The sequence below is a fragment of the Gramella sp. AN32 genome (genome assembly GCF_023718305.1).
Classification (GTDB): Bacteria; Bacteroidota; Bacteroidia; order Flavobacteriales; family Flavobacteriaceae; genus Christiangramia; species Christiangramia antarctica.
Genome location: NZ_QEYO01000004.1, coordinates 1 through 57,671 on the forward strand (window position 1 = coordinate 1; position 57,671 = coordinate 57,671).

The window sequence follows — 57,671 nt, forward strand, 5'->3', positions numbered from 1 at the left end:
GACCAAAAGCGCAAATTAAAAATCGTAACCAGACTCAAAAAAAATATTGCTAAATTGGAACTCAAACCAGAAGATTTGGGGTTTTTACCAGGTTTAATACAAAACAACATTTGACGTTAGTCAGAATCCATTTTCTTCAACGTTGTAACCTGCTATCCTTTCTTCAAAACTAGCTTCCGCAGGAATAGATGCGATAGATTTTACCAAACCTCCGTAAGTTTCCTTTTTTACAGAGGTTTCACCATTCGGCCTTTTACTTACAGACAAAAGTGGTGTATCCTGTGCGGAAAATTTATATAGTGCTAGGGTGTCTTGTTTATGAAAAGCTTCAAACATATCTTTAACCAATTGTTCAGGAGTATTTTGCTTTTCTGAAGTTTGAGAATTCATACTTATAGAAACAATTAATATTAGGAAGAATAGTGATTTTTTCATTGTTTTGAAGGTTTGATGGTGGTTTACTAATTTACTACTTTTACCCCAACTAAAAATTCAGAAAATGTCCCTTGCGAAAAAAGAATACAAAAGGATCACCGTGAAATCGCTCGTGGAGATGAAAACGAACGGAGAGAAGATCGCGATGCTTACGGCCTATGATTTTTCGATGGCAAAAATTGTAGATGAGGCAGGAATTGATGTGATTTTAGTTGGTGATAGTGCCAGTAATGTCATGGCAGGACATGAAACAACGCTTCCCATCACCCTCGATCAAATGATTTATCATGCTTCGGGAGTAGTTCGTGCAATAAAAAGATCCCTGGTTGTTGTAGATCTCCCCTTCGGAAGTTATCAAAGTGATCCAAAAGAAGCCCTCCGCTCTGCCATCAGGATCATGAAAGAAAGTGGTGCGCATGCGGTAAAACTGGAAGGCGGTAAAGAAGTAAAGGAATCTATCAAAAGGATCCTTCATGCAGGAATTCCTGTTATGGGACATTTAGGACTAACCCCGCAATCTATTTATAAATTCGGAACCTATACCGTAAGGGCTAAAGAAGAAGAGGAAGCTGAAAAATTAAAATCTGATGCTAAGATGTTGGAAAAAATGGGTTGTTTTGCCGTAGTTCTGGAAAAAGTTCCGGCGAAATTAGCCAAAGAAGTTGCTGAAAGTATTAGCATCCCCGTAATTGGGATTGGTGCAGGAAATGGAGTTGATGGGCAGGTTCTCGTAGTTCACGATATGTTGGGGATGACCTACGAATTTAACCCAAGATTTTTAAGACGCTACGCCGACCTTTATACAGAAATGACCAGGGCATTTGAACATTATCGCGATGATGTAAAAAGCAAAGATTTCCCTTCAGACCAGGAACAATATTAAGTTAGAAGTTAGAAGTTAGAAGTTAGAAGTTAGAAGTTAGAAGTTAGAAAGGTTGGAAATTTGAATTCCTATTTAGTTTAATTCAACGCAAATTCTAAAAACTTATCAAAATTGAATTCAGAAAAAATACATTCCAACGAAGATAATCTTAATGTTCTTTACGAAGACAATCACATTATTGTGGTGAATAAACGTCCGGGAGATATCGTACAGGGCGATAAGACTGGGGATAAACCTTTAAGCGATGTTGTAAAATCATATCTTAAAGAAAAATATAATAAACCCGGGAATGTCTATCTGGGAGTAGTGCATCGTTTGGACCGCCCAACTAGCGGAATTGTTCTATTTTCTAAAACCTCCAAAGCGCTACCAAGATTAAATAAATTATTTAAAGACAAGGATGCGAAGAAAACCTATTGGGCTGTCGTAAAAAATCCCCCTCCAAAAGAACAGGATGAACTCATTCATTATATGAAAAGAAATCCCAAGCAAAATAAATCTTACGCAAACATAAAAGAAGTTCCGGAAAGCAAAAAAGCAATTTTGGAGTATCGAACCTTGAAAAAACTGGATAATTATTACTTGCTCGAAATCGATCTCCATACAGGAAGACATCATCAAATCAGAAGTCAGTTATCGGCCATTGGCTCCCCTATAAAAGGTGACCTGAAATACGGTTTTGATCGCAGTAATAAAGATGCTGGTATTCATTTACATGCACGAGAACTGGAATTTCTCCATCCGGTAAAAAAAGAAAAGATCCATATTATTGCCCCTCCCCCAAAAGATCCCATCTGGGATGCAATTATGAAATAATTAAAGCTTCGTAATCCTTAAAATTATTACTTAAAAAAAAAATTGAGGTATGAAATGGCGAGGCAGAAGACAAAGTGATAATGTTGAAGATCGTAGGGGTTCGTCAGGAAAAGGCAAAATCTTAGCCGGTGGTGGAATTATTGGGGTGATTTTCGTGATCGCACAGTTTATTATGAGCGACGGTGATGTTTCAGTTTTAAACCAGCTGGAAGGTGCCGGAGGAACCACTGAAAGCCGGGAACTTACTGCTGAAGAGAAAGAACTGGGCGAATATACGGCCACGTTGCTGGCAGATACTGAAGATATCTGGAGCGAGATCTTTCAGGAAAATGGCATGCAATATCGCAAGCCCGGTTTGGTACTGTTTACAGATGCTGTACAAACTGCCTGTGGTGGGGCTTCAGCTGCCAGCGGACCTTTTTACTGTCCCGGAGATCAAAAACTATATATGGACCTCAGTTTTTTTGAAGAACTACGTCAAAGGTTTGGGGCTAAGGGAGGTGATTTTGCCATCGCTTATGTCATGGCGCACGAAGTGGGGCACCACGTTCAGAATTTATTAGGAACGGCTGGAAAAGTTCGAAATTTACAACAACAGGGGAATCAGTCGGAAGCCAATGAACTCTCTGTTGCTTTAGAATTACAGGCCGATTTCTATGCCGGGGTTTGGACGAATCACAACAGTGAATATTTAAGTGAAGGTGATATTGAAGAAGCCTTGAGCGCTGCAAATGCGGTTGGGGATGATGCCATCCAAAAACGAACCAGCGGTAGGGTAAATCCTGATTCCTTTACACATGGAACTTCAGCACAGCGTAGAAACTGGTTTATGAAAGGTTATAAATCTGGAGATATTCAGCAGGGAGATACCTTTAGCCAAATCCTCAATTAATTTTTTATTAAGGGGATTAAAATGTAAATCCACATTTATAATTTTTCTGAAAAGATCACAAGCAATAAGCCAAAAATAGGTGCTTGGAGTAGTTTGATATTTAGGTTTTTTTTAATCCTACAAAACTTTCAATCAATACCGCACTTAAAATTAAAGCACCGCCAATCATTACTTTTGGCGATGGAATTTCATTGAGAAAAATCACCGCCAGGATTATTCCGTAAATGGGCTGGACGCTACTCATAATACTTGCTGTGGTGATGCTGAAATTTTTAAAACTCCTCACAAACATGGTGTGCCCAATACAGGTAGTTAAAACTGCCAAAATTAACAAAGGTTTCCATTGCATGGCCACTTCAGAAAAATTACTGAAAAATATCATGGGAGAAAGGCAAATACAAATGACCAATATTTGATAAAACATCAGCGAAGAACTGCTGTATTTTCCCAACTGTTTTTTCATTAAAATATTCCGAAGTGAATAAAAAATTGCGGAAATAATTCCGAAGATGACCGCTATAAAATATTTATTCTTAAAATCGATTTCGGGACTTAGAAAATAAACACCTGTGATGACCAATACTCCCAATAAAAGATGAATTTTATTAAAATTGGATTTTAAAAAAACAGGTTCCAGAAAAGCTGTAATTACCGGATAGGTGAAAATTGAAAGTATGGCGATCGCCACGGTGGAGTACTGCAAAGAAAAAAAATAAGTGACCCAGTGTATGCCCATTAAAACTCCGCCAAGAATCGTCAAAAATTTATCCCTCGGCGTTTTTAATTTCAGGTCAATTTTCTTCCATTTACAATAAGCGTAAAAAATCACTACGGCCAGAAGAGTTCTGTAAAAAATGGTGACAATAGGATAGAGCGCAATATACCTTCCTAAAACCCCGGAAGTACTAATAAATAGAACCGCAATATTTAGCTGAAGAATGTTAAGAAAGTACTGTTTATTTTGGGACAAATTAGGGCAGTTTATCTGGCGAGTTCCTTAGATTTTTCCTGAATAATCACTTTCACGGGTCGGTTTTCGATATTACTTTCCAACCAGGAAATAATATCTAAATATAAAAATGCCCGTTTTTCAAAAGGATGATCTTCAAATTTCTTTAAGGTGGAATGCAGTTTTTTGAATTCATCTTTGATTTCCAGCGGACTCACCTCGGGCAGCTTCCTTAAAAATTTGATCATTTCCTTTTGAACTTCATGCATATCGTTCATTTTGATCAAAAATTTATACGTACTCTTAATGAGCCGGTCCAAATGATAATCCAGTCCTGCTTCATAATGTGCCACAAGGTTCAGAATTCGGGAAAAACACATCAGGTCTTCCCGCATTTCCAGGCTTTTATTATTAATGATCTTCTTTAAAAACAAAATGCATTTTTTATTCTCGCCGTCGCCAAAATACAGGCACGCAATTTTATAATAGAAAACCATGACATGATGCTCATCGATACGATCTTTAAACTTATCGATCTTGGTCACGATCTTATCCACCAATTCATCAGCATCGCCAAAAGCGCCTTTCATAAACCGCAAATTGAGTTTATTGGAGTAGACATATAAAAATGACAAGGCTGAAATATTATCATCATGCGGAATTTTAGATTCCCTTAAAGAATCTTCCAGCTGTTTTAAAGTTTCTTCAAAAAGCTGCGTATGGTTAAGATAAAACAGGGATTCCAGTAAATAATGGCTGCCCTTTAAAAAAGAAACCGGATGGATAGGGATTAAATGTGGATATTCCTGAAAAAGATCCTTCCATTTCATGGAATATCGATAACAACCCAAAAAATCCTGGGTTAAGAAACTATACCATAAATGCGCTTTATACAGCCACAATCTTTCACGAAATCCTAATATTTTATACTCATATTCAGGTAACTGTTTCTGAAAATAATCCTTAATATCATCGGCTTCCTCTTTAGTTCGACAATATCCAAGCTTTAAGAAAATGGAATATAATTCCAGGGATAAATTGGAAAGTTTACTGGACAAAACATTTAACTGGATAAGCTCTTTAGTCTGGCTAATGAGGGTTTCCGCCCTATTGCTCATACTTCGGGTGATATATTGCGATTCTATAATTTTTTCCAGCTCCAAAATTTCAAAAGCAACATTCTTTTCTTCATAGTTTAAAGCCAGGCTTTTCACCTTATCTAAAATTTTCAGGCTTTGTTGATAAAGGCCTTTGTGATAAAGTATATAAGCAAAATCTAATTGCTCCCGTATCAAAACCGGAATATTTTGATGTGCCGGATTTAGCCGAAGTGAAATTAAAAGTTGTTTATAAAGATGTGTTTTTACATTGGATAGCTGCAGTTTGCTAATTTTGGTTTTCGCCAGGATTTCCTCCTCATCATACTTTTTTTGGCGCAACATTACCTTATATAAATTCAGGAATTTAGAATCTGAATTTACTCCCACTCTCCCCACATAAAGCGAAAATTGCCGTTTTTCTGAAGCTGAAAGTGATTTAATTAAAGAAAACAAGTTTTCGGTTAAGTCATTGGTCATTGTAAATGAATAATTTATAAGTAGCTGTAAATAAAGTATTTACAATCTAATTAAACCAGTCCCAGTATCGTAACATATTTCAGTTCACCATACTCGGAGTATAGTCTTTCCTATACATTAGATAAAGATAAAGCAAAATAAAACTCTTATGAGTACAGATAAGGTACAAATTTTCGATACTACTTTGAGGGATGGTGAGCAGGTTCCCGGCTGCAAGTTGAATACAAGACAAAAATTGAAAATTGCCCAAAGACTCGATGAACTTGGTGTTGACGTGATTGAAGCAGGTTTTCCTGTTTCCAGTCCCGGCGATTTTAATTCTGTAACAGAAATTTCAAAACTTGTTCGGAATGCCAGTGTTTGTGGACTCACCCGTGCCGTTAAAAAAGATATCGAAGTTGCTGCTGAAGCCTTGAAATATGCACGCAAACCCAGAATACATACCGGAATAGGAACTTCAGATTCTCATATAAAATATAAATTCAATTCCAACAGATCGGCGATCATCGATCGGGCGGCAGAAGCTGTAGCCTATGCCAAAACATTTGTTGATGATGTTGAATTTTATGCCGAAGACGCCGGCCGTACTGAAAATGAATTTTTAGCCAAGATTTGTGCTGAAGCTGTAAAGGCAGGAGCCACAGTCCTTAATATTCCTGACACTACCGGATACTGTCTTCCGGAGGAATATGGTAAGAAAATTAAATATCTGAAAGATCATGTGCCGGGTATTGAAAATGTTATTATTTCATGTCACTGCCATAATGATCTGGGACTTGCAACCGCAAACGCGATCGCAGGGGTCACCAATGGCGCAAGGCAAATAGAATGTACAATTAATGGAATAGGCGAAAGAGCAGGAAATACGGCCCTAGAAGAAGTCGTCATGATCTTAAGGCAGCACCCTTCTTTGAACTTGAATACCGATATAAATCCTCGTTTATTATTTGACACCAGCAATATGGTCGCCCGAGAAATGGGCATGATGGTGCAACCAAATAAGGCGATCGTTGGCGCCAATGCCTTTGCGCACAGTTCAGGCATTCACCAGGACGGTGTCATCAAGAATAGGGAAACATACGAAATCATAGATCCAGCCGATGTCGGGGTAACCGAATCGGCTATTGTTTTAACTGCCCGAAGCGGAAGAGCTGCCTTAGCTTATAAGGCCAAAAAATTGGGCTATGAATTAACCAAACTGGAACTTGACTCAGTTTATATCGAATTTTTAAGTTTTGCAGATGCAAAAAAACAGGTTTTAGATCACGATGTTCACCAGATCATGGAACTTTATCGTAAAAATACCCGTGCAATCGCTTAATTTTTATGAAGAAAACTTTATTTGATAAAATATGGGACGCCCATATTGTGGAAAGTATACCTAACGGACCGGATATTTTGTATATCGATAAACATCTGATACACGAAGTTACCAGTCCGCAGGCATTTAATGAATTAAAAGAAAGGGACGTTCCGGTTTTTAGGCCTGATAAGATCGTGGCTACGGCTGATCATAACACTCCTACGGAAAATCAGCATTTACCGGTCAAGGATTTGCTGTCCAGAAAACAGTTAAAAGAACTAACCCAAAATTGTGAAGAAAATAATATCACGCTGTATGGTTTAGGTCATCCTTATAATGGGATTGTGCATGTAATGGCTCCGGAATTGGGGATTACCCAACCGGGAATGACCATTGTTTGCGGGGATAGCCACACCTCTACACATGGTGCCTTTGGAACCATTGCTTTTGGGATTGGTACCAGCCAGGTTACCCAGGTTTTTGCCAGCCAATGTCTATTAGTCGAGAAACCAAAAAAACTCCGGGTTAACGTAAACGGAAAACTAAAAAAAGGAGTTTTGCCAAAAGATGTGATCCTATATATTATCAGCAAATTGGGAACTAATTCAGGGACTGGTTACTTCTGTGAATATGCCGGGAATGTTTTTGAAGAAATGTCTATGGAAGGCCGAATGACCGTTTGCAATATGAGTATTGAAATGGGCGCGCGTGGCGGACTGATAGCTCCCGATGAGACTACCTTTGAATATGTAAAGGATAGGGAATTTGCTCCTAAAGGAGAAGAATTCGAAAGATTAAAAGCACATTGGAAAACATTAAAAACCGATGATGATGCGAAGTTCGATCAGGAATATGAATTTGAAGCTGAAGATATTGAACCCATGATCACCTACGGAACAAATCCGGGAATGGGGATCAAGATCACCGGAATGATTCCGCTGGAAGGAAATAAAAGCGATGCCAAGGCATTACATTATATGAATTTTAAGCCAGGAGAAATTCTTCTGGAAAAACCTATCAACTATATTTTTATAGGCAGTTGTACCAATTCAAGGATTGAAGATTTTAGGGTTGCCGCTTCCTACATCAAAGGAAAACAAAAGGCTAAAAACGTAAATGCCTTGATTGTTCCCGGTTCACAACAGGTTGCAGTCCAGATCAAAAAAGAAGGTTTAGATAAAATATTCGAAGAGGCAGGTTTTACTTTGCGCCAACCCGGATGTTCCGCTTGTTTGGCCATGAACGATGATAAAATTCCTGAAGGTGAATATTGTGTTTCCACAAGCAACCGAAATTTCGAAGGAAGACAGGGGCCCGGATCGCGAACTATTTTGGCAAGTCCGTTAACCGCTGCTGCGGTGGCCATTGCCGGAAAAATTACAGATTTCACCAAACAACTGAACTAATGGAAAAATTTACAACACTTACAGCTACTGCGGTTCCATTAGATTCAGAAAATGTGGATACCGATCAGATCATTCCGGCGAGATTTTTAAAAGCTACGGATAAGGCTGGTTTTGGAGATAATTTGTTTCGGGATTGGAGATATGATAAAACTGGCGAACCAAACAAAGATTTTGTTTTAAACGATCCAACATATAAAGGTTCAATTCTGGTTGCGGGAAATAATTTTGGTTGTGGTTCCAGCAGGGAACACGCAGCCTGGGCATTAAAAGCTTATGGTTTTAAAGTAGTTATTTCCAGTTATTTTGCTGATATTTTTAAAGGTAATGCCTTAAACAACGGACTTCTTCCGGTGCAGGTAAGCCCAGATTATTTATATAAATTATTTACCGCCATTACCGCGAACCCTTCCGAAGAAATTAAGATTGATCTTGAAAATCAACTGGTTTCAATCAATTCTTCCGGAGAATCAGAAAAATTTGAAATTGATACCTACAAGAAAACCTGTTTGATCAATGGATATGACGATATAGATTTCCTCACCAGTAAATTGGAAAGGATTAAGGAATACGAACAAAAAAGATCTGTTTCAGAAAAGGAAATGGACAAAATCGCAAATTAAAATGAAGTTTACTATAGCAGTTCTACCCGGTGACGGGATAGGCCCTGAGATCACACAGCAATCAGTAAAAGTATTGAAAGCAATAGCCGAGAGGTTTGAGCATGAGTTCAAGTTTGAAGAAGCCTTGGTAGGCGCGGCAGCAATGGATTTATTTGAAACTCCTTTGCCCGATTCTACCCTTAAAATTTGTAAGAATTCTGATGCTGTGTTGTTCGGGGCGATTGGCGATCCCAAATATGACAACGATCCTTCCGCTAAAGTTAGACCAGAGCAGGGCTTACTTAAACTTAGAAAAGAATTAGGCTTATTTGCCAATATAAGACCGGTAAAAGCTTACGATAAGCTTATCAATAAATCCCCTTTAAAAGCTGAAAACATTCAGGGTGCCAATATGGTAATTTTCCGGGAGTTGACCGGCGGAATCTATTTTGGTGAAAAAAGTACCTCAGAAGACGGAAAATCAGCATCAGACCTTTGTACCTATTCCGTAGAAGAAATTGAACGTATTGCGCACCTGGCTTTCCAGGCGGCTCAAAAAAGAAGTAAAAAGTTGACCCTTGTAGACAAAGCAAATGTTTTGGAAACTTCCAGATTATGGAGAAAAACAGTGACCAGTCTTGCAAAAAAATATGAGGATGTAACACTGGATTTCCTATTTATCGACAATGCAGCAATGCAGATGATCCTTAACCCTAAACAGTTTGATGTAATCCTTACTGAAAATATGTTTGGCGATATCCTTTCAGATGAAGCCAGCGTTATTGGCGGCAGTATTGGTTTGTTGGAATCGGCTTCCATTGGAAATAAATACTCGATGTTCGAGCCCATTCACGGTTCCTATCCACAGGCAAAAGGAAAGGGGATTGCCAATCCCGTAGCTTCCATACTTTCAGCAGCGATGATGCTGGATCATTTTGGCCTGACTGAAGAAGCAAAACTGGTGAGAAATGCAGTGGAAATAAGCATTCAGCTAAACGTTTGTACTAAAGATATTAATAATGATAATCACTATTCTACCGAGAAAGTTGGTGACTTTTTAGAAAGTGTGATTAGTGATATTGATGATCTGCCCATTAATGATGAGAATCTTAATTTAGGACAGATGACCATTATTTAAATGTTCTGTTTATGTGTAGTGACCTCCTGATTATCTTCGGATTTTCGGGAGGTTTTTTATTCAGTATAAACCCTTAAATAATCCTCCTCATAATTAATACGTCACCGCGAAGGAATACAATGACTAAAGCAGTCTTACGAAAGAGATTGCTTCGCTTTGCTCGCAATGACAGTCGTTTATCATTCAGAACGGAGCAATAACGGGGTGAAGAAGCGCTTCGAAAAAAATAATTCTACTCATAATTAATTAATTTCATCGGATAATTCAAAGGAACGTCACTGTGAAGGAATACAATGACTGAAGCAGTCTTACCAAAGAGATTGCTTCGCTTTGCTCGCAATGACGCTTATCATGAGTATGATACATTGATACATTGCTTTATTGCTACATTAACAGTGCTACATTTCCAAATTAACCCATCCTCAAATTCTCAAATCATTACCTGGTTACATTCATCAACTTATCCCTGATCTTATCCAAAGCCAGATGATCCTTGCTCCCCAAATGTGTATGCTTCTTATCGGCCGTAGGCTTATAGGTATTATTCTGCACCTGTCCGCCAATTTCCTGATAGGCTTCGCGGAAAGATTTCCCCTGCATGACCAGATCATTAATACTATCTACGGTGAATAGATATTTATACTTTTCATCATTCAAATCCACATCTTTTACCTGGATTTGCTGAATGGAATGACTGAAAATATCCAAAATTTCCTTGATACTTTCTACCGCGTAAATACTGTTCTCTTTGATAAGTTGAAAATCCCGATGGTAACCACTAGGTAAATTATTGGTGATCAAAATCATTTCATTGGCGATCGCCTGGAGTTTATTGCACTTGCCCCGAATCAATTCAAAAACATCGGGATTTTTCTTATGTGGCATGATACTCGAACCGGTGGTAAGCTCATCCGGAAAAGTAATGAAATCAAAATTCTGACTCATATAAAGGCAAATATCCATCGCAAAACGGGCTAGTGTGTTGGAAAGTGAGGCAATATTGGAAGTTACCGTACGTTCACATTTTCCCCGACTCATTTGCGCGGCAACCACATTATACTTCATTTCTGAAAAACCCAATTCTTTAGTGGTAAATTCACGATCTATGGGGAATGAGGAACCATATCCCGCGGCAGAACCCAGCGGATTCTGATCTACGACTTTTAATCCGGCATCCAGCAAATACAAATCATCGATTAATAATTCAGCATAAGCTGAAAACCATAAGCCAAACGACGAAGGCATTGCTACCTGCAAATGCGTATAACCGGGTAAAAGTTTATCTTGATATTTTTCGGCAAGGCCCAAAAGAATTTCTATTAAAGACTTAGTCTTTGCTGAAATTTCCTGAAGGTTTTCTTTAAAATAAAGCTGTTGTGCTACCAGAACCTGATCGTTCCTGGAGCGGGCCGTATGTATTTTTTTTCCGGTATCGCCTAATTTTTGTGTAAGTTCATATTCGATTTTGGAATGTATATCTTCAAAGTCTGCCTCAATAAGGAAATTTCCATTTTCAAGATCGGTTTTCATATGTTCAAGTTCAGTTTGAATATCCTCTACTTCTTCCGCGGCAAGTATTCCTATTTTCCCCAACATTTTCGCGTGTGCTGCTGAAGCGATCAAATCATATTTTGCCAGAAACATATCCAGTTCCCTATCGTTTCCAACGGTAAATTTTTCAATTTGCTTATCTACAGAAATACCTTTTTCCCAGAGTTTCATAATATTTATTTTTTAGCGCCTCAAGCTGAAATTATTCCTGCTCTTTTTTTAGATCCTGAAACAAGTTCAGGATGACGATGAGGTTTTTATTTTGGTCATTCCAGAAGAGTCGGCAACTGAGGAAGCTCAGATTTTTCCCTTCGTTCGAAATGACCTTTTCCTTTCTTTGTTACCTTTAATATTAATTCTTCTTTTATATAAACCAAAACATTGGATGATTGTTTATTTTCAAATGAGCTCACCTTGAGCAAAATTGAAAGCTCTTTTCATAGGCTTAAAACAAGAATGTTTATATTGTTTCGTCATTCCGAAGGAGTTTACGAATGAAGAATCTCAGATTTCTCCCTTCGTTCGCAATGCCCGTTTACTTACACCCAATTTCTTTCCAACTTCTAACATCCAGTTTCCCGCTTCCAACTTCCACTTTTCACTTTATAGCTTTTTCCAACAATTTGATATATTTTTCTATCCCCTCCTCCACTTCTTTCACATAAATGAACTCATCGGCCGAATGCGATCTGGTGGAATCCCCGGGACCCAATTTAAGCGAAGGGCATTTTAGCATCGCCTGGTCTGAAAGTGTTGGCGAACCATAAGTTTTCATGCCCAGACTAATCCCTGCTTTTACCAACTCATGATCCAGGGGTATGGAAGATGAATTTAAACGTAACGATCTCGGTATGATTTCATCAACCGGGGCCTGTTTTTGTAAAATTTCATTTACTTCTTCATTCGTATAGCGGTCGTTTACCCTTACATCAATAACCAGATCCACATCTGCCGGCACTACGTTATGTTGGGTTCCTGCCTTTATCTGGGTCACTGTTAATTTCACTTCCCCCAGAATTTCGGAAAGCTTAGGGAATTTAAAATTTTCGAACCATTGCAAAGCTTTAGCTGATTTATAAATACAGTTATTATCGTTTGGGTGTGCGGCATGGGAAGGAGTTCCCACAACCTTCGCATCAAAAACCACTAAACCTTTTTCAGCGACTGCCAGATTCATCAGTGTAGGTTCTCCCACAATGGCCACATCAATATTGGGCATAATGGGGAGCATCATAGAAATTCCATCCTTGCCGTTAGTTTCTTCTTCTGCCGTTCCAGCAAAAATGATATTGTAGGTGAGATCTTCTGAATTATAGAAGTAGGTGAAAGTCGCCAGAAGGGAAACCAAACATCCCCCGGCATCGTTACTGCCCAAACCAAACAACTTTCCATCCAGAATTTCAGCTTTAAAAGGGTCGCGGGTATATCCTTTATTGGGTTTTACCGTATCGTGATGGGAGTTTAATAAAAGCGTGGGTTTAGCTTCATCGAAATATTTATTTTTCGCCCAAATATTATTTGAATCCCTTTCAAAATCGATATTATGATCATGCATCCAACCTTCAAGTAATGTTGCCGTTTGCTCTTCTTCTTCGGAAAAAGACTGCGTCATAATCAAATTTTCCAGAAGCTCAAGTGCCTGGTTCTGCAATTTTGAAATTTTCATTAAGCTATGATTTTTGTATGTTTCGACTTTTTCTGAAGCAATTCAGAATTTCCTAAAAAGATCCTTTCTACCCCATTTTCCAAAGCTTCAAAACAATTCTGCAATTTTGGCAACATCCCATCGGTGATCACTTTTTTCTCTATCAAATCTTTATATTTTCTTCGGTCTAAATTTTCTATAACAGATTCATCATCGTCCGCATTCGCCAGCACGCCTTTCTTTTCAAAACAATAGTATAATTCAGTTTCAAAATCGTGGCTTAAAGCACGGGCAATTTCCGAAGCGACAGAATCGGCATTTGTATTAAAAAGCTGCCCTTCCCCACCATAAGAAATCGCCGAAAAAACCGGAACGATCTTTTGCTCCAATAGCGACGAAATAAAGGCAGAATTAATTTTTACAATATCACCTACATACCCAAAGTCAACTTCTTTTACCGGTCTTTTTTTGGAAATTATACTATTTCCATCAGCACCACACAATCCAATGGCATTGCATTCTAAATGCTGAAGTTTCGCCACGATATTTTTGTTAATGAGGCCACCGTAAACCATAGTGATCACTTCCATGGAATTTTTATCTGTAATCCTGCGTCCGTCAAGCATCTTGGTTTCAAAACCCAGTTTTCCGGCAACTTCAGTGGCCATATTTCCGCCACCGTGCACAAGGATTTTCGCGCCTTTAAGTTTCACGAAATCATCCAGAAAAACAGATAGGTTTTGCTCATTTTCAATAAGCTTTCCTCCTATTTTTATAATTTTTAGTTTTTGTTGCATACGCACTTTTTTCTTATTCGCTATACTGAACATGTTTGACGCTGTTGATTTTTCGCTTTCAGTATCTATCCGGAAGCTGGATCAAGCTCAACCTGATGTATTAATCTAGTCATCCTGAACTTGTTTCAGGATCTCTTTAGAAGCTGAAACAAGTTCAGCTTGACGATCCTATCTGATAAAACCCAACATCAGTATTTATAGTTCTCAATTTTCCACATTTCGACTTCGCCTGCCTGCCGGCGAGGCAAGCTCAATGTGACAAAAATTCTACTTTTCACTTTCAAACTTTACAAACTTTCCAACAACCGCTTTAAAACTGCCTGTGCCGCAAAAGTCCTGTTATTGGCCTGTTGGAGTACAACCGAATGCTCACTGTCCAAAACCTCATCGGCAATCACCACATTTCTTCTCACCGGTAAACAATGCATTACTTTGGCATTATTGGTCATTTTTAATTTATCCCCATTAAAAGTCCAATTTTCTGAAACGTCAGGTTTGTTGCCATAATTTTCATAACTACTCCAGTTTTTTACATATACAAAATCGGCATCTTTTAATGCTTCTTCCTGATTGTGATAAATTTTGATATTTCCCGTAATCTTTGGATTAAGATCATAACCTTCCGGATTGGCAATTACCAGTTCAGCATCCGTTTTCTGAATAAATTCAGCAAAAGAATTGGGAACCGATTGTGGCAAGGCTTTGGGATGCGGAGCCCAGGTCAAAACCACTTTGGGGTTTTTACTTTTTTTCAATTCTGAAATCGTAATTGCATCGGTAAGTGCCTGTAAGGGGTGACCGGTTGCGCTTTCGAGATTTACCACGGGAACTGTTGCATATTTTTTGAAACTATTGATCACCAGTTCCATCTCATCTTTTTCACGATCTTTCAATTCCGGAAATGCCCGAACGGCTATGATATCACAATATTGAGATAAAACGCCCGCAGCTTCTTGAATGTGTTCAGCTTTATTGGAATCCATCACTGCGCCATCTTCAAATTCAAGCGCCCAACCGTCTTTATCGGCATTCATCACCATCACATCCATCCCGAGCAAACGCCCCGCCTTTTCAGTACTTAAGCGTGTACGCAGGCTCGGATTAAAAAACAACATTCCCAGGGTTTTTCCTTTTCCAAGAGTTGCAGCGTTATTATTTTTCTTCAGTTGAATCGCTTCTGAAATTAAGTCTTCCAGATTGTCTATGTCAGCTAAACTGATGTAATTTTTCATTTATTTCATTTTTGGAATTCTAAATTCGATTTAGGATCACTTGAGAAGCTGAAAAAAGTATAAGTCGAAAGTTTGTTTGATTTGTAATTTTCCCATTGGTCATGTGATTGCTTATCAGACCTCACAGGTTTTGAAAACCTGTGAGGTCTTTTTATTTACTATTATCCAACGCAATTTTCAATGCCCCAAAAAACATATCAAAATGCTCTTTTTTGATGTTCAATGGCGGTAAAATCCGTAAAAGCTGTTTATTGGAGGACGCCCCCGTAAACACTTTATGTTCAAAAAGCAACTCCTTCCGCAATGGGGTGATCTCAAAATCGAACTCAAGCCCAATCATTAATCCGCGGCCTTTAATTTTTTTTATTAGCGGAATATCGCCAGCTTTTTGTTTTACATATTCAAAAAGTTCCCTCGCGTTTTCGGCGAGATTTTCTTTTTCAATAGTGTTTAAAACCGCAATTCCCGCGGCACAGGCCAGATGATTTCCGCCGAAAGTGGTACCCAGCATTCCGAATTTTGCTTCAATCTTATGATCGATCAAAATTCCGCCTATGGGAAACCCATTTCCCATGCCTTTGGCCATGGAAATAATATCCGGCCTTATGCCATATTTTTGAAAAGCAAAAAAATCTCCCGTTCTCCCATAGCCAGACTGAACCTCATCGGCAATAAGCAAGGTGCCGGCTCGTTTGCACAATGTGGCCGACTTCTGATAAAATTCTGCACTGGCTTCATCGAGACCGCCCACCCCCTGGATCACTTCGTAAATCACTGCCGCTGCATCATTTTTGCTTAATTCAGCTTCAAGGGCTTCAATATCTCCAAAAGGCAATTTCACTACCTGATGGTCTTTATTGAAAGCAGCTTTAATCGACTCATTATCGGTCACTGCCACCACCCCGGAAGTCCTTCCGTGGAAAGCATTTTCGAAATATATTATTTTACTTCTTCCAGTCTTAAATGAGGCAACTTTTAGCGCATTTTCATTGGCCTCGGCGCCGGAATTACATAAAAAGAGACTATAATCCTTAACTCCTGAAACCTGTTCCAGCTTTTCCGCCAACTCCACCTGTAAAGGGTTTTTGATAGAATTAGAATAGAAACCAAGTTTCTGAACCTGATTGGTAATCGCTCTTACATATTCGGGATGTGAATGACCAATCGAGATTACCGCATGACCTCCATAGAGATCCAGGTATTTTTGCCCGTTTTCTTCAAAAACATAGCAGCCTTCCCCCCTAACCGGAGCAATATCATAAAGCGGATATACATCGAATAATTGCATGAGTTACTTTTCAGTTATGTTATTAATCTTTTTAAAAGATGCCTGGATTCCTTTTATTAAAGAAGAACTTAGGCCATTGTGCTCCATCTCATTTAAACCTTCAATGGTGCAGCCACGCGGGGTGGTTACTTTATCGATCTCTTCTTCCGGATGTTTGCCAGATTCTATTAACAAGCTGGCCGCACCTAAACAGGTCTGCATAGAGAGCTCCTGTGCCTCTTTTGCATCAAATCCCAGCTGTACGGCTCCCTGAGTTGTTGCGCGGATTAAACGCATCCAGAATGCGATTCCGCTGGCACAAATGACGGTAGCGGCCTGCATTTTATTTTCAGGAATGATAATACTGTGTCCAAGTCGATTAAAAATAGCTTCGGCAATGGCAATCCTTTTTTGGCCTTTTTCATTACTGCACAAACAGGTCATCGATTTTCCAACTGCTATCGCCGTATTTGGCATCGAACGAATGATAAACTGATCTTTCCCAACTACCGATTCAATTCTTTGAATTTTGAAACCGGTTACAGTAGAAATTAAAACATGCTTTTCAGTCAGTTCATTTTTAATTTCTTCCAGGATTCTTTCTAATTGGGTGGGCTGAACCGCAAAAATGAGAATATCAGAATTCTTTACTGCCTCTATATTATTTGAAGTTACCGAAACTTTGGAATATTCTTCATATTCTTTAATATCATCAGTCTTACGCTTGGTGAGGTAAAGTGTTGTAAACGCATTGCCAAAAATCAATCCTTTTGCAATTGATTTTCCCAGGTTCCCCGCACCAATTATGGCTATTTTCATGGTTCTATTTTTATTTTTTTGTCATTGCGAACAAGTTATCGCTCGTTTGGCAATCTCAATCCTTCAATTTTAACAGGGACTGCTTCGTTTCACTCACAGTGACGTATTTTTATTTAGTTACGTATTATAGACCCTGAACCCAGTTCAGGGTGACGATACTGGTTTTCCTAACTTCCAGCCTCCAGTTTCCAACCTCCAGCATCACTTTTCTAACTTCAAACTTCCACATTTCGACTGCGCTCAATGTGCCAATTTTGTTTTTCACTTCTAAAAATAATTAGCTTTTAAATTCAGACCGGTTCTTTCATCCAGGCCAAACATCAAATTCAGGTTTTGAACCGCCTGCCCGGAAGCGCCTTTTAATAAATTATCGATCACACTGGTGATCAAAAGATTATCACCGAATTTCTGCAATTTCAGCAAACATTTATTTGTATTCACTACCTGTTTTAAATGCATTTCTTCTTCGGTTAAAAATGTGAAGGCAGCGTCTTTATAGGCTTCAGAATAAATTTGCTTTGCTTCCTCTATGCTTCCGGAAAATTTAGTGTAAGCAGTGGCGTGAATTCCTCGTGAAAAATTGCCCCTGTTTGGAATAAAATTGACAGTTTGATCGAATCCCTGCTGAAGTTTCTTTAAACTCTGCCCAATCTCCAGTAAATGCTGATGTTCAAAAGATTTATAAGCTGAAAAATTATTGTCCCGCCAGGTAAAATGTGTAGTTGGAGATAAAGAAGTTCCCGCTCCCGTGGCCCCGGTTACGGCGTTTACATGCCATTCACCTTCTACTTTTTTTGCCTTTGCCAAAGGAAGAATTGCCAGGCTAATAGCCGTGGCAAAACAACCGGGATTGGCAATGAAATTGGCCTTTTTGATCTTCTCTTTATTGAATTCAGGTAAACCGTAGATAAAATCATGTTCGCCATTCATTCTGAAATCGGTACTCAAATCAATGATTTTAGTATTTTCAGAAAATTTATTTTCAGCCAGGAATTTTCTGGAATTCCCGTGGCCAAGACAGAGAAAAACCACATCTGCTTCAGTATTGATCTTATCTGTAAATTTAAGTTCGGTATCTCCAACCAGATCCTGGTGAATTCCAGACACAAATTTTCCTGGTTGTGAAGTGCTGTAGATAAAATTCAGGTTCACTTCCGGATGCCAGAGCAAGATTCGGATTAACTCTCCTGCGGTATATCCCGCGCCGCCTATTATTCCTGCTTCGATCATTGCTCTTGTTTTACGTGTTCGTAGATCTTGCCGGAATTGGAAAGGATCTTAATGAAACCTTTTGCATCATCTGCCGTCCAGGCTTTATTTTCTTCGCCATATTTGCCAAATCCGGAGTTCATTAAATCATATTTTGATTTGATTCCGTCCAGTGTAAACCGGTAAGGATGTAGGGAAACAAACACTTCGCCACTCACCTGCTCCTGGGAACTTTCCAGAAATGCTTCTAAATCCCGCATTACCGGATCAAGATACAGGCCTTCGTGCAAGTGTGTTCCATACCAATTGGCCAAATAATCCTTATGCTGAAGCTGCCATTTACTGAGCGTATGTTTTTCCAGCAAATGATGTGCTTTAATGGTAATTAAAGCTGCGGAAGCTTCAAAACCAACTCGCCCTTTAATACCAATTATGGTGTCGCCCACATGAATATCCCGGCCAATAGCATATTTTGAAGCAATGCTTTCCAGCTTTTCAATATTTTTTTCCGGAGAATTTTCTTTGCCGTTGATCGAGGTGAGTTCTCCTTTGGTAAAGCCAAGCCTGATTTGTTTCGATTCCTTTTCCTGCAATTGTGAAGGATAAGCTTCTTCAGGCAAAGGTTTTTCTGAAGTCAGCGTTTCTGAACCACCAACGCTGGTTCCCCATAATCCACGATTTATAGAATATTTGGCTTTTTCCCAGTTCATATCTACGCCGTTCGCCTTTAGGTATTCGATTTCCTCCTGACGGGTCAATTGTTTATCCCTGATAGGCGTGATGATCTGAATGTGTGGAGCGATGATTTGAAAAATCATATCAAACCTCACCTGATCATTCCCTGCGCCCGTGCTACCGTGTGCGATATATTCAGCATCAATGGATTTTGCATAATTCACAATTTCAATGGCCTGTACAATTCTTTCCGCGCTAACCGAAAGCGGATAGGTGTCGTTTTTCAGCACATTTCCGAAAATGAGATATTTCACCACCTTATTATAAAAAGACGAAACCGCATCTATATTTTTATAAGTTTTAGCACCGATCTTTTGGGCATTGGAACCAATTTTTTCTATTTCTTCTTCTGAAAATCCCCCGGTATTCACGCTAACCGCATGAACCTCGAAATTCTCTTCTTTAGATAAATATTTCGCACAATAAGAAGTATCTAAACCTCCACTGTATGCTATCACTACTTTTTTCATTCTATTTCTTCTTGAACCGTCAAGCTAAAACTTGTTTCAGCTTCTATCCAGATCCTGAAACAAGTTCAGGATGACGGAGTATTATTAATTTTATTCTTTTTTTGCCACGGATGCACTAATATTTTTTCATTTATTATCCCTATATTTTCTAAAAACCCTTCATGTGGGAGAATTAAAACTCTTTATTTTTCTCAGCCAAAAATCTTCCCAAAAGCTCCCCTCCTTACCAAAGGAGGGGTGTCCGACCCCCGGTCGGACGGGGTGGTCAATAGTCAGCCTTCCTTTTTATAAAACAATGTCTGCTTAATATTCTTCAGCCGTTTAAAAGCCTTTTCGTTAAACCTGCTTATTTTATTTTCGGTTTCAGAGGATTTGGTTTTCTTTTCCGGATCATACAACATGCCTGTACAAAGACACATTTTACGTTCGGTACGGGTGAGAATATCGTAATTTTTGCAGGTTTGGCAGCCTTTCCAGAAACTTTCATCATCGGTTAATTCAGAAAATGTTACCGGTTGATAGCCCAGTTCGTAATTGATTTTCATCACGGCAAGACCTGTGGTTATTCCAAAGATCTTCGCACCCGGGTATTTCTCCCGCGAATATTTAAAAATGACCTCTTTGATCTTTTTGGCTAATCCCTGCTCCCGAAAATCAGGATGTACAATAAGCCCGGAATTCGCTACATATTTATCATGACTCCAGGTTTCTATATAGCAGAAACCGGCAAATTTCTCACCCTCGAGAGCAATCACCGCATTGCCTTTCTCCATTTTACTAATAATGTATTCTGGAGTACGTCGTGCAATACCGGTTCCGCGAACTTTCGCAGATTCCTCGATAGTGGTACAAATTTGCTCCGCGTAGGAAGCATGAGATTTATTAGCAATGACAATTTTCATCTGCTAAGAAATTTAAGGTTAAATAAATATTTGATTTTGATTTCGAAAGGGGAACCGGACTCACCTAAGTTCCATAAATAGTATACGCACTTACGTGCGGGGGAAAAAGCGGCGCATGGGCGATATATCAGAAAAAATCCTGATATATAATTTAAATTCTATGCTGTGTTGTAAGTGTTTCAAAATGGTAAAATCAAATAATATTAAAAGAAGAATTCAGGTCTCACGCGCAATTAACTGCGGCGGGGCCTGAAATTAAAAATGGGTAATATTATTTGTTTCATCGAATTCACCATGCAAATGTACATAAAAAATCTATTCATGTTTTGTTTTAAACCAGAAATTGAAATAAATTGGGTTTATCATTTAAATATTCCCCGTAAAAATTCTTCTTTTTCATCCTTTCCACCAGTGGGCCAAAATCAGCAGGATCGCTCAACTCGATACCCACAACAGCAGGACCATTTTCCCTATGATGCTTTTTTGAATATTCAAAATGTGTAATATCATCATTGGGACCAAGGACTTTTGCCACAAATTCTTTTAAAGCACCGGCTCTTTGCGGGAAACTTATGATAAAATAATGTTTGATTCCGGCGTATAATAGTGCCCGTTCTTTAATTTCTGCGGTTCTGGTAATATCATTATTACTTCCGCTCACCATACATACCACGTTCTTGCCTTTGATCTCTTCTGCATATTGATCTAAGGCTGAAAGTGCCATGGCGCCGGCAGGTTCTACCACGATCGCATCCTGATTATATAAATCCAATATCGTCTGACAAATTTTGCCTTCCGGTACGGTAATCATATCATCCAGGTTTTCCTTACAAATGGCAAAATTTCTACTGCCTACTTTTTGCACGGCTGCACCATCTACAAAACGCTCAATAAATGGCAATTCTACAATTTTGCCTTCTTTTAAAGAAGTAGACATGGAAGCGGCACCCGCCGGCTCCACCCCAATAATTTTTGTTTTGGGTGATAATTGTTTAAAGACTGTAGATAGCCCCGCCAGCAAACCTCCACCGCCAAGGGGTGCAAAAACATAATCTATGGGAACGTCTACCTGTTCAAGTATTTCCAAAGCAATAGTAGCCTGTCCTTCAATCACCTTTTCATCATCAAAAGGATGTATGAAAACCAGTCCGAATTTATCCATGTGCTTCATCGCACTTTTGAAAGAATCATCGTAGGTGTCACCTTTTAGGATCACCTTAACCCATTCTCCACCGAACATTTGCGTTTGTTCCACTTTTTGCCTCGGCGTGGTAATAGGCATATAAATCACCCCGTTTACCTCCAATTTATTACAGGCAAAAGCTACTCCCTGGGCATGGTTGCCCGCGCTGGCACAAATTACCCCTTTTTTAAGCTGGTCCTGTGTAAGGCTCGAGATCTTGTTATAAGCGCCGCGGATTTTATAAGACCGAACCTGTTGCAGATCCTCTCTTTTCAACATCACATTTGCCTGAAAGCGTTTACTATAAGTAAAAGACTCAGCCAGGGGAGTCTTCAAAACAACCTTGGAGATCCTTTGAGCAGCTTCTCTCACCGCTTCAAGTTTGGGTTTATAAATTTGATCTTTTGCCAGCAGCGTATCCATTATGCGTATATTTTCTTCATTGCGGTCATTGCCGTTCTAAGCTTCGCGCCCACTTTTTCCACTGGGTGATTTCTAATAGAATCGTTTACCGCAATTAATTCCTGATTATCGACCCCGTCATAAGTATCACCGAAAGTTTTTCCGGCAACTTCTGGTTCCAAGCTGTTCACATAATCTTTGATCAAAGGCTTGGCCGCATGATCAAAAAGGTAACAACCATATTCCGCGGTATCAGAAATTACCCGGTTCATTTCATATAATTTTTTACGGGCAATCGTATTGGCAATTAGCGGGGTTTCATGTAAAGACTCGTAATAAGCAGATTCTTCGATGATTCCGGCTTCCACCATGGTTTCAAAAGCCAGCTCTACCCCTGCTTTTACAAAAGCAACCAGTAAAACTCCTTTATCAAAATATTCCTGTTCTTTAATTTCTTCGGAAGTTGCTTCAGTTTGCTCGAAGGCGGTATTTTCAGTTTCCGCACGCCACTCTAAGAGTTCCTTATCGTCATTGGCCCAGTCTTTCATCATTCGGTTACTAAAAGCCCCGGAAATAATATCATCCATATGCTTTTGAAAAAGCGGGCGCATTTTTTCTTTTAAATCTGAAGCGATCTCGTTCGCTCTCAATTTCGCCGGGTTGGAAAGCCTGTCCATCATCGTGGTGATCCCACCATGTTTTAAAGCTTCCGTAATGGTTTCCCAACCATACTGAATAAGTTTGGCAGCATATTTTGGTTCTACGCCATCAGCAACCATTTTATCAAATGTGAGGATAGATCCTGTTTGAAGCACGCCACAAAGCATGGTTTGCTCCCCCATTAAATCTGATTTTACTTCAGCCACAAAAGAAGATTCCAAAACTCCTGCCCGGTGACCTCCGGTAGCATACGCATAGGCTTTAGCCCAATCCAGTCCAATTTCCTGAGGATCATTTTCAGGATGTACAGCAATTAATGTGGGTACTCCAAAACCGCGTTTGTATTCTTCCCGAACTTCAGTTCCGGGACATTTTGGAGCGACCATAATTACGGTAATATCATCTCTAAGTTTCATTCCCTCTTCCACGATATTGAAACCATGAGAATAAGAAAGCACCGCATCTTTCTTGATATGCGGCATGATAGATTCTATTACCGGGGTGTGCTGCTTATCTGGAGTCAGGTTGATCACAAGATCGGCACTTGGAAGCAATTCCTCATAAGTGCCCACCTTAAAGCCATTTTCAGAAGCATTTTTATAAGACTGTCTTTTTTCTTTGATCGCACTTTCACGAAGTGCATAAGAAATATCGAGACCACTGTCCCGCATGTTGAGTCCCTGATTAAGTCCCTGGGCCCCACAGCCCACGATCACTATTTTTTTATCTTTTAAAGCAGCAATTCCGTCACTGAATTCATCCAGGTCCATAAACCTACAGGTTCCCAATTGGGCCAGTTGATCACGTAAAGAAAGGCTGTTAAAATAATTTGTCATGATATTGAATTTGTTGTATTGAATTTTTCTAAAATACCTGATATGGGCATTTCATTTTTGGTTACGGCTATAGTTCCAGATCTCACGAATTGCATGAGTCCGTAAGGTTTTAATTTGTCATAAAGTGCATCAACTTCACCACGTTTTCCTGTTTTTTCGATCACGAAAAACTTTTTGGTAACAGTTACAATGCGCGCGTTCGTTTCTTTAATAAAATCCTGAATATTATGATCGTCCAGGAAATCTTCAGATCTAATCTTATAAAGCGCAGTTTCCTGATAAATCGTTTCCTCATCAGTATGATAAAAAGCTTTGATCACTTCAATTTGCTTTTCAATTTGTCCCACGATCTTTTTGATCTGTGCTTCGGTTACCTTCACCACTATAATGAAACGCATCACTTCGTTCACTTCGCTAGGCGAAGCGGTAATACTTTCAATATTGATATGCCTTTTCAGAAATATCGCAGCGATACGGCTTAAAAGTCCCAGGTTATTTTCCGTATAAATCGAAACTGTATAATTCTTCTTTTCCATTATTCTAATAGTATTTCTGAAACTGCTGCTCCCGTGGGAATCATTGGAAAGACATTTTCTTCCTGTTCTACTTTTACTTCAAGGAAAAATGCTTCATCACATTCCATCATTTCCTGAACGGCATCCTTAAGCTGACTCCTTTCTGTAACCTGCCCGGTTTTGATATGATAACCTTTGGCTATGGTCACAAAATCTGGATTGGTCATTTCAGTTGAAGCATATCTTCTATCAAAGAACATTTGCTGCCACTGGCGAACCATTCCTAAGAAACCATTATTTAAAATCACAATTTTCACCGGTACTTTCGTTTGAAAAATAGTTCCTAATTCCTGAATGGTCATTTGATAACCTCCATCTCCTATCACCGCCACTACATCCCTATCAGGACACCCCATTTTCGCGCCAATAGCGGCAGGAAGGGCAAAGCCCATAGTCCCAAGCCCACCGGAAGTCACATTACTCCTGGTTTTATTGAATTTCGCATAACGACAGGCAACCATTTGGTGCTGCCCAACATCTGAAACAATAATGGCATCACCTTTAGAACAATTGTTTATTTCCTGTAAAACCTCACCCATACCAATTTTAGGCTTGGTGGGATCCATATTTCCTTTTATAACTTTTTCATATTCGGTTTTGTACATCTCTTTAAATTGCTGATGCCAGGCTTCATGTTTATTCTCATTCAACAATTCCTGTAAAATTTTTAAAGTTTGTTTTACATCACCTAGTACAGGATAATCTGCATGTACATTTTTATTGATTTCAGCTGGATCGATTTCAAAGTGTACCACTTTTGCCTGCTTGGCGTAATGCTCTAGATTTCCAGTAACCCGGTCATCAAAACGCATCCCGATGGCAATTAAAACGTCGCACTCATTGGTAAGAATATTTGGCCCATAATTGCCATGCATACCCACCATTCCAACATTCAAAGGATGATCAGTTGGTAAAGCGGAAAGGCCTAAAATAGTCCAGGCTGCCGGGATTCCGGATTTTTCCACCACCTGCTTAAGTTCTTCTTCTGCACCACCCAGGATTACACCCTGGCCCCAAACGATCATTGGTTTTTTGGCATTATTAATCACTTCCGCAGCTCGCTCCACCTCCAAAAGGTTGACCTCCGGAAAAGGCTGATAGCTACGAATACCGGAACATTTTTTATAGCTGAATTCCAGGGACGCAAATTGGGCATCTTTGGTAATATCTACTAAAACTGGTCCGGGACGGCCAGACTTCGCGATATAAAAGGCTTTAGCCATTATTTCAGGAATCTCTTCAGCTTTCGTGATCTGGTAATTCCATTTCGTAATTGGGGTGGAAATCCCTACAATATCGGTTTCCTGAAACGCATCACTCCCCAATAAATGTGAACCTACCTGCCCGGTTATACAAACCATGGGAGTAGAATCAATTTGCGCATCTGCAATGCCGGTCACGAGATTGGTCGCGCCGGGACCGGAAGTGGCTATGGCAACACCCACTTTCCCCGTCACCCGGGCATAACCTTGCGCGGCGTGTGTTGCGCCTTGTTCGTGGCGTGTGAGCACGTGATGTAACTTATCCTGATATTTATATAATTCATCATAAACGGGCATAATGGCGCCGCCGGGATAACCATATATTGTTTCAACACCTTCTTCCAGCAAACATTTGATTACCGCTTCAGCTCCTGAAACAGTAACCGATTTATCAGATGTTTTTTCTCCAAAACTTGCTGTTTTAACTTCCATAATTCGACATATTAAAATTCATCGGTCACGCAGCCTTCTGAAGCTGAGGAAACCGTTTTGGCATATTTATATAGAACACCTCCGGAAACTTTCAATCCGGGGGCTTTCCATTTCTTTTTTCTTTCAATTATCACTTCTTCGGAAAGATTTGCTTCAATTCTGTTAGTTTCAGCATTGATGCTTATTTCATCACCATCTTCCAGTAAACCAATCAACCCACCTTCCTGTGCTTCCGGAGTTATATGACCTACTACGAAACCATGGGTTCCGCCGGAAAACCTTCCATCGGTTATTAAAGCAACTTCTTTACCTAAACCGGCCCCCATGATGGCAGAGGTTGGTTTCAACATTTCGGGCATTCCCGGGCCTCCTTTTGGGCCTTCGTAGCGAATTACCACAACATCCCCCTTTTTAACGGCTCCATCAGAAATTCCTTTATTGGCTTCAAATTCACCATTAAAAACTTTTGCTTTTCCGGTAAATTTTAAACCTTCTTTTCCCGTGATCTTGGCCACAGAACCTTCCGAAGCAAGATTTCCATAAAGAATACGAATATGGCCGGTAGATTTTATTGGTTTTTCCACAGGCATAATCACATCCTGACCATCTTCCAAGGGTTTTACATTTTCAAGATTTTCAGCAATGGTTTTGCCGGTTACGGTCATGCAATCCCCATGGAGCAAGCCTTTTTCAAGCATATATTTCATCACTGCTGGAATTCCTCCTACGCGATGTACATCTTCCATTAAATATTTTCCGCTTGGCTTCAAATCTGCCAGAAACGGGGTGTCATTACAAATTCGTTCAAAATCTTTAAGCCCAAAACTGATCTCCGCAGCCTTAGCTATAGCCAGAAAATGCAGCACCGCATTGGTGGAACCACCAAGAACAGTCAATAAACGAATCGCATTTTCCAAAGATTTTGCCGTAACAATATCCTTAGGCTTTAAATCTTTTTCCAAAAGATATTCCATCTGCTTACCCGCTTCTATACTTTCTTGAGCTTTTTCAGGACCAGTCGCGGGATTTGAACTATTAAAAGGCATACTCATACCCAAGGCCTCAATTGCGGAAGCCATGGTATTGGCCGTATACATTCCCCCACAGGCACCGGCTCCGGGACAGGCTTTTTCGATCACCTGTTGATATTCCTCTTCCTGCATATCTCCTGCAACCTTGGAACCCCAGGCTTCAAAAGCGGAAACCACATCCAGTTTTTTACCATTATGGCAACCTGAAGAAATCGTTCCGCCATAAACTAAAATAGATGGCCTATTAATTCGCAACATGGCCATGAGGGCGCCGGGCATATTTTTATCGCAACCCACCACCGTAACCAAACCATCGTATAACATTCCGTTAACAACCGTTTCCATAGAATCGGCGATAAGATCTCGTGAGGGAAGGGAATATCGCATTCCCTGTGTCCCCATGGAAATTCCATCGCTTACTCCAATCGTATTAAAGATAAGACCGTTAATCCCGGCCTGCTGAGTCCCTTTTTTCACCTCTTTGGCCAGGTCATTTAAATGCATGTTACAGGGATTACCCTCATAACCTGTACTTCCAATCCCCACAAATGGTTTCTTTAAATCTTCACGGCTTAATCCAATTGCATGGAGCATAGCCTGAGAAGCGGGTTGAGAATCACTTTGGGTTATAATTTTGCTGAATTTATTATTCATTGATATCTATATTCTTTGGCAACTTTAGATAAAATTACTTTGTTAAGTATACTGTTTACGGCAATTTCCAAGTGTTGAATTAATTTCAAATTGAATTCAATAATCATAAACTTCTGTTTTTCAGTCGTTTAAAACAATTGATATTACGACCGCTAATTGATTTGATTTATGTAAAACTCATGTTTAGCAAATAAAAAAAGCCATCTAAAAAGATGGCTTGGATTATATTATAATGAATAGAACGCACATCTTTTAGGGTCGATTTTTAATAATGGAAATGACCTCAATAATAAAAGATGTAGTAATGTTCTGGTTTGGCTTATTCACACTTCAAAATTAAAGAAATAATATTTGAAAGAGTAAAATTAATCTGTTAGTTTTAGTTTTTTCCTCTTCAGGGTATAAAGATCTTTTCTTCTATCCTGCAAATTTCGAACACTTCCGAAGTTGTGCAATTCTTTTAAAAGATCCAAATCTATATCCACCAATAAAGTGCTTTCTGTATTCGGGGTCGCTTCAGCTTTGATCCCATTCACCGGAAAGGCAAAATCTGAAGGGGTGAAAACGGCACTTTGGGCATATTGTATATCCATATTATCCACCTTCGGAAGATTTCCCACGGAACCAGCTATTGCCACATAACATTCATTTTCTACGGCCCTGGCCTGGGCACAAATTTTCACCCGGGAATAACCATTTTGGGTATCGGTCATAAAGGGAACAAATAAGATGTTCATGCCGTCTTCGCACATGAGCCGGGATAATTCAGGAAATTCCACATCATAGCAAATTTGAATTCCAACTTTCCCACAGTCGGTATCAAAAGTTTCTACCTGACTTCCTCCTTTCATGCCCCAGGCAGATTCTTCTGCCGGAGTAATATGGATTTTTTCATAACGCTCATAACTTCCGTCGCGGCGGCACAAAAATCCTACATTATACATATGCTCGCCAACGGCCTGCGGCATACTTCCCGTAATAATATTGATGTTATAATTTACGGCAAATTCCCTGAACGTATCCAGTAAACGATCGGTATAATCAGACAATCCCCGGATTGCCTCAGGCTCGCTTAAATGATTGAACTGCGCCATAAGCGGGGCATTGAACAATTCCGGGAAAAGAATAAAATCACTTTGATAATTACTCACCGCGTCCACAAAAAATTCGATCTGGGCAACCAGGGCATCATAATCCTTAAAAAGTCTCATTTGCCACTGCACCAAACCAAGCCGAACAACTGTCTTGGTTACTTTTATTAAATTTTCAGGCTTGGTATAATAGATATTATTCCATTCCATCAACGTGGCAAATTCCTTACTTTCATGATCCCCGGAGAGATATCCTTTGATCACTTTTTTTACGTGAAAATCATTGGAAAGCTGGAAGGATAAAACAGGATCATGAATTTCCTGTAATTTCACTTTTTCAATGTATTTTTTTGGAGTAAGCTCATCAGCATATTTGGCATAATTCGGAATTCTTCCCCCAAAGACGATCGCCTTTAAATTTAAGTGTTCACAAAGCTCTTTTCGCGCTTCATACAAACGTCTCCCCAATCGCATGCCGCGATATTCGGGATGAATAAAAACATCTATACCGTAAATCACATTCCCGTTTTTAGAATGTGTGGAGAAATTTTCGCCCCCAAGGATGGACTCATAAGTATGAGTATCATCAAATTTATCGTAATCTACAATAATAGATAAGGCACAACCCGCGATTTTATTATCGATCACAATACACAGCTGGCCCTCAGGAAATTTGTTGACCAGCGTTTTAATCTCTCCTTTGCTCCAGTATTCATCAGGCATCATATGATAACTTTTGATCATGGAAATTTTCAATTCCTCATAATCCTTTACCCGTAAATTCCGTAATTCTATCTTAGCTGAATCTATCACAGTTTTTTTTGCAAAGATAGTAAGGATTAAGCAACTCTAATAAAAATTAGTTTGAGAAGCTGTGAGGAAATTAAACCTTAAATATTTCTTCCTTTATGGCAAACATGACCAACCCAACCCTGCTTCTTACCTGCAATTTTGAAAAAAGGCTTTCGCGGTAATTTTCCACTGTTTTGGGACTTAGGTTCATATCTTTCGCCACTTCTTTATAGGTTTTTTCACTACAGGCATGAGTAAGGAATTCCATTTCACGACCGGTTAATGCGTGATAATTTTTCTTTCGCTCTTCATGGCTCATGGCATCAGAGATGGTTTTATTGGTAAAATACCCGGTGTTTATGGTAGAATTAAGGGCATGTTCAAACATTTCAGGATCGATATCTTTCAGAAGATATCCCCGGCATCCTAAGCGTAGCATTTTTATAATGTGCTCATCTTCCTGGTCTACGGTTAAAGCCAGTACCTTTTGTTCCGGAAGGTTTTGTTTAAGCCAGGCCATGGTTTCCAAACCATTCATTATAGGCATGCGCATATCCAGAAGAATAAGATCTGAAGGTGTTTTGTTCTCGTTGAAATAATGTACAAGCTCTTCACCATTTTTAAACGTTCGGGAAACTTCAAAACCTTCGAAAGAATTAACAAGGATCTGTAGGGAGTGTGTAAAAAGCTGGTGATCATCTACAATTATGATCTCTTTGTTCATTTTATTTTATTCTTGGTTAGGATACTTTAAATATAGAGAAGTTCCACCACCTAAGGAAGAATTTAAATTAAATTCAGCTTTGATCATGGCAGCACGGCTTTGCATATTCAGAAGCCCGGAACCAGATTCCATATTTTCCATATCGAAACCTTTCCCATTATCCTGTGCTGAAATATGAAGGATTTCATTGATATATTTAAACTCAACCCTAAGTTCAGAAGCTCCACTGTGTTTAAGGACATTATTGAAAAACTCCTGAAGAATCCTAAACAAAATGATCGTACTGGAAGCAGGGATTTCAAAGGGATCCCCTTCAATTTTAAAATGTGCCTCCAGGATGTCAATTCGGTTGAGCCTATCCAGTTCATTTTCTACAGATTTTATTAAGCCCTGATAATCAATTACTTCCTGATTTAAAGATTTGGAAAGTGCCCTTACTTCCGTAAGCGAATCTGTGACAAGGGTTTTTACCTCAATCAAGCCAGGATTTCCTGCGGCCACAGGATCTTTTCCCATAATATTGAGTTGCATGCTCGCAATAGACAGCAGCTGGCCAATATTATCATGAAGTTCCCAACTTACATTTTTTAGCGTTGCTTCCTGAATTTCAATTTTGACGTTGGAAAGCTCTTCTTTAAAATTTCTTTCAGCTTCAAATTTTTCCTGAAGGAGGTTATTTTTCCTTCTTTGATAGGTGATAAAAAATACCACCGTGAAAATGACCAGAAAAAAAATGACCAGGATAAAATAAATGATAAGAACAATTTCTTCTTTGGAAAGCATTTAATTGAATAAAAATCTGATTCAAAAATAGTAATTATCCAGTTTTCAAAGATATGATTTTTCCGTAAGCACAACCCGGTCTTTATAAAACCACTCCATAAAAAATCCCAATGCAAATAGTGAATACATCATGATATTCGCATACATGATACCTGCACGGAAAAATTGGATATAATTGGGATTATCCAGATTTAAATAACCATGATAAATATAAATGGGCATGGTGATTAAAGAATGTATACAAACTCCCAATGCAACATAAAAGAACAGGTTTCGATAAAAATACAGCAGTTGTTCACTCAGCAACGTATCATAAAAATAAATAAGCACTGCGGCTAGAATTAAAAATGTGCCCGCAAGAAAATTAGATAATATGAATTTCGAAAAAAATTCCTCGCTGATGAACAGGTTGGGAATTACAAAAGCTAGATACAAAACCATAACCCATTTCAACCATTTGCGGAATTTTACAGAAATCAGTTGTTTCCGAATAAAATAAAGATATGCGAGATTAAAATAAATGGTCGCAATATTAAAATACCAATTATTTCTTACGAAAGGTGTATTTTCTATAAAACCTAAATATTCATAGTTGCTGTGATAGGCCAGGCCCGCATAGTTTCCAAGTAAATCTATAATTAATATACTCCATAAGAACCAGACGAACCATTTGATAGATCTGCTAGGATTACGGTTAAAAAAAAGGTACAAACTCCCTGCAAGCGCAGCAGTAAATTCCATCCCATGAGTAATGTAACCTTTGGTAAAATAGATTTGATATAGAAATTCTTCCATATGGTGAAGGAACTAAAGAAAGTACTTTTAAATCATTATAGTTTCTAATCGTACGGGATTGGGGGATTTCCATTCGAACCAACGTTATATGGATCCAGACTATCATCATTTTCCGGGGCAGGATCTTCAGTACCTTCTTCAGTTCCATAGCTTTCACTGCCACCACTGGTAGGTGCTAGAAATACCGTGCTTTGTTTTTCTTTAGGTCCCGCGTCATTCCCATAACTGCCAAAATAAATACGGATGCCGGGATTGTTTGCCTCCCCAATCGTATCGATCACTTCCTGGCAGTAATCCCTTAATTCTTTCGCGCTAAACCAGCTTTCATAAGTATCTTCATAACCTGCATCGCTTACCGCTTTTCCAGGACCATTTGCAGATGCCCAGTTATCAAAGAGTTTTTTGGCCTGTCCTTTTGAAATTTTTTTACCCATTACGTTATAATATTATGGTTAGTAGGATTTAAATATATCAATATTCGAAGATATGTAGTGACTTTTGAATAAATAAGGGGAATTTTCCCCTTGTTGTGCACGAAGCTCTATGCTATATTTGCTTTATCATTTTAGTACGACTAAAGTGTTTTGGGGTAAAATAAGTGCTTGCTGTCGAGAGTTATAGATTTGAGTAGGGTCTTTTTTATAATTTTTCTCTTCAGCGGCACTTTTTTTAATTCTTGTAATCCAACCTCTTAAACTGGATCAAATTAGCCGGGGCTTTTTGTGCAATCACATGGAAGGCGTATTCAGATAATTGCAAAACCCTGGGATAACCCCCGGTAGTCTGACAATCTTTTCCCAAAACGAATAATTTTCCTGAAGGTATAAGCTGCACCGTACCCGGAATTACCGGTGCTGAAGAAATTCCCTTCAAATCGTTTTCAAAATTTCCTTCAAACTGAATGGCCATCCTGTTACTGGATGCTGCTAAACTGAATTCTGTTTCATAAATTTTCAACTGTTGAAATTTGGATAATTTAGAAAATTCGGGACCGGGATACGCCGGAATGTATTTATCTGCAAGGTAGCGATCATCAAAGCGAACACTGGAATAGTTGTTTTCAAAACTGGGGTTTTCAGCATTAAAAGCTAATGAAGTGTTTTTCGATAATCGGAATTCATCGGTAAGTCCCTCATACATAGATTTACTATTCAGAACAGTTTCCGACTGAAAACCACCGCTAATTCCCAGATATCCACGAAAACCCTGCTTAGAACGGCCAATTTTAAAAATATCATTCTCCTGAATTTGGATCACTTCATTAGGTGCAACTTTAAGATCATTCAACTGAAGATCGAAATCACCTCCGCAAAAACAGATCCTGGTGCTTTTAGAAAATTGTAAAACAGGGCCAGCCATCGTAATTTCCATAACAGCGTGATCCTGTTGATTTCCTAAAATCAGGTTCACCATTCTAAAAGCATAATGATCCATAGCTCCCGAAACAGGTACACCATATTTCTTAAAACCAAATCTTCCCGAATCCTGAATAGTCGAAAATATGCCAGGAGTAATGATGCTGATTTTACCTGTTTTCATATTCCCATTTTAGTATGAAATCATTAGAGGAAACTGACTTCTCAATTTTATGAAATTCAGTTTTAGTGACCTTATAAAATTGAATTTTATCCCCTGCCGAAAAAGGGGTTGGAGGAACACAATTTTTATCAAAAAAAATAAGTGGGGATCTACCTAATATTTGCCAGCCTCCCGGGGAATTATTTGGGTAAATTCCACACTGGTTTTCAGCAATGCCCACCGAGCCCTTTTCTACCAATTTTCTGGGTGTTTTTTTTCGGGGAAAATGGAGCCTTTTATCCAGGCCTTTCATGTATAAAAAACCGGGTAAAAAACCAATTAGATTTATTTGATATATAGCGGAACAATGAGCCGCCATAATTTCTGATTCCGTTATTCCCTTTGCTGAAGCAATTTCAGATAAATCATGAGCGAATTCCTGATGATAACATACAGGAACCTGGAAAATTTTATAATCGTTTTTTTTATCTATATTAGCCTTAGAAAGAAGGAGTTTTATAACCGAAAATTCATTATAGACGTTTTCTATAGTCGTATGATAAATTATTGATATCGAGTCAAATGCACTAATTACATCAACTTTTGATTCAAATAATTTATCTTCCAATAAATTTCGATAAAACAGGATGGTTTCCAGCTCCAATTTTTTCTCTTTCTCGAGAAAATCGATCAAAATTGCCTTTTCCCCCAACTGCGATATTTCGAAAAATTTATCCTGCATTTTTAAAAATTTCTATGCTGTTTTCCTGAAGTTTATTGTGTAAAAATCGGATGATTTCTACTGCAGATTTAGTGTCACTATGCAGGCAAAAAGTATCAGGTTTCGCGGTTATTTCTACCCCTGAAATTATGGTGATTTTTTGCCTTTTATACATTGAAAAAAGGTGCTTAAAAATCGCCTCATTTTCGGTGAGAACCGCATGCTCATTTTGTCGGGAAACCAGGGTAAAATTTTCATTATAATTCCGGTCTAAAAAGGCTTCTGAAAACACCTCAAAATCCTTGCTTAAAAGCGTTGAAAATCGTGAATTTACCGGGGCAAAAACCCGCATATTTTCGACGGAATTTTTCAGCATTTCAATAATATGTTCTGCTAAATTTTGATCATTGGCGAGGTCATTATAAAGCGCCCCATGAAATTTTAAATGGTTAATTGCGGAAGATTCTTCAGCAGCAATTTTTTGGAAAGTTTTAATTTGATCCAGCAGCGAAGTTTCCAAATTGGCTTTGGAAATATTCAAACTTTTCCTTCCGAAGTTTTCCTTATCGGGATAAGAGGGATGCATTCCAATTTCCACCTTATACTTTTGAGCCAGCTGGATCGTTCTTCTCATGCTGTTTTCATCCCCCGCGTGACCACCGCAAGCAATATTGCAGGCAGAAATATAAGGCATTAAAGAAGCATCATGCTTCCCTCCTTCCCCCAGATCACAATTTATATGAATACTTTGCATTAGAACGATACTATTACGCTGTAAATTGATTTAACGCCTAGAAACATGGCCAGTAAAATAACAACGATCCCAAGGATATTTTGAATGAGTGAATTTTTATATTTTCCCAGGATGCTGGTTTGATTTACCATATAAAATAAGAAAATAGCGATAATTGGTAAAACCAGCCCATTGGCGATCTGGGCAAACTTTATAATTTCAACAGGTTTAATACCCAGTGAGGAAAAAATAATTCCCAGGATCAAAATTGAAATCCAAACAGATTGAAATTTTCGGCTTCCAATGCCATCTTTCCAGCCCAAACATCCTTTTACCACATAAGCCGCAGCTAATGGCGCCGTAATCGAAGACGTAATTCCCGCGGCCAGCAAACCTATGGCCAAAAAGTACTTTGCAGACTCACCAAATAAAGGTTCCAGGCCTACCGCCAGGTCCCCGCCACTACTAATATCTGTGAGGTTTGAAGATGCAGCGCAAATGAGGATAGCCATAGAAACCAATCCACCCAGCCCAATGGAAAATATCAATTCTTTTCTCGCTATTCCCAGGAATTTTTCGTCCTTCCATTTTTCACTTACCAGGGAAGCGTGCAGGAAAAGGTTGTAAGGAACAACGGTAGTCCCCACCAGGGCAATAATAGTTAAAAGACCGGCATCAAAATTTCCCGGAACAAAGCCTGCTAACAACAAAGAGATGTCCGGTTTGGTCACCACAGCAGTTACCACAAAAGCCACACTCATAATAATGACTAGAAAAATAAATATTTTTTCCAGTTTTTTATAGCTTCCAAGAAGCAATAAGACAAAGGCCAGGCCTCCCATTACAATACTCCATAAATTAATTTGAAGATCCCCAAAACCAAAATTCTTTCCCGGGAAAAGAGTCTCGGCACCCAGAACCGCTCCAGAGATATTTCCTGCTTCGTAAGCGGCATTTCCAATAACAATTGCTGAGAATATGAGAAGAAGCGTAAGAAAGCGGGCAAATTTTCCTTTAATATTTTTACGAATCACATCGCTTAAACCCTCGCCTGTAATTAGTCCCAGACGGGCTGCCATCTCCTGAAGGATCATACAGGCAAAAACAGAAATTAATAATGCCCAAAGCAGGGAATATCCAAAATTGACGCCGGCGAGACTGCAAACTGTAACCGTCCCAGGCCCAATAAATGCTGCCGAAACCAGAATTCCCGGACCCAGATTTTTAAAAAAATTCACTATTCTTTTTTAGGAATGCTTTCCTGCAGGGCATAAATTGCAAAAGTTCCCAACCAGTGTCCGCCTTCATAGGAGTCGCCTACCAGGTTAGGAAATGAATAATTAATATGCTTGTTGGCCAATGCGGCCAAATGCCCGTAATCCTTAGGATATTGCTTGGCCAAACCATTAAAAACCCAGGCCCTACTAAAATTTAATCCGTCCAGATGCACCAATTTTCCATCGGTCCTATCAGAAACCTTTCCCACTTCAAGGGCAAAATCTTTATTTTTTAACTGGGGCATAAAATCGTCCATCCATAAACTAAAAGAATTTTTGGGAAGCACCCTTCTCATAATATCGATCTCCTCAAGACAGGGAGAAAGAAAGTCATATCCTCCCGGTTCCCAATCTATAGGGCAATTATCGTCCTTTACGTAAAATTCCTGAGAGCGCTTATCAATAGCTTTTTTTAAGCTTTCATTTCCAGTGGCCAAAGCATAGTCATAAGCCAGGGTCATTCCAAACGCCGTATTCGTATGCTCCCCTATCCTGATGGGGTAATTTAACTTCGGAAGAAATTCTTCAAATCTTTGAACAATTAGTTGCGTTAAAGGTTCAAGATTTTGAGCCAGTTCTTTTCCCAGGGGATCTTCCCAGGTCTGCAATTCCGCCGAGAGCTTCAACAGCCAGGCCCAGCCATAAGTCCTTTCATAGTCTGCACTTTCCTCTCTTTTAAAGTAGGCTACTTCTCCCTTAATATTATCTGCAGAAAGCGAATTTGATAATTTTGTCCTGATCTCTTCATGTTTATTTAAATTAGGAAACTGTTTTAAAAGACTTACTAAAGACCAGTGTCCATGAACAGAAGAATGCCAGTCGAAACAGCCATAAAATGCCGGGTGCAGTTCGCGAGGTTCCCCTATTGCATCCTTACCCTCTAAGGTTTGACCTAATTTATTGGGGTATTCCGTTTCTAAACAGGACAATGGCAATTCTGCTAGCTTATTGGCCTGTTCGAGATTCATGGAGATTTTATTACTTTCCAGCAAAGCATCCGGGAGTAAGTCCTTAGTAGTTATGGAATCATTTTCAGTAGTTGATTTTTCAGAATTTCCGCCTCTATCTCCTTTACAGGAAACGAGAATGATAGTAAGGGCCAGCAAAATGAGTCTTTTCATCTAGAAATATTAAGGGGTGCAAAATTATAGGTTATTCAAAAATAGGAATTTAGAACAAAGCTCTAAGTTAATGAAGTCTCAACTTATTTTATGTGTTTGAATAATTTTAAAACAAATAAAATATAGAAATTGTCAATATTAAAATATTTATAATATTGATTTACAGCTATTTAAAAATTTTTGATCGTCTTGCAAACTACTTTTTTAAAATGGTTTTTTTAGAGAATACTTTATTTTCACATTTCGATTATTTAGAACTGGAGAATCTGAACAAAATACTGCACAGTTCAACGGGCAACGAATACTCTGCTTTAGGAAGAAAAAAGAATATAGAGAAGAGAAAATTGATAATTGATAATTGATAATTGAATGTTGATTATTTAAATAGAGATCGATGCTCACTAATTTATATAGTTAGAGTACTGGACTGCCTACTGAAGCTGCACTTTAGTGATCATCCCAGCCAGCCTTCCCTATCCAGACTGCGGTATTGAATCGCTTCGCCAATATGACCTTCAGAAATATGCTCTTTCCCGTCAAGGTCGGCAATACTTCGTGAAACTTTTAGAATGCGATCATACGCCCTGGCGGAAAGATTTAGTTTTTCCATGGCATTTTTCAGCAATTGCAGGGAATTACTGTCCAGTTTACAAAACTTGTTAATTTGTTTGGAACCCATTTGTGCATTATAATGGATATTTTCATATTCTGAAAAACGAGTAACCTGGATTTCCCTGGCTTTGGTCACCCGTTTTCTAATTTCAAGACTACTTTCACCTTTACGATCTTCACTTAACTTTTCAAATGGAACGGGAGTAACTTCTATATGGATATCGATCCTATCCAGAAGTGGTCCGCTAATTTTACTGAGATAGCGCTGCATTTCACTTGCTGAAGATGAAACCGGGGCATTGGGATCATTAAAATAACCACCCGGGCTCGGGTTCATACTAGCAACCAACATAAAGCTCGAGGGATAAGTCACCGTAAATTTTGCTCTGGAAATAGTTACTTCCCGATCTTCTAAGGGCTGGCGCATGACTTCCAATACTCCGCGTTTAAATTCTGGTAATTCATCTAAAAATAAAACTCCGTTATGAGAAAGGGAAATTTCACCGGGCTGCGGATAGGCACCGCCTCCCACAAGGGCAACATCTGAGATCGTATGATGCGGACTTCGAAATGGCCTTTGGGACATTAAACCCACATTATCCCGAACTTTCCCGGCGACACTATGAATTTTTGTGGTTTCTAAGGCTTCCTGTAAGGTCATTGGCGGTAAAATACTGGGCAGCCTTTTTGCCAGCATCGTCTTTCCCGAGCCGGGAGGGCCAATTAAAATAATATTATGACCGCCAGCTGCGGCAATTTCCATACAACGTTTTATAGATTCTTGGCCCTTTACTTCGGAAAAGTCAAAATCAAAATTATCCAGGCCTTTAAAAAAGATTTCCCGAGTATTGATCTCGGTTCGTTCTAAAGGTATATTTTGATCAAAAAATTGAATTACCTGAGTGATATTAGCAATCCCATAGACTTCCAAACCCGAAACGATCGCTGCTTCCCGGGCATTTTGTTCCGGAAGTATAAAACCCTTGAAACCATCTTTTTTAGCCTGTATGGCAATGGGCAAGGCACCTTTTATGGGTTGAAGTCCGCCATCAAGGGATAGCTCTCCCATGATTAAGTAATCACTGATTTTTTCTGCTTTGATTTGTTCAGAAGCGGCCAGAATGCCCATGGCCACGGTAAGATCGTAAGCGGAACCTTCCTTGCGGAGATCTGCCGGGGCCATATTGATGATGATCTTTTTACCGGGTAGTTTGTATTTATTATTTTGAAGAGCGGCGGTGATGCGGTAACTCGATTCTTTTACCGCATTATCGGGAAGTCCTACCAGGTGATAACCAATCCCTGAAGCCATATTCACCTCAACAGTAATGATAGTAGCCTCAACGCCAAAAACCGAACTACCATAAACCTTAACCAGCATTCCCTAAATTTTCAAATAAATGTAGCGGAATATTTTAATTTTCACCTAAGTAAATATCCAGAATTGGCAAATATTTTAGACTAGCTCGTTATATAATTAAGTTTAGCTTTTATCTTGCCGGGGAAGTTGGAATTTTTATTCAAACTTATTTTAAATTCGGTACCGTAATTCTCCTCGCTTTTAATTTCCACTTTACCATTGTGGGCCCGCGCTACGGTTTTCACTAAAGTTAAACCCATACCCCAGCTTTTTAATTCGCCGTGATTTTCATTCGGGGAATGGTTTAAAAATTGAAACATTTCATTTTGTTTTGCTTCCGAAATAGGTTTTCCAAAGTTATGTACACATATGCTGACTTCTTCCAACTCATCGTGAACAGTTATTTTAACCGTTTTTCTGGATTCCCCATACTTAACCGCGTTGGTCACCAAATTTTCAACCACTCTTCGTATGGCTGTGCCATCAAAAACGCCTATAATTTTTTCAGTGTTAGTTTCAAAGATCACTTTATTAGAATACATTTCTTTGGCTTCATTATACACCCATTTTATCTCCTCTAGAATATCAATTTCTTTGAAATTCAACGTAATACCTTCACCTGCTTTAATCGTAATCGCCTCTAAAATACCTTCCAGAAGTTCAAGGGATTTTTTGAGACTGGTGATCCCCATTTTTTTAATACCGTCAAACCGATCTTTATCCATACCACAATCGATAATATCCAGCGCGAAATAAGCCGCCGAAATAGGATTTCTAAGATCGTGGGCAAGGGTTCCTATAAGCTTTTCCCGCATATCCTGAAGGGAATCAGTAAATGAATCAGCCGAGTTGAGCATGGCTGTTTCCAGGGTATATTTTAAAATAATCCCTACCTCGCTGGTATATTCATTTTTGTCCAACAGGAAGCTGGTAAGGACCCTATGAAAAATGACATATTCTTTGAGGATTTGTTTTACGGTATAATCCTCAGATGCTGCCCGATGCCTTCCATGCTCCACACTATTCTTTATGATTTCCTCATATTCCTCATAGCGTTCGATATGTTTAAGATCTTTATAACGACGCATAATCTGAGCTATATCTTCCAAAACATTTGGCAACTGGTTTCTCAGGGCAAGGGCACTGGAATTCTTTGAAGCAGGGATATCTTCCCTTACTTTTTTCTCCCAGGTATCCATGATATATTTACTATTAGACTCTATAAGATTAGCCGCATTCTCCATAGGTGCAATTTAAGGATTTTTAGAAAAATTTAACATAATATTAAACAAATAATTTAACTTAAATCAAATTTTTTATATGCCAGATTGTGTGATAGGGTTATAAAACAGCTCATTCTGTACTCAATAGCTCGTGATATCTTTTAACTCATTGGGGGTTCTGAGATAAATTCCGGATAGTATAATTATTATTACTAATATAAATATATAGCAGCAAAAAAACCTGCCGGAGGCAGGTTCTATACTATAAAAATTCCTAAACTAGATATTAGATTTTAATCACATTTTTTCGATAATGTTCTATCAACCCATCAATTGGTCTTTGTACGACATTTCCTAATTGAATTCCATATGGGGTTAGCACTGCCCTAATTATATCTTTGCTGAAATAGGCAATACTTCCAATAAAATGAACTGGTAAAGTAGAAACCTGAGGATAACAAAGTACTCTGGAATGCACAAAATCTGACATTCCTTCATAAAGCAATTTATAGAAATATCCGTTCATTTCATTTTTGAAAATAAATTCAGCGAAATGGGCCAGATAGGAGTTAGGATTTTCCTTTCGATAAATATTCATTTTGATCGTATCGGAATTCAAATCGAAACGTTCCTGAAATTTTTCAGCAATTTCCGGGGGCATTCTCTTATAATAATAATCCCGGATCAATCTTTTTCCGAAGTAATTACCACTGGCTTCATCCATTAAAATATAGCCAAGGGAATCTACCGCCTGGTGCAGGTTTTCGCCATCATAATAACAACTGTTGGACCCGGTCCCAAGAATACAAATAATACCAGGCTCGGTCGTTGCCGCATAAACGGCAGCTACCATATCTTCCATCACCAAAACTTCATCGGCATTTGAGAAATGGTTGGCAAGGATGCTTCTTAAAAGTTCCCGGGGTGTAGGCGTACCACAACCAGCTCCATAAAAATGGACTTTTTCAACCTGATCCCTAATTTCGAAAAGTTCTGGGTTCTCGGAAAGTCTTTCCTCTAAAACAGGCTCTTTAAAAACAGCCGGGTTTAAACCTTTTGTCCTGGTCTTTAAAACCTGTTCTCCATTATTATCAAGAAGAATCCAGTCACATTTTGTCGAACCACCGTCAGCAATTAAAATCATGTGTTTTTATATGGTAAAAATAAGCCTGAAACATTTTTTGTTAGGTCGTAAAATAAAAGAATACTTCTCTACATTTTACGGGAAATGTTTCAGGCTTAGATTAAGATTATAGTGTTGCTAAGTGTGCAGCTAAGTCTACTAATTTAGACGAATATCCGTATTCATTATCATACCAGGCGATCAATTTGAAGAATTTATCATTCAATTCAATTCCAGCTCCGGCATCAAAGTTACACGTGTGAGGATCTGAAACATAATCCTGACTTACTACTTCCTCTTCGGTATAAGAAATCACCCCTTTGTAATCTCCTTCAGCAGCTTTTTTGAAAGCAGCTTTAATTTCCTCATAACTGGTAGACTTTTCAGTTTTAACCGTTAAATCTACTACAGAAACATCGGTAGTTGGTACCCTAAAGGCCATCCCGGTAAGTTTTCCTTTTAGTGAAGGAATTACTTTAGTTACCGCTACGGCAGCTCCTGTAGAACTAGGAATAATGTTTGCCATGGCGCTTCTACCCAATCTAAAATTCTTTCTTGATGGAGAATCTACAGTGAATTGAGTTGAAGTGGTGGCGTGAACCGTGGTCATTAAACCTTCCACAAGACCAAATTCGTCATCGATCACCTTTGCAAGTGGTGCAAGACAGTTGGTAGTACAGGAAGCATTAGAAACGATATTTTGATCTGCCTTTAATTCTTTATGGTTTACACCCATAACGAACATAGGAGCAGTTTTAGAAGGCGCAGAAATTACAACTTTTCTGGCCCCGGCATCTAAATGTGCTTTTGCATTGTCCAGCTCGGTAAAGATTCCTGTACAATCCATCACCACTTCAACTCCCGCTTCATCCCATTTAAGATCTGCAGGGTTTTTTTCTGAAGTCACTCTAATTTTATTCCCGTCTACGAAAAGGCTTCCGTCTTTAACTTCAACAGAACCTTTATATTTTCCATGAACTGAATCATATTTTAATAAGTATGCCAGGTGATCTACATCAAGAAGATCGTTGATAGCTACTACGTCTACATTATCATTTTGAGCGGCGATTCTAAAGGCAATTCTACCAATACGACCAAACCCGTTAATTCCAATTTTTGTACTCATTTTTCTGATTTTTAATTATACTGAAGTGATGTCTGCCACCCTTCGTAATTCTTTATCTAATTTATCTTCACCCTTTATGGCCGTAAGTAAATCTACGTGCACCACTTTTTGGTGATCTATTCCAATCATAATTTCGGTTTTGCCATCCATGAGGGCTTCAACCGCTCCAACCCCCATTTTACTGGCTAAGACCCTATCAAAACAACTTGGGGAACCTCCTCGCTGAATATGTCCTAATACGGAAACCCGAATTTCATATTCATCCATATTTTCTTCAATATATTGAGCGAGTTCAAAAATATTCTTCCCACTTTTATCACCTTCAGCTACAACGATGATACTGGAAGTTTTTCCGGATTTTTTACTCTTCCGAAGTGATTCGATCAAACGTTCCACCCCCATATTTTCCTCGGGGATAAGTATTTCTTCTGCTCCTGCACCAATACCGCTATTTAAGGCAATATCACCAGCATCCCTTCCCATTACTTCTACTAAAAAAAGCCTGTTGTGAGAACTTGCTGTATCGCGAATCTTGTCTATAGCTTCCACGACTGTATTTAATGCAGTATCATAGCCAAGGGTAAAATCGGTTCCGTTAATATCATTGTCGATAGTTGCAGGAATCCCTACAATGGGAAATTTAAATTCCTTGCTTAAAAGCTGTCCACCGGTAAAAGTACCGTCACCTCCTATTACCACTAAAGCATCAATATTGTTAGAAATAAGGTTTTCATAGGCTTTTTTTCTACCTTCCTTAGTTTTAAATTCTTCGGAACGGGAAGACTTAAGAAATGTACCTCCCCTATTAATGGTATTCCTTACCGATCTTGCATCGAGAGGTTCAAAATCTGCTTCGATCAAACCCTGATACCCGCGATAAACGCCGGTACATTTAAGATTATAAAATGAACAGGCACGAACAACTGCCCTAATGGCCGCATTCATTCCGGGAGCATCCCCCCCAGAGGTTAAAACCGCAATGTTTTGTATACTTTCAGGCATATCTAATCAAAACTATTCCATTTTACCGCCATAACCTAATTTAGCAAAAAACTAAATCGTTTTCGGTTGATAACTAATAAAAAAAGCCGCTTTTATGCGACTTCTTTTAATTTTTTAGGACTTAAATTATTGATTTGTCAAAATTTTGTACTCCCAGGGGGCAAATTCCATTTGCTGATCTGCACTTATTTTCATCTTTTTGTCACTCGTAAAATCTGTAAAATCACCATTTACTTTCCAGGTAAATTTCACCGGATTTGCGCTCATATTAGCCACAAAATATAACTCATCGCCATCCTTTTCCCTTTTAAAAGCGAGGATCTTTTCATCTGCGGAAGTTTCCACATCTTCATAAGAAGCTTTATCTACTCCTCCATGCAAGGCCTTGTGGTTCATTTTTAGCTTGCCTAATTTTTCAAGCAGCGGATAAACCTTTCCTTTGGTTTTTGATATGGTATCTTTTTCAAAAAACCTCAACCTTTTATCCATATCATATTCCTGTCCGCTATAAATCAAAGGCATTCCCGGAATGGTATAAGACAGGGCCAGCATGGCTTCCGAAGCATCACCCATTCTCTCTTTCACGGTTCCAGCCCATGAATTTTCATCGTGATTGGTGACAAAGTTTAATAAGTAATCATCCTTTTCGAAAGTTGAATCGATCTTGGTCATATAATTGTCCCAATCTTTAGCCGTGGCCTTTCCCTGGGCAATTTCATTCATGATATGGTGGCCTTCCCAATTATAACCCATGTCGAAGGCGTTATGAAAAAGGTCTTTGGGACTTTCAGCTTCTGCCAGCATAAAAAGAGGCTTTTCCTCATTCAATTGTTTTGCCGCAGTTTCCCAGAAATCGGTTGGAACTGAATGTGCGGCATCGGCCCTAAATCCATCAATATCGTGTTCTTTTACCCAAAACATCATATCATCGATCATGGCCTTGCGCAATTCAGGGTTATCAAAATTAAGATCGGCCACATCTGTCCATCCCCAGGGCTCACCGGTTTCATCGTTTATGGGATCTGTGATTTCACCTTTTTTGTTTTTCGTATAATAATCGGGATGATCTGTGATCCAGGCGTGATCCCAACCGGTATGATTGGCCACCCAGTCTAAAATCACATACATTCCATTCTCATGTGCCGTTTCAACCAATTCATCGAAATCTTCCATATTTCCATGTTCCGGATTTACTGCCCTGTAATCTGAAATGGAATAATAACTCCCCAGGTATTTTTTCTTTTCTTCAGGATCTTCAATGTCTTCAATGGAAAGGTCTCCGGTAGCTTTTCGGTTTTTCATGGAAATGGGATACATGGGCATTAACCAAATAACTTTCACTCCAAGTTCTTTTAACTGCGGAATATCTTTCGTGAAAGCATCAAAAGTGCCTTCAGGAGAATATTGCCTTAGGTTTACTTCATAGATGATCGCATCTTCCATCACCTCATTATCCACTGCCGCGATGGACAACGTATCCTGTTGCTTTGCGGTAGCATCATTATTTTCTTTAGGCTCATCCTTGCAGGACGCCATCATTAAAAGCACTAAAAATGCTGCTAATATTTGTTTCATAATTTTTGTTTTATTGGTTATTCATTTTAGTTGAAAGTAGATAAACCCCTTTTTCAGGTAGTTCTAAAGTCGTATTCCAGGTAATTTTTTCCTTATTCATCAAATTCTGAAAATCCATTCCGGTAAAACCTAATTCTTCAAAGCGGGTAAGATCCAGATTAAAGACTTCTTCATTTTTATTCAGAATTACGACCAGTTTTTCATCTGCTGAAATTCGGCTAAGAAGATAAACACCATCCTGTGCGGCAAAATGAATTGTTTTTCCAGACTTAATCGCTTCACTATCTTTTCGATAATTCAAGACGGTTTTCAGGAAATTTTGCATTTCCAACTGGCCTTCAGTTAAACCTTCAGCTTTAAAAGCATTGATCTCATCTCCTTTCCAGCCACCTGGAAAATTTGTTCTTATTAGCCCGTGATCGCCAGGCTTTGCAGTATCGTTCATCAATATTTCGGTACCATAATAGATCTGGGGAATTCTGGGCAACACCAGCATATAACCCAAAGCCATTTTAGTAGCGGTTAAATCTTCCCCTAACTGTGTATAAATTCTGCTCATATCATGATTATCCGGGAAAATCATAATATTTTCCGGAGAGGCATAGGCAAAATCATTGGCGAGCCCATCATACATTTTGATCAGGCCTTTATCCCAACTTTCGTCTTCATTCAACGCCTGCACAATATTGGATTGCATGGCAAAATCCATCGTAGATCGCAAATTTGAGTCATATCCTTCGGCATTTTGCTTTCCGTCCTGCCAGTAAGCAATCAATAGCGGATTGTTACTCCACTCTTCCCCAACTATATTAAAATTTGGATATTCGGTCATGATCGCGCCCGCCCAGTGGCTCATAAATTGCTTATCGGGATAAGGATAGGTATCCTGCCGAATTCCGCCCAGCCCTAAAGTTTCGATCCACCAGATACTATTCTGAATAAGATAGTGTGCCATAAACGGATTTCGCTGATTAAGATCTGGCATGCTTTCTACAAACCAGCCATCGCTCAACACTTTTTTATCTGCTGCTGAAGCATACACATCCTGATTCACCGTTCTGCGGTGATTTGAAAACGTTGGTTTTTCACCATTTTCGTATCGCTCCTGAAAATTGATCCAATCTCCAAAAGGCAGGTCTTTCATCCACCAGTGCTCGATCCCGGTATGGTTTACCACCTGATCCATGAGCAGTTTTAAACCTTTTTTCCGGGCTTCATCTGCGAGGTTTTTATATTCTTCCAGGGTTCCAAAGCGAGGATCTACTTGGTAAAAATCAGTAATAGCGTAACCATGGTAAGAAGCCTCGGGCATATCATTTAGGAGCAATGGCGAAGGCCAGATTGCAGTAAAGCCCATCTCATCTATGTAATCAAGATGCGCGGTAATTCCCTTAATATCCCCACCATGGCGTGCATAATCATTGGAAAGATCGATCGTCTTTTCTTTTAAATCGGGAAATGTATCATTCGAGGTGTCGGCGTTGGCAAAACGATCTGGAGTAATAAGATAGAGCACATCTGAATTATCAAAACCGATAAATTCTTCGGCTTTTTTGGTACGCACCTTTAATTCATATTCTTTTATCTCTTTTTTCTTATTGTCATCAGTGAAAGAGATTTTCATAATTCCGGGCTTCGCAGCTGCGGAAATATTCAAATCGATAAAAAGATAGTTCTTGCTTTTCGCCTGATGAATTTTTTCAATTTCAACTCCGGGATAATCGATGCCCACCTGAGCCTTTCCTACCTCTTTACCATACACCAGTAATTGAAGTTCAGCATTCTCAAAACCAATCCACCAATTCGGTGGTTCTATCCTTTCAATTTGTCCATAGGAAAAAACGGAAAGAAAAAGGAAAATTATAATTACAAAGTGCTTCATTTTATAGGTTTCTGGTTTTAGATGTTAGATGTTAGTTTTGTGAATGTATAATGTAAGTAATTTGTTTTCAATCTTATAGAAATTTAGGAACCCAACAATTATATAGATAGCGCTTCGACAAGCTCAGCGGGACAATTATCCGTCCTTCACCGGTGGACACATTGACCTTTGAACTTTTTATTTTCTACTTTTCACATTGAAAAAATTTTCAAATTAATTGATCCCTTGCTACATTTTCACATTGAATCATTGCTATATTTAAATGTTTCTCCTGTCTCTACATTTACATTTTCGCCATTTACAAGGATCTCCAAGGCTTCATCTCCTTCAAGACTAAAATTGGTATGATCTGGATGTACATCAACCTTGAGGATGCGATCCCTGAAATTAATTTTAAAGGAATAACTATCCCATTGCTCGGGGATTTTCGGATTGAAAGACAACTTATCATCAATAACCCGCATCCCGCCAAAACCTTCCACGATACTCATCCAGGTTCCCGCCATACTGGTAATGTGGCAGCCTTCTTCAACTTCTTTGTTATAATCATCAAGATCTAACCTCGCTGTGCGTACATAAAAATCATAAGCCTGTTCCATTCTGCCTAAAACAGCAGCCTGAATGCTATGCACGCAGGGTGAAAGCGAAGATTCATGTACCGTAAAGGGTTCGTAAAAATCAAAATGTTTCTCTAGATCTTCTTTGCTGAATTGGTCTTCGAAGAAATAAAATCCCTGTAAAACATCGGCCTGTTTGATATAACAAGACCGTAAGATCCTATCCCAGCTCCACTTTTGATTGATGGGACGTTGTTTAAGATCTGCTACCGGGATCAATTCCTTATCCAAAAATCCATCTTGTTGCAAATAAACTCCATGTTCTTCAGAATAGGGGAAATACATATTTTCAGCAACATCTTTCCAGCTGCCAATTTCGCCCTCATTTAAACCGGTAAGTCCCATTACCCGCTGATAATCGTCTTCGTAACCCGATTTTACCTTTTCAATACTTTCAATGCAATAATTTAGACACCACTTCGCGATATAATTCGTGTAAAAATTATTATTTACGTTGTTTTCATATTCATTGGGTCCGGTAACCCCAAGGATCACATATTTATCTTTCTTTTTACTGAAATTTGCCCTTTGGTTCCAGAACCGTGCTACCGCGATCATCACTTCCAGGCCTTTTTCAGGAATATAAGAGAAGTCGCCGGTAAACCTTACATAATTATAAATAGCAAAGACCATGGCCCCGTTACGATGAATTTCTTCAAAAGTGATCTCCCATTCGTTATGGCTTTCTTCACCGTTCATGGTAACCATGGGGTATAAAGCAGCACCATTGGTAAAACCTAATTTTGAAGCATTTTCCTTGGCTTTCTCCAAATGATTGTACCGGTAACTTAATAAATTTCGCGCAACTTTCTGATCTTTGGTCGCCATATAAAATGGAATACAATAAGCTTCAGTATCCCAGTATGTACTTCCGCCATATTTCTCCCCGGTAAATCCTTTTGGACCAATATTTAAACGCTCATCTTTCCCTAAATAGGTTTGGTTCAGCTGGAAAATGTTAAACCGAATTCCCTGTTGGGCTTTTACATCTCCGGAAATGGTAATATCTGCCATTTCCCAGATCTTGGCCCAAGCCTCTTTTTGCTCGTTCTTAAGCTGATCGAATCCTTTTTCTTTCGCTTCATCCAAAACTGAAGCTGCAGAAGAAATTAAATCAGCTCTTTTGTGGTTCATATCGGTCACATAACCGGCATATTTTATAATAGTGGCCGATTCGCCTTTGCCTGCTGAAATCTTATAGGAGAAACTAATCCTATCCTCATCAATTTTCGCATTGCTGGTTAACGCTTGTTTTTCCGAAGCTTTATAAATTTCAGATTCCATATAGGTGCCCACATGGAATTCTGTTTTTAAAGTTTTTGATACCATAAAGCCGCGTTGATCATCAGCTTTCACTTCCAAAGTTTGCCAGAAACGTTCTTCCCAGTTGGCATCGGTATTGGTAATGCTTCCGTCTAAATAAGGATCGAACCGAACTTCAGCTTCCTGATTTATTGGGGTTACTTCAAATTTTATTGCGCCAAGTTCATTGTTCACAATGGATACAAACCGGGTCGCTTTCACTTCAATTTCTATATTATTTTTTAAAATTGCTTTGAATGAGCGGGAAAGATAGCCCTCTTTCATATTAAGCTCCCGTGTAAAATTATGCACCGAGACGCAATTAAAAAGGTCTAAAGGCTCATCATTCACAAAAACATTGATGCCAATCCAGTTTGGAGCATTTAATACTTTCGCGAAATATTCAGGGTAACCGTTCTTCCACCAGCCAACTTTGGTTTTATCAGGATAATAAACCCCGCCAATATAACTTCCCTGAAAACTAGGGCCACTATATTGTTCTTCAAAATTAGCGCGTTGTCCCATGACGCCGTTTCCTATGCTAAACAGACTTTCTGAGGATTTAACTCGTTCAACATCAAAATCTCCTTCAATGATAGACCAAGGATCTGGTTGGATATAATCTTGATTCATATTATGCTTCTTTCAATAAATTATTTATAAATGAAATTTCTACTTCGGTGAAATCTTTAAAATTATGATCGGCTTCACTAAGAATGGAATCGTCACCAATACCTATACTGATCATCTTTGCGATATTTGCTGCCTGGATACCTGCCAGGGAATCTTCAAAGACCACACAATTTCCTGCGGAAGCCTTTAATTTTTCAGCAGCGATCAGGAAAACTTCAGGATCTGGTTTTGCTTTGGTGACATCATTGCCATCAACAATCGCATGGAACTTATCAAAAAGATTTACTTTTTTCAGAATATTTCTAGCGTTTTTACTGGCAGATCCCAAAGCAAAAGGAATATCTTTTTCAATAAGATAATCGATCACTTTCGAAACACCGGGAAGGATATCCTTTTCATCCATGGTATCTACATAAGATAGATAATTCTCGTTTTTTAAAGCCATTTGCTTATTAAATTCATCTTCGGAAAGCTCCATATCTCCCCAGGCTAATATTTTATTTAGTGATGCGGCCCTGCTCACTCCTTTTAATTGTTCGTTTTGCGCTTCAGAAAAATCGAAACCCAAATCGTTAGCCAGTTTTTTCCAGGCTTTAAAGTGAAATTTTGCTGTATCTACAATGACTCCATCTAAATCGAAAATGAAGGCTTTTTGGTTATTCATCAATATGTATGCTTTTGTGTGTTTTTACTCGTAAAGTTAAAAGTCCGGCGAGGATAAATGAAAATCCTCCTACCAGTAATGCGTATATGGGTTCCCCGTTAAAAAGTTCTTTTACTAAAAATCCTAGTATGGTTGCGGCAACAATTTGAGGAATTACGATAAAGAAATTAAAAACCCCCATATAATAACCCATTTTAGCCGCCGGCAAAGTTCCCGATAACATAGCATAAGGAATTGAAAGAATACTCGCCCAGGCCACACCCACACCTATCATCGCAAGCAATAATCCAGTTTTATCCCCAAGAAAATAAATAGAGATCAAACCTATGCCACCCACCACAAGCGCTAATAAATGGGTTACTTTGTTGCTTGTCCTTCTAGCAAGTACAGGGAGTAAAAATGCAACTGCAGCAGCCACACCATTGTAAACGGTGAACATAACATTCACCCAATCGGCAGCATCATTATATAATTCTGAAGTGGTATCGTTGGTACCAAAAACATGGCCGGTCACGGCGGGAGTTGTATAGATCCACATGCTAAAAAGTGCGAACCAGCTGAAAAATTGCACCCAGGCAAGCTGTTTCATTGCCGGAGGCATATTCAGCATATCGGTGATGATAATGGTAAAACCATTTCTCATTTCTTTTTGCCGCATTAAGGCTACAACAATAAATAATAAACCTGCTATAATTAAACCAACGAACAGAATGTATAATTCTTTGGTAAGTCCATTGATATAAATAAGGAAAGTTATGACAGATCCTACTACAGCCATTCCAATTCCTGTAATCATCTGGTTGCGGATATTTTTTGTCTTATCTACCACATCAACCCTGGCCGGTTTATCTTTTATCCTTTCCTTTTCAAAGGCTTCAAGTTCTTCCGGGGAATATTCTTTCGCTTTTACCACCGTCCAGAGAACAGCGAGGAAAAAGACAATTCCGCCTACATAAAATGACCATTTTACTGAATCTGGAATAACACCTTCCGCAGCCGTATTGCTCAAACCAATCCAGTTAGTAAACATATAAGGCAGCAAAGACCCCACTACCGCTCCAATTCCAATAAAAAAACTTTGCATGGCAAATCCCAGCGTACGCTGTTTATCGGGAAGGTTGTCACCCACAAAAGCCCTAAATGGTTCCATGGAAATATTGATGGAAGCATCCATGATCCACAGCGTACCGGCAGCCACCCATAGGGTTGGAGAATTCGGCATTATAAATAAAGCAATGGAGGATAAAATTGCACCAATAAGAAAATAAGGTTTTCTTCTCCCCAGCCGGGTCCAAGTGCGGTCACTAAAATAACCAATGATTGGTTGGATCACTAAACCGGTAACCGGGGCAGCGATCCACAGGATTGGAATATCCTCAACATTGGCTCCAAGGGTTTCAAAAATCCTGGAAGTGTTGGCATTTTGTAAAGCGAATCCAAACTGAATACCCAGAAACCCAAAACTCATGTTCCAGATTTCCCAAAAACTGAGGTTTTTTTTACGCATATCGTAAACTTTAACATTGGTTACGATAAGTGCTATGACTTATCAAAACTTAATTAGGTAGGAAGTAAAAATATAAGTTCTGATAATTCGATTAGGGCAAATATATATAAATTTTGAATTGCCAGAGCCAAAACTGTTATTTTGTTGAATCCCGTTTTACCAAACCAGTTTCCACAATAATAGTTTTATAATTTTCGTCTTCCAGATCATTGCGTTCTAATTTTTCAATAAGCAAGCGGGCTGATTCCTCTCCCATCCTTGTTCCATGTTGACTAACTACAGTTAAACTTGGAATAAACAATTTCGAAAGTTCCCCATCGGTAAACCCAATTACCGAAACATCATCTGGCACTTTCTTTCCGGAAGCCAGCACTGCTTTAATTGCTGAAATGGCAAAATGTTCATTCACTGCAAAAATTCCGTCCAGATCTTTATCTATAATAAATTTCTGGATTTCTTCATCAGAATATTCCATTCCTTCGATCTTCAGAATATTTGCTTCATTAATTGAAAAATTATTTTTCTGAAGTGTTTTTAGATAACCTTCTGTTCTAAGTTTTCCCACGCTCACATAATCAACCGTGGAAATGAGCCCAATGTTTTTGCAGCCAATATCTATAAGGTGCTGGGTGGCCTTTCCTGCCCCAATTATATCATCAATAATTACTTTATCACATATGATCTCATCTACAGCCCGGTCAAACAAAACCAAAGGCATTCCCTGGTTTATCGCTTCCTGAAGATGGTGATAATCACCTTTTTGCATGGTTTCCTTTGCCAGGGAGATAATAAAACCATCAGTACTTCCATTGGCCAGCATCTCCATATTCAAAACCTCTTTATCAAAGGAATTATCTGAAAGGCACACCAAAACATTATAACCTTTTTCATTAGCTACATGCTCTACCCCACTTATTACCGTCGTAAAAAAATGGTGTACAATTTCTGGGATAATGATCCCAATGGTCTTGGTTTTACGGTTCTTAAGACTTAGGGCTATATTATTAGGTTTATAATTATAAAGTTTGGCAAAGGCCTTAATCTTCAACTTGGTGTCTTCTCCAATTTCAGGACTATCACGTAGGGCTTTTGAAACTGTAGAAATAGATACCTCTAATTCTTTGGCTATTTGCTTTAGGGTAAGTTTTGGCTTCATTACATTTTTATATTCTCAAAATGAGTACCTCCAAATTTTGGGATACTAAAATTAGCATAAATAAAATAGAGATGCTGCAAATTAAAAAAGTTTTCAACACGAAAACGTTTGCGTGCCTTTCACAGTGCGCATTTTTCCTTTCAATCGTTTCTAAATACATACATTTAGCCCAGGTAGTAAAAATATAAGGTTCATTTAAAGTCAAACAATTACACATTTATGAAAAATTTATTTAAAGGCACATTGCTCATGCTTTTTATGATCCCAATGAGCTTTTTTGCCCAAAATCAGTTAAGCGGTTCTGTTTCTGAAACAGCTACCGGTTTACCTGTACCGGGTGTAAACGTAATTATTAAAGGTACCTCTACTGGAACGATCACAGATTTTGACGGGAATTATATCCTGCAAAATGTGGCCAACGGCGATGTGGTGGTTTTCTCTTTCTTAGGTTTCGCAACGAAAGAGATCCCCTATACAGGCCAGGCCACTATAGATGTCTCCTTAGAGGAGGATGCTGCAACCCTGGATGAAATTGTTTTGATAGGGTATGGTAGTGTTAAGAAAAAAGATGCCACGGGTTCTGTTTCCACTATCTCTCCGGAGGAATTCAACAAAGGTGCCGTTGTAGCGGCGGACCAACTGATTCAGGGTAAAGTTGCAGGAATCCAGGTGATCAACGGAGGCGGTTCACCAGGCGAAGGTGCCCAGATTCGTATTCGTAGTGGTTCTTCCCTGAATGCTAATAATGATCCTTTATATGTTATCGATGGTGTACCGGTAGATTCCGGTGGAATTGAAGGGGGTAGAAACCCACTGGCTACCATCAACCAAAATGATATTGAATCCATCAACATTTTAAAAGATGCCTCAGCGACTGCAATTTATGGAGTTAGGGCTTCCAATGGGGTGGTGATTGTTACTACAAAAAGAGGAAAATCTGGCGAGTTAAAGATTTCCTATAATTCAACATATAGCTATTCTACTATAAATAAAACGGTAGATGCTCTTACACCAGTTCAGTTCCGTGAGTATGTTAATGCAAATGGAAATGAAGCGCAAATTGGTTTAATTGGAGATTCCAATACCAACTGGCAGGATCTTATCTATCGCGATGCTTTTGGAACAGATCAAAGTGTTTCAGCCACAGGAGGTAAAGATTTTTACAATTATCGCGTTTCTACAGGTTTTGCAAATTATGCGGGTATTCTTAAGAGAGATAACTTCCAAAGAACGACCATGTCTGCAGCACTTACTTTCAGGTTTTTGGATGATCACTTAAGATTTGATATTAACAATAATAATTCGATCATTGAAAGTAATTACAGTAACCGTGGGGCGATTGGTTCAGCGATTGCATTTGATCCTACCCAACCGGTTTATGTAGATGATCAAACTTATGGGGGATATTTCCGTTGGACAAATCCTAACAACAATAGGTTAAATACGCTGGCCCCGGCAAACCCGTTAGCCTTAATTAATCAAACCGATAATTACGGAAAGGCCTTCAGAAGTATTGGAAACCTTCAAACGGAATATAAAATGCATTTCCTACCTGAACTTAAAGCGGTTTTGAACTTAGGTTATGATATGCTTTCAGGTAGATCTTATGGCGGCGAACAACTGGAATTTGTAAGTATTAATGCTGATGGGGAAAGATCTCCATCTTCCTATAATAATGTTCAGAATAAAGAGAACCGATTGTTGGATGCCTACCTTAATTATAATAAATATTTTGAAGGTTCGGGAACCAATATAGATCTCACCGGGGGTTATAATTATCAGGATTTTCGTTATCCCACTACCTTTTTTACAGATGACGGGAATGGCGTAATTGTTGAAGTTTCTAACGAAACACGTCTTAACCTGCAATCTTATTTTGCGAGGTTAAACCTGACTCAAAGCGATAAATACCTATTAACGCTTTCTATTCGGCGCGACGGGACTTCAAGATTTACAGAAGAAAACAGATGGGGTAATTTTCCCGCCGCGGCAATTGGCTGGAAAGTGAACGAAGAAAATTTCTTAAAAGGTTCGGATATAGTGAGCAATCTCAAATTTAGGGGAAGTTGGGGTATCACCGGGCAGCAGGAAGTAGGTGACATTTACCCATCACTCCCGCTCTACCAAACAGGTACCAACACCGTTGCTTACCAATTCGGAAATCAATTTGTGCAAACCATCCGTCCCCAGCCTTATAATACCAACCTGGTTTGGGAAGAGACTGAAACCTATAATGCCGGTATCGATTTTGGTTTTTTTGATGAAAGGGTGACCGGAGCGATTGATGCGTACGAAAGAACTACTACAGACCTTTTGGTTTTCACCAATAACCCACAGGGAGTTGGGTTCTCCAATGCAGATGATTATAATATAGGTACTCTTGAAAACAGGGGGCTGGAGATTGCTGCAGATGTGTATCCATTTAGGAACGATAACCTAACCTGGAGACTGGGAGGTAACATCACCTTTCAGGAATCAAAGATCACTGAACTAACTTTAATCGAGGATCCAGATTACACCGGTCTTGATATTGGAGGTATTGGAGGTGCTACCGGCAATACCATTCAAAACCATCAGGTAGGTTATGCCCCGTATTCTTTCTTTGTTTTTGAACAGGCTTATGGAGCCGATGGCAGACCCCTGGATGGTGTGTATGTTGACAGGAACCAGGATGGGATCGTGAACGAAGCCGATAAATATCGCTATAGAAAACCAGCCTCAGATGTGTATTATGGTATAAATACAGATCTTAACTATGCAAACTGGAACTTCAACATGTCCTGGAGGGGAAGTTGGGGGAACTATAATTATAATAACGTAGATTCCCGTTTAGGCTATGGAGATGCATTACTAATTTTTGACACCTATGTAACGAATGGGGTTGAAAATTTATTAGAAACCAATTTTACCCAGGCGCAATATCAGTCTGATTATTATATCCAGGATGCATCTTTTGTGAAGTTGGACAATGCTTCTATTGGCTATACTTTTGATTCTTTTTTGAACGATAGCAATTCCTTAACCATTACCGCTACCGGTCAGAATTTACTGATCATTTCAGATTATAGCGGAATAGACCCAGAAACCTACGGAATAGATAATAACTTATATCCAAGACCGATGAATTTTGTTCTGGGATTCAATTTTAACTTTTAAAAACTATGAAAAATTTAAAAATATCATTTTTTAAATCGGCATTAGTTCTCTTAACGGTGTTTGCCGCGTCCTGTACAGATGATCTGGACCAGTCTAACCCAAACAGTGACACTTTGCTTTCTGCCGATAGGGTATATAGTAATCCTGAAAGTTATATTCAGCTGGTTGCTAAATTATACGCGGGACTTGCCACTACCGGCCAGGCTACAACTGGTGCTGCCGATATTTCACAAATTGATGAAGGTGAAAGTCAGTACATCCGTGGTTACTGGTTAATGCAGGAATTAACGACAGATGAAGCCATTATTGGATGGAATGACGGAACGATCAAAGATTTTCACTACCAAACATGGACATCTGGGGATAGGTTTATCAATGCAACCTTTAACCGTTTAGACTTCCAGGTAAAGAACTGTAACGAGTTTTTAAGGCAAACCACTCAGGAAAAAATGGATGCAAGAGGATTAAGCGGAGATATTCAGTCAGAGATTCAAACTTACAGAGCTGAAGCTCGTTTTCTAAGGGCATTAAGCTACTACCATTTTATTGATCTTTTTGGATCGGTTGGGTTGGTAACCGAAGATTCCCCCACAGATTTCTTTTTACCTGAACAAGTTTCGAGACAACAACTTTTCGATTTTGTGGAAGCTGAATTATTAGCCACTATGGAAGATCTTCCTGAAGTTGGCGCGATAGAATATCCCAGAGCCGATAAAGGTGCTGCCTGGATGCTTTTAGCCAATGTTTATTTAAATGCCGAAGTCTATACCGGAAATCCCAGATATACAGATGCGATGACCTACACTCAGAAAGTGATCAACGCTGGTTATAGCTTACATGATAATTACGAGGAATTATTCCTTGCAGATAACGATCAAAACGGGGCTCAAAATGAATTTATTTTTGCCGTTGCTTTTGACGGGATCAATACCCAGACTTATGGAGGTACAACATTCTTAACCCACGCACCGGTTGGAGGATCAATGGATCCGGATAACTTCGGCATCAATGGTGGTTGGGCCGGAATCAGGACAACCTCGGCTTTGGTGAATAAATTTCAGATAGGAGAAGATTCCAGAGAGCAGTTTTATACAGATGGACAAACCCTTGAAATTGAAGATGTAAGTTCTTTTACTGATGGTTATGCCATCTCAAAATGGAAAAATGTAGATGTTGAGGGAAATCCCGGGAAAGACCAAACCGGCGATTTCGTAGATACAGATTTTCCTATTTATCGTCTCGCAGATGCCTATTTAATGTATGCAGAGATCTTCCTTCGCGGAGGTGGTGGTACTCAGGCAGATGCACTGAATTATGTGAATTTGGTTCGCCAAAGAGCATTTAATGACAACAATCATAATATTTCCGGAAATGATTTTAACTTGAATTTCATCTTAGATGAAAGGGCAAGAGAATTACATTGGGAAGCACACAGAAGAACAGATTTGATCCGTTTCAATAAATTCACAGGTGGGACTTATATCTGGCCATGGAAAGGAAACGTTGCAAATGGCGCTC

At 39.0% G+C, this 57,671-nt stretch carries 47 protein-coding genes (1 of these 47 running past the window's edge); 9 read left to right on the plus strand and 38 right to left on the minus strand.

All coding sequences use genetic code 11. The features are described from left to right. Positions 1–120: 120 nt before the first annotated feature. A complete protein-coding gene (locus DHD80_RS06080; RefSeq protein WP_251740263.1) occupies positions 121–435 on the minus strand; it encodes a hypothetical protein in 315 nt (104 codons plus the stop codon). Between the two features lie 64 nt (positions 436–499). On the opposite strand from DHD80_RS06080, the gene panB reads away from it, so the two are divergent. The 3 genes from panB (at position 500) to DHD80_RS06095 (ending at position 3,026) form a co-directional block, all read left to right on the plus strand. After that, on the plus strand, positions 500–1,318 hold the full coding sequence (gene panB / locus DHD80_RS06085; RefSeq protein ID WP_251740264.1) for a 3-methyl-2-oxobutanoate hydroxymethyltransferase: 819 nt from the start codon (positions 500–502) through the stop codon (positions 1,316–1,318). Between the two features lie 111 nt (positions 1,319–1,429). After that, positions 1,430–2,134, plus strand: a complete 705-nt coding sequence (locus tag DHD80_RS06090; RefSeq protein ID WP_251740265.1) for an RluA family pseudouridine synthase — start codon at positions 1,430–1,432, stop codon at positions 2,132–2,134. Between the two features lie 49 nt (positions 2,135–2,183). Beyond that, positions 2,184–3,026, plus strand: a complete 843-nt coding sequence (locus DHD80_RS06095; protein ID WP_251740266.1) for a neutral zinc metallopeptidase — start codon at positions 2,184–2,186, stop codon at positions 3,024–3,026. A gap of 100 nt (positions 3,027–3,126) precedes the next feature. Here DHD80_RS06095 and DHD80_RS06100 read toward each other — a convergent pair whose 3' ends face one another. Together DHD80_RS06100 and DHD80_RS06105 are read right to left on the minus strand one after the other, a co-directional pair. Then, on the minus strand, positions 3,127–3,996 hold the full coding sequence (locus tag DHD80_RS06100) for a DMT family transporter (protein ID WP_251740267.1): 870 nt from the start codon (positions 3,994–3,996) through the stop codon (positions 3,127–3,129). A gap of 11 nt (positions 3,997–4,007) precedes the next feature. Beyond that, the gene (locus DHD80_RS06105; protein WP_251740268.1) at positions 4,008–5,552 is read right to left on the minus strand and encodes a hypothetical protein; all 1,545 of its coding nucleotides are present in this window, start codon (positions 5,550–5,552) and stop codon (positions 4,008–4,010) included. Between the two features lie 148 nt (positions 5,553–5,700). Between DHD80_RS06105 and DHD80_RS06110 the strand changes: the two genes are divergently transcribed. From DHD80_RS06110 to leuB, 4 genes are read left to right on the plus strand one after another with little or no spacing between them, the layout of a single operon-like run. Then, positions 5,701–6,873, plus strand: a complete 1,173-nt coding sequence (locus DHD80_RS06110; protein WP_251740269.1) for a 2-isopropylmalate synthase — start codon at positions 5,701–5,703, stop codon at positions 6,871–6,873. A 5-nt stretch (positions 6,874–6,878) separates the two neighbouring features. Beyond that, positions 6,879–8,261: a 3-isopropylmalate dehydratase large subunit gene (leuC, locus tag DHD80_RS06115; RefSeq protein WP_251740270.1), complete on the plus strand. Its 1,383-nt coding sequence runs from the start codon at positions 6,879–6,881 to the stop codon at positions 8,259–8,261. Next, complete coding sequence (gene leuD, locus DHD80_RS06120) at positions 8,261–8,881, plus strand: 3-isopropylmalate dehydratase small subunit (RefSeq protein WP_251740271.1); 621 nt, start codon at positions 8,261–8,263, stop codon at positions 8,879–8,881. The genes leuC and leuD overlap by 1 nt, the downstream gene beginning before the upstream one ends. A 1-nt stretch (position 8,882) precedes the next feature. After that, positions 8,883–9,998 carry a 3-isopropylmalate dehydrogenase gene (gene leuB / locus DHD80_RS06125; protein ID WP_251740272.1) on the plus strand — a complete coding sequence of 372 codons (1,116 nt, stop codon included), beginning with the start codon at positions 8,883–8,885 and terminating at the stop codon, positions 9,996–9,998. Positions 9,999–10,436: 438 nt separating this feature from the next. Here the strand turns inward: leuB and argH are convergent, their stop codons facing one another. From argH to DHD80_RS06300, 35 genes are all read right to left on the minus strand, one after another. After that, positions 10,437–11,720: an argininosuccinate lyase gene (argH, locus tag DHD80_RS06130; protein ID WP_251740273.1), complete on the minus strand. Its 1,284-nt coding sequence runs from the start codon at positions 11,718–11,720 to the stop codon at positions 10,437–10,439. A gap of 427 nt (positions 11,721–12,147) precedes the next feature. After that, positions 12,148–13,215, minus strand: a complete 1,068-nt coding sequence (locus tag DHD80_RS06135) for a M20 family metallo-hydrolase (RefSeq protein WP_251740274.1) — start codon at positions 13,213–13,215, stop codon at positions 12,148–12,150. Continuing rightward, positions 13,215–13,991: an acetylglutamate kinase gene (argB, locus tag DHD80_RS06140; RefSeq protein ID WP_251740275.1), complete on the minus strand. Its 777-nt coding sequence runs from the start codon at positions 13,989–13,991 to the stop codon at positions 13,215–13,217. The genes DHD80_RS06135 and argB overlap by 1 nt, the downstream gene beginning before the upstream one ends. A gap of 287 nt (positions 13,992–14,278) precedes the next feature. Next, positions 14,279–15,223 carry an N-acetylornithine carbamoyltransferase gene (locus DHD80_RS06145; RefSeq protein WP_251740276.1) on the minus strand — a complete coding sequence of 315 codons (945 nt, stop codon included), beginning with the start codon at positions 15,221–15,223 and terminating at the stop codon, positions 14,279–14,281. Positions 15,224–15,374: 151 nt separating this feature from the next. Beyond that, positions 15,375–16,511 (minus strand): aspartate aminotransferase family protein, encoded by a 1,137-nt coding sequence (locus DHD80_RS06150; protein ID WP_251740277.1) that lies wholly within the window; start codon positions 16,509–16,511, stop codon positions 15,375–15,377. A 3-nt stretch (positions 16,512–16,514) separates the two neighbouring features. Continuing rightward, positions 16,515–17,309 carry a pyrroline-5-carboxylate reductase gene (gene proC / locus DHD80_RS06155; protein WP_251740278.1) on the minus strand — a complete coding sequence of 265 codons (795 nt, stop codon included), beginning with the start codon at positions 17,307–17,309 and terminating at the stop codon, positions 16,515–16,517. A 267-nt stretch (positions 17,310–17,576) separates the two neighbouring features. Beyond that, positions 17,577–18,539: an N-acetyl-gamma-glutamyl-phosphate reductase gene (argC, locus tag DHD80_RS06160; RefSeq protein WP_251740279.1), complete on the minus strand. Its 963-nt coding sequence runs from the start codon at positions 18,537–18,539 to the stop codon at positions 17,577–17,579. Beyond that, complete coding sequence (locus tag DHD80_RS06165; protein ID WP_251740280.1) at positions 18,536–19,723, minus strand: argininosuccinate synthase domain-containing protein; 1,188 nt, start codon at positions 19,721–19,723, stop codon at positions 18,536–18,538. Before DHD80_RS06165 ends, argC begins: the two co-directional genes overlap by 4 nt. 272 nt (positions 19,724–19,995) lie before the next feature. Continuing rightward, entirely contained in the window at positions 19,996–20,625 is a 630-nt protein-coding gene (locus DHD80_RS06170) for a GNAT family N-acetyltransferase (protein WP_251740281.1), read from the minus strand. Positions 20,626–20,956: 331 nt separating this feature from the next. Further along, positions 20,957–22,231, minus strand: coding sequence for a threonine ammonia-lyase IlvA (ilvA, locus tag DHD80_RS06175; RefSeq protein WP_251740282.1), 1,275 nt, complete (start codon positions 22,229–22,231; stop codon positions 20,957–20,959). Continuing rightward, positions 22,231–23,706, minus strand: coding sequence for a ketol-acid reductoisomerase (gene ilvC, locus DHD80_RS06180; RefSeq protein WP_251740283.1), 1,476 nt, complete (start codon positions 23,704–23,706; stop codon positions 22,231–22,233). Before ilvC ends, ilvA begins: the two co-directional genes overlap by 1 nt. Continuing rightward, positions 23,703–24,242 carry an acetolactate synthase small subunit gene (gene ilvN / locus DHD80_RS06185; protein ID WP_251740284.1) on the minus strand — a complete coding sequence of 180 codons (540 nt, stop codon included), beginning with the start codon at positions 24,240–24,242 and terminating at the stop codon, positions 23,703–23,705. Before ilvN ends, ilvC begins: the two co-directional genes overlap by 4 nt. Next, positions 24,242–25,975 carry a biosynthetic-type acetolactate synthase large subunit gene (gene ilvB / locus DHD80_RS06190; RefSeq protein WP_251740285.1) on the minus strand — a complete coding sequence of 578 codons (1,734 nt, stop codon included), beginning with the start codon at positions 25,973–25,975 and terminating at the stop codon, positions 24,242–24,244. Before ilvB ends, ilvN begins: the two co-directional genes overlap by 1 nt. 11 nt (positions 25,976–25,986) lie before the next feature. Continuing rightward, positions 25,987–27,660 carry a dihydroxy-acid dehydratase gene (gene ilvD / locus DHD80_RS06195; RefSeq protein ID WP_251740286.1) on the minus strand — a complete coding sequence of 558 codons (1,674 nt, stop codon included), beginning with the start codon at positions 27,658–27,660 and terminating at the stop codon, positions 25,987–25,989. Positions 27,661–28,025: 365 nt separating this feature from the next. After that, complete coding sequence (locus DHD80_RS06200; protein ID WP_251740287.1) at positions 28,026–29,564, minus strand: bifunctional GNAT family N-acetyltransferase/carbon-nitrogen hydrolase family protein; 1,539 nt, start codon at positions 29,562–29,564, stop codon at positions 28,026–28,028. A 70-nt stretch (positions 29,565–29,634) separates the two neighbouring features. Continuing rightward, the gene (locus DHD80_RS06205) at positions 29,635–30,267 is read right to left on the minus strand and encodes a response regulator transcription factor (RefSeq protein WP_251740288.1); all 633 of its coding nucleotides are present in this window, start codon (positions 30,265–30,267) and stop codon (positions 29,635–29,637) included. Positions 30,268–30,273: 6 nt separating this feature from the next. Further along, complete coding sequence (locus tag DHD80_RS06210) at positions 30,274–31,050, minus strand: ATP-binding protein (RefSeq protein ID WP_251740289.1); 777 nt, start codon at positions 31,048–31,050, stop codon at positions 30,274–30,276. A gap of 45 nt (positions 31,051–31,095) precedes the next feature. After that, positions 31,096–31,845, minus strand: a complete 750-nt coding sequence (locus tag DHD80_RS06215; protein ID WP_251740290.1) for a hypothetical protein — start codon at positions 31,843–31,845, stop codon at positions 31,096–31,098. Positions 31,846–31,889: 44 nt separating this feature from the next. Next, positions 31,890–32,279, minus strand: a complete 390-nt coding sequence (locus DHD80_RS06220; protein ID WP_251740291.1) for a hypothetical protein — start codon at positions 32,277–32,279, stop codon at positions 31,890–31,892. A gap of 235 nt (positions 32,280–32,514) precedes the next feature. Then, positions 32,515–33,384, minus strand: coding sequence for a biotin-dependent carboxyltransferase family protein (locus tag DHD80_RS06225; protein WP_251740292.1), 870 nt, complete (start codon positions 33,382–33,384; stop codon positions 32,515–32,517). Next, positions 33,371–34,105, minus strand: coding sequence for a 5-oxoprolinase subunit PxpB (gene pxpB, locus DHD80_RS06230; protein WP_251740293.1), 735 nt, complete (start codon positions 34,103–34,105; stop codon positions 33,371–33,373). Before pxpB ends, DHD80_RS06225 begins: the two co-directional genes overlap by 14 nt. Continuing rightward, positions 34,095–34,838: a 5-oxoprolinase subunit PxpA gene (gene pxpA / locus DHD80_RS06235; protein ID WP_251740294.1), complete on the minus strand. Its 744-nt coding sequence runs from the start codon at positions 34,836–34,838 to the stop codon at positions 34,095–34,097. The genes pxpB and pxpA overlap by 11 nt, the downstream gene beginning before the upstream one ends. After that, entirely contained in the window at positions 34,838–36,058 is a 1,221-nt protein-coding gene (locus DHD80_RS06240; RefSeq protein WP_251740488.1) for an Nramp family divalent metal transporter, read from the minus strand. Before DHD80_RS06240 ends, pxpA begins: the two co-directional genes overlap by 1 nt. Then, on the minus strand, positions 36,055–37,215 hold the full coding sequence (locus tag DHD80_RS06245) for a DUF2891 domain-containing protein (RefSeq protein ID WP_251740295.1): 1,161 nt from the start codon (positions 37,213–37,215) through the stop codon (positions 36,055–36,057). The genes DHD80_RS06240 and DHD80_RS06245 overlap by 4 nt, the downstream gene beginning before the upstream one ends. A gap of 454 nt (positions 37,216–37,669) precedes the next feature. Beyond that, positions 37,670–39,208, minus strand: a complete 1,539-nt coding sequence (locus DHD80_RS06250; RefSeq protein WP_251740296.1) for a YifB family Mg chelatase-like AAA ATPase — start codon at positions 39,206–39,208, stop codon at positions 37,670–37,672. An 80-nt stretch (positions 39,209–39,288) separates the two neighbouring features. Next, positions 39,289–40,431, minus strand: coding sequence for a HAMP domain-containing sensor histidine kinase (locus tag DHD80_RS06255; RefSeq protein ID WP_251740297.1), 1,143 nt, complete (start codon positions 40,429–40,431; stop codon positions 39,289–39,291). A 265-nt stretch (positions 40,432–40,696) separates the two neighbouring features. Further along, positions 40,697–41,554 carry an N-acetylglucosamine kinase gene (locus DHD80_RS06260; protein WP_251740298.1) on the minus strand — a complete coding sequence of 286 codons (858 nt, stop codon included), beginning with the start codon at positions 41,552–41,554 and terminating at the stop codon, positions 40,697–40,699. A gap of 106 nt (positions 41,555–41,660) precedes the next feature. Next, positions 41,661–42,659 carry a type I glyceraldehyde-3-phosphate dehydrogenase gene (gene gap / locus DHD80_RS06265; protein WP_251740299.1) on the minus strand — a complete coding sequence of 333 codons (999 nt, stop codon included), beginning with the start codon at positions 42,657–42,659 and terminating at the stop codon, positions 41,661–41,663. A 15-nt stretch (positions 42,660–42,674) separates the two neighbouring features. Then, entirely contained in the window at positions 42,675–43,661 is a 987-nt protein-coding gene (gene pfkA / locus DHD80_RS06270) for a 6-phosphofructokinase (RefSeq protein ID WP_251740300.1), read from the minus strand. Between the two features lie 126 nt (positions 43,662–43,787). Further along, positions 43,788–45,236 carry an alpha-amylase family glycosyl hydrolase gene (locus DHD80_RS06275; RefSeq protein ID WP_251740301.1) on the minus strand — a complete coding sequence of 483 codons (1,449 nt, stop codon included), beginning with the start codon at positions 45,234–45,236 and terminating at the stop codon, positions 43,788–43,790. Between the two features lie 10 nt (positions 45,237–45,246). Next, positions 45,247–47,118 carry a glycoside hydrolase family 13 protein gene (locus DHD80_RS06280; RefSeq protein ID WP_251740302.1) on the minus strand — a complete coding sequence of 624 codons (1,872 nt, stop codon included), beginning with the start codon at positions 47,116–47,118 and terminating at the stop codon, positions 45,247–45,249. Positions 47,119–47,354: 236 nt separating this feature from the next. Continuing rightward, entirely contained in the window at positions 47,355–49,670 is a 2,316-nt protein-coding gene (locus DHD80_RS06285; RefSeq protein ID WP_251740303.1) for a glycoside hydrolase family 65 protein, read from the minus strand. A gap of 1 nt (position 49,671) precedes the next feature. Then, on the minus strand, positions 49,672–50,334 hold the full coding sequence (gene pgmB / locus DHD80_RS06290) for a beta-phosphoglucomutase (protein WP_251740304.1): 663 nt from the start codon (positions 50,332–50,334) through the stop codon (positions 49,672–49,674). Continuing rightward, the gene (locus tag DHD80_RS06295; RefSeq protein WP_251740305.1) at positions 50,327–51,841 is read right to left on the minus strand and encodes an MFS transporter; all 1,515 of its coding nucleotides are present in this window, start codon (positions 51,839–51,841) and stop codon (positions 50,327–50,329) included. The genes pgmB and DHD80_RS06295 overlap by 8 nt, the downstream gene beginning before the upstream one ends. Before the next feature lie 136 nt (positions 51,842–51,977). Further along, on the minus strand, positions 51,978–52,997 hold the full coding sequence (locus tag DHD80_RS06300) for a LacI family DNA-binding transcriptional regulator (RefSeq protein WP_251740306.1): 1,020 nt from the start codon (positions 52,995–52,997) through the stop codon (positions 51,978–51,980). A gap of 219 nt (positions 52,998–53,216) precedes the next feature. Between DHD80_RS06300 and DHD80_RS06305 the strand changes: the two genes are divergently transcribed. After that, positions 53,217–56,153 (plus strand): SusC/RagA family TonB-linked outer membrane protein, encoded by a 2,937-nt coding sequence (locus DHD80_RS06305; protein WP_251740307.1) that lies wholly within the window; start codon positions 53,217–53,219, stop codon positions 56,151–56,153. Between the two features lie 5 nt (positions 56,154–56,158). Continuing rightward, positions 56,159–57,671: the 5' portion of a RagB/SusD family nutrient uptake outer membrane protein gene (locus DHD80_RS06310; protein WP_251740308.1), read on the plus strand. The gene runs 86 nt beyond the window's last position; only the first 1,513 of its 1,599 coding nucleotides appear in the window; it begins with the start codon at positions 56,159–56,161; its stop codon lies off the right edge, out of view.

What these genes read in the sequence shown, in the direction of transcription:
- DHD80_RS06080 (WP_251740263.1), bottom strand. Translation starts at nt 435, where the DNA reads ATGAAAAAATCACTATTCTTCCTAATATTAATTGTTTCTATAAGTATG.
- panB (WP_251740264.1), top strand. Translation starts at nt 500, where the DNA reads ATGTCCCTTGCGAAAAAAGAATACAAAAGGATCACCGTGAAATCGCTC.
- DHD80_RS06095 (WP_251740266.1), top strand. Translation starts at nt 2,184, where the DNA reads ATGAAATGGCGAGGCAGAAGACAAAGTGATAATGTTGAAGATCGTAGG.
- DHD80_RS06105 (WP_251740268.1), bottom strand. Translation starts at nt 5,552, where the DNA reads ATGACCAATGACTTAACCGAAAACTTGTTTTCTTTAATTAAATCACTT.
- DHD80_RS06110 (WP_251740269.1), top strand. Translation starts at nt 5,701, where the DNA reads ATGAGTACAGATAAGGTACAAATTTTCGATACTACTTTGAGGGATGGT.
- leuC (WP_251740270.1), top strand. Translation starts at nt 6,879, where the DNA reads ATGAAGAAAACTTTATTTGATAAAATATGGGACGCCCATATTGTGGAA.
- leuD (WP_251740271.1), top strand. Translation starts at nt 8,261, where the DNA reads ATGGAAAAATTTACAACACTTACAGCTACTGCGGTTCCATTAGATTCA.
- leuB (WP_251740272.1), top strand. Translation starts at nt 8,883, where the DNA reads ATGAAGTTTACTATAGCAGTTCTACCCGGTGACGGGATAGGCCCTGAG.
- argH (WP_251740273.1), bottom strand. Translation starts at nt 11,720, where the DNA reads ATGAAACTCTGGGAAAAAGGTATTTCTGTAGATAAGCAAATTGAAAAA.
- DHD80_RS06135 (WP_251740274.1), bottom strand. Translation starts at nt 13,215, where the DNA reads ATGAAAATTTCAAAATTGCAGAACCAGGCACTTGAGCTTCTGGAAAAT.
- argB (WP_251740275.1), bottom strand. Translation starts at nt 13,991, where the DNA reads ATGCAACAAAAACTAAAAATTATAAAAATAGGAGGAAAGCTTATTGAA.
- DHD80_RS06145 (WP_251740276.1), bottom strand. Translation starts at nt 15,223, where the DNA reads ATGAAAAATTACATCAGTTTAGCTGACATAGACAATCTGGAAGACTTA.
- DHD80_RS06150 (WP_251740277.1), bottom strand. Translation starts at nt 16,511, where the DNA reads ATGCAATTATTCGATGTATATCCGCTTTATGATATTGCTCCGGTTAGG.
- proC (WP_251740278.1), bottom strand. Translation starts at nt 17,309, where the DNA reads ATGAAAATAGCCATAATTGGTGCGGGGAACCTGGGAAAATCAATTGCA.
- argC (WP_251740279.1), bottom strand. Translation starts at nt 18,539, where the DNA reads ATGATCGAAGCAGGAATAATAGGCGGCGCGGGATATACCGCAGGAGAG.
- DHD80_RS06165 (WP_251740280.1), bottom strand. Translation starts at nt 19,723, where the DNA reads ATGAAAAAAGTAGTGATAGCATACAGTGGAGGTTTAGATACTTCTTAT.
- DHD80_RS06170 (WP_251740281.1), bottom strand. Translation starts at nt 20,625, where the DNA reads ATGAAAATTGTCATTGCTAATAAATCTCATGCTTCCTACGCGGAGCAA.
- ilvA (WP_251740282.1), bottom strand. Translation starts at nt 22,231, where the DNA reads ATGGATACGCTGCTGGCAAAAGATCAAATTTATAAACCCAAACTTGAA.
- ilvC (WP_251740283.1), bottom strand. Translation starts at nt 23,706, where the DNA reads ATGACAAATTATTTTAACAGCCTTTCTTTACGTGATCAACTGGCCCAA.
- ilvN (WP_251740284.1), bottom strand. Translation starts at nt 24,242, where the DNA reads ATGGAAAAGAAGAATTATACAGTTTCGATTTATACGGAAAATAACCTG.
- ilvB (WP_251740285.1), bottom strand. Translation starts at nt 25,975, where the DNA reads ATGGAAGTTAAAACAGCAAGTTTTGGAGAAAAAACATCTGATAAATCG.
- ilvD (WP_251740286.1), bottom strand. Translation starts at nt 27,660, where the DNA reads ATGAATAATAAATTCAGCAAAATTATAACCCAAAGTGATTCTCAACCC.
- DHD80_RS06205 (WP_251740288.1), bottom strand. Translation starts at nt 30,267, where the DNA reads ATGAACAAAGAGATCATAATTGTAGATGATCACCAGCTTTTTACACAC.
- DHD80_RS06210 (WP_251740289.1), bottom strand. Translation starts at nt 31,050, where the DNA reads ATGCTTTCCAAAGAAGAAATTGTTCTTATCATTTATTTTATCCTGGTC.
- DHD80_RS06215 (WP_251740290.1), bottom strand. Translation starts at nt 31,845, where the DNA reads ATGGAAGAATTTCTATATCAAATCTATTTTACCAAAGGTTACATTACT.
- DHD80_RS06220 (WP_251740291.1), bottom strand. Translation starts at nt 32,279, where the DNA reads ATGGGTAAAAAAATTTCAAAAGGACAGGCCAAAAAACTCTTTGATAAC.
- DHD80_RS06225 (WP_251740292.1), bottom strand. Translation starts at nt 33,384, where the DNA reads ATGAAAACAGGTAAAATCAGCATCATTACTCCTGGCATATTTTCGACT.
- pxpB (WP_251740293.1), bottom strand. Translation starts at nt 34,105, where the DNA reads ATGCAGGATAAATTTTTCGAAATATCGCAGTTGGGGGAAAAGGCAATT.
- pxpA (WP_251740294.1), bottom strand. Translation starts at nt 34,838, where the DNA reads ATGCAAAGTATTCATATAAATTGTGATCTGGGGGAAGGAGGGAAGCAT.
- DHD80_RS06245 (WP_251740295.1), bottom strand. Translation starts at nt 37,215, where the DNA reads ATGAAAAGACTCATTTTGCTGGCCCTTACTATCATTCTCGTTTCCTGT.
- DHD80_RS06250 (WP_251740296.1), bottom strand. Translation starts at nt 39,208, where the DNA reads ATGCTGGTTAAGGTTTATGGTAGTTCGGTTTTTGGCGTTGAGGCTACT.
- DHD80_RS06255 (WP_251740297.1), bottom strand. Translation starts at nt 40,431, where the DNA reads ATGGAGAATGCGGCTAATCTTATAGAGTCTAATAGTAAATATATCATG.
- DHD80_RS06260 (WP_251740298.1), bottom strand. Translation starts at nt 41,554, where the DNA reads ATGATTTTAATTGCTGACGGTGGTTCGACAAAATGTGACTGGATTCTT.
- gap (WP_251740299.1), bottom strand. Translation starts at nt 42,659, where the DNA reads ATGAGTACAAAAATTGGAATTAACGGGTTTGGTCGTATTGGTAGAATT.
- pfkA (WP_251740300.1), bottom strand. Translation starts at nt 43,661, where the DNA reads ATGCCTGAAAGTATACAAAACATTGCGGTTTTAACCTCTGGGGGGGAT.
- DHD80_RS06275 (WP_251740301.1), bottom strand. Translation starts at nt 45,236, where the DNA reads ATGAAACAAATATTAGCAGCATTTTTAGTGCTTTTAATGATGGCGTCC.
- DHD80_RS06280 (WP_251740302.1), bottom strand. Translation starts at nt 47,118, where the DNA reads ATGAAGCACTTTGTAATTATAATTTTCCTTTTTCTTTCCGTTTTTTCC.
- DHD80_RS06285 (WP_251740303.1), bottom strand. Translation starts at nt 49,670, where the DNA reads ATGAATCAAGATTATATCCAACCAGATCCTTGGTCTATCATTGAAGGA.
- pgmB (WP_251740304.1), bottom strand. Translation starts at nt 50,334, where the DNA reads ATGAATAACCAAAAAGCCTTCATTTTCGATTTAGATGGAGTCATTGTA.
- DHD80_RS06295 (WP_251740305.1), bottom strand. Translation starts at nt 51,841, where the DNA reads ATGCGTAAAAAAAACCTCAGTTTTTGGGAAATCTGGAACATGAGTTTT.
- DHD80_RS06300 (WP_251740306.1), bottom strand. Translation starts at nt 52,997, where the DNA reads ATGAAGCCAAAACTTACCCTAAAGCAAATAGCCAAAGAATTAGAGGTA.
- DHD80_RS06305 (WP_251740307.1), top strand. Translation starts at nt 53,217, where the DNA reads ATGAAAAATTTATTTAAAGGCACATTGCTCATGCTTTTTATGATCCCA.